The 57,671-nt window shown below is 47.9% G+C and carries 54 protein-coding genes (1 of these 54 running past the window's edge); 24 read left to right on the top strand and 30 right to left on the bottom strand.

Annotation, left to right across the window (positions count from 1 at the left end; all coding sequences use genetic code 11):
• On the bottom strand, positions 1-1,027 hold the 5' portion of the coding sequence (locus tag BGO59_RS19165) for an OmpA family protein (RefSeq protein WP_293685720.1). It extends 344 nt beyond the left edge of the window; only the first 1,027 of its 1,371 coding nucleotides appear in the window; its start codon is at positions 1,025-1,027; the stop codon falls past the left edge of the window.
• Positions 1,028-1,218: 191 nt separating this feature from the next.
• On the opposite strand from BGO59_RS19165, the gene BGO59_RS19160 reads away from it, so the two are divergent.
• The 8 genes from BGO59_RS19160 (at position 1,219) to BGO59_RS19125 (ending at position 11,843) form a co-directional block, all read left to right on the top strand.
• A complete protein-coding gene (locus tag BGO59_RS19160; protein ID WP_293685718.1) occupies positions 1,219-2,637 on the top strand; it encodes a Gfo/Idh/MocA family oxidoreductase in 1,419 nt (472 codons plus the stop codon).
• A 108-nt stretch (positions 2,638-2,745) separates the two neighbouring features.
• Positions 2,746-4,149 (top strand): putative oxidoreductase C-terminal domain-containing protein, encoded by a 1,404-nt coding sequence (locus BGO59_RS19155; protein WP_293685716.1) that lies wholly within the window; start codon positions 2,746-2,748, stop codon positions 4,147-4,149.
• A gap of 77 nt (positions 4,150-4,226) precedes the next feature.
• Positions 4,227-5,387, top strand: a complete 1,161-nt coding sequence (locus tag BGO59_RS19150) for a Gfo/Idh/MocA family oxidoreductase (protein ID WP_293685714.1) — start codon at positions 4,227-4,229, stop codon at positions 5,385-5,387.
• A 121-nt stretch (positions 5,388-5,508) separates the two neighbouring features.
• A complete protein-coding gene (locus tag BGO59_RS19145; RefSeq protein WP_293685712.1) occupies positions 5,509-6,870 on the top strand; it encodes a sigma-54 dependent transcriptional regulator in 1,362 nt (453 codons plus the stop codon).
• Between the two features lie 57 nt (positions 6,871-6,927).
• On the top strand, positions 6,928-8,877 hold the full coding sequence (locus BGO59_RS19140) for a KUP/HAK/KT family potassium transporter (protein WP_293685710.1): 1,950 nt from the start codon (positions 6,928-6,930) through the stop codon (positions 8,875-8,877).
• Positions 8,878-9,182: 305 nt separating this feature from the next.
• Complete coding sequence (locus BGO59_RS19135; RefSeq protein ID WP_293685708.1) at positions 9,183-10,034, top strand: AraC family transcriptional regulator; 852 nt, start codon at positions 9,183-9,185, stop codon at positions 10,032-10,034.
• A gap of 16 nt (positions 10,035-10,050) precedes the next feature.
• The gene (locus tag BGO59_RS19130) at positions 10,051-10,887 is read left to right on the top strand and encodes an SDR family oxidoreductase (protein ID WP_293685706.1); all 837 of its coding nucleotides are present in this window, start codon (positions 10,051-10,053) and stop codon (positions 10,885-10,887) included.
• A 350-nt stretch (positions 10,888-11,237) separates the two neighbouring features.
• A complete protein-coding gene (locus BGO59_RS19125; protein WP_293685704.1) occupies positions 11,238-11,843 on the top strand; it encodes a Crp/Fnr family transcriptional regulator in 606 nt (201 codons plus the stop codon).
• Positions 11,844-11,882: 39 nt separating this feature from the next.
• Here the strand turns inward: BGO59_RS19125 and BGO59_RS19120 are convergent, their stop codons facing one another.
• Positions 11,883-12,623: an SDR family oxidoreductase gene (locus BGO59_RS19120; protein WP_293685702.1), complete on the bottom strand. Its 741-nt coding sequence runs from the start codon at positions 12,621-12,623 to the stop codon at positions 11,883-11,885.
• A gap of 259 nt (positions 12,624-12,882) precedes the next feature.
• Here BGO59_RS19120 and BGO59_RS19115 point away from each other — a divergent pair, with 259 nt between their 5' ends.
• From BGO59_RS19115 to BGO59_RS19105, 3 genes are all read left to right on the top strand, one after another.
• Positions 12,883-13,707, top strand: a complete 825-nt coding sequence (locus BGO59_RS19115) for a ThuA domain-containing protein (protein WP_293685700.1) — start codon at positions 12,883-12,885, stop codon at positions 13,705-13,707.
• A gap of 76 nt (positions 13,708-13,783) precedes the next feature.
• Positions 13,784-14,707 carry an SMP-30/gluconolactonase/LRE family protein gene (locus tag BGO59_RS19110; protein ID WP_293685698.1) on the top strand — a complete coding sequence of 308 codons (924 nt, stop codon included), beginning with the start codon at positions 13,784-13,786 and terminating at the stop codon, positions 14,705-14,707.
• An 89-nt stretch (positions 14,708-14,796) separates the two neighbouring features.
• Positions 14,797-15,006, top strand: a complete 210-nt coding sequence (locus BGO59_RS19105; protein WP_293685696.1) for a hypothetical protein — start codon at positions 14,797-14,799, stop codon at positions 15,004-15,006.
• A gap of 28 nt (positions 15,007-15,034) precedes the next feature.
• Here the strand turns inward: BGO59_RS19105 and BGO59_RS19100 are convergent, their stop codons facing one another.
• From BGO59_RS19100 to BGO59_RS19090, 3 genes are all read right to left on the bottom strand, one after another.
• The gene (locus BGO59_RS19100) at positions 15,035-15,526 is read right to left on the bottom strand and encodes a hypothetical protein (RefSeq protein ID WP_293685694.1); all 492 of its coding nucleotides are present in this window, start codon (positions 15,524-15,526) and stop codon (positions 15,035-15,037) included.
• Between the two features lie 123 nt (positions 15,527-15,649).
• Positions 15,650-16,186, bottom strand: coding sequence for a hypothetical protein (locus BGO59_RS19095; RefSeq protein WP_293685692.1), 537 nt, complete (start codon positions 16,184-16,186; stop codon positions 15,650-15,652).
• Positions 16,187-16,312: 126 nt separating this feature from the next.
• On the bottom strand, positions 16,313-17,695 hold the full coding sequence (locus tag BGO59_RS19090; protein ID WP_293685690.1) for an alkaline phosphatase family protein: 1,383 nt from the start codon (positions 17,693-17,695) through the stop codon (positions 16,313-16,315).
• A gap of 260 nt (positions 17,696-17,955) precedes the next feature.
• Between BGO59_RS19090 and BGO59_RS19085 the strand changes: the two genes are divergently transcribed.
• The gene (locus tag BGO59_RS19085; protein WP_293685688.1) at positions 17,956-21,156 is read left to right on the top strand and encodes a TonB-dependent receptor; all 3,201 of its coding nucleotides are present in this window, start codon (positions 17,956-17,958) and stop codon (positions 21,154-21,156) included.
• Positions 21,157-21,415: 259 nt separating this feature from the next.
• Here the strand turns inward: BGO59_RS19085 and eboE are convergent, their stop codons facing one another.
• From eboE to BGO59_RS19070, 3 genes are all read right to left on the bottom strand, one after another.
• Positions 21,416-22,642 carry a metabolite traffic protein EboE gene (gene eboE / locus BGO59_RS19080; RefSeq protein WP_293685686.1) on the bottom strand — a complete coding sequence of 409 codons (1,227 nt, stop codon included), beginning with the start codon at positions 22,640-22,642 and terminating at the stop codon, positions 21,416-21,418.
• Between the two features lie 78 nt (positions 22,643-22,720).
• On the bottom strand, positions 22,721-23,884 hold the full coding sequence (locus BGO59_RS19075; protein WP_293685684.1) for a 3-dehydroquinate synthase: 1,164 nt from the start codon (positions 23,882-23,884) through the stop codon (positions 22,721-22,723).
• Positions 23,885-24,053: 169 nt separating this feature from the next.
• The gene (locus tag BGO59_RS19070; protein WP_293685682.1) at positions 24,054-25,043 is read right to left on the bottom strand and encodes a glycosyltransferase; all 990 of its coding nucleotides are present in this window, start codon (positions 25,041-25,043) and stop codon (positions 24,054-24,056) included.
• 299 nt (positions 25,044-25,342) lie between these two features.
• On the opposite strand from BGO59_RS19070, the gene BGO59_RS19065 reads away from it, so the two are divergent.
• Both BGO59_RS19065 and BGO59_RS19060 read left to right on the top strand, forming a co-directional pair.
• The gene (locus tag BGO59_RS19065; RefSeq protein WP_293685680.1) at positions 25,343-26,098 is read left to right on the top strand and encodes an SDR family NAD(P)-dependent oxidoreductase; all 756 of its coding nucleotides are present in this window, start codon (positions 25,343-25,345) and stop codon (positions 26,096-26,098) included.
• 114 nt (positions 26,099-26,212) lie between these two features.
• A complete protein-coding gene (locus BGO59_RS19060) occupies positions 26,213-26,962 on the top strand; it encodes a carboxypeptidase-like regulatory domain-containing protein (protein ID WP_293685678.1) in 750 nt (249 codons plus the stop codon).
• Here BGO59_RS19060 and BGO59_RS19055 read toward each other — a convergent pair.
• On the bottom strand, positions 26,933-27,622 hold the full coding sequence (locus tag BGO59_RS19055; RefSeq protein WP_293685676.1) for a phospholipase: 690 nt from the start codon (positions 27,620-27,622) through the stop codon (positions 26,933-26,935). The genes BGO59_RS19060 and BGO59_RS19055 overlap by 30 nt on opposite strands.
• A gap of 96 nt (positions 27,623-27,718) precedes the next feature.
• On the opposite strand from BGO59_RS19055, the gene BGO59_RS36450 reads away from it, so the two are divergent.
• A complete protein-coding gene (locus tag BGO59_RS36450) occupies positions 27,719-27,934 on the top strand; it encodes a hypothetical protein (RefSeq protein ID WP_365982193.1) in 216 nt (71 codons plus the stop codon).
• A 300-nt stretch (positions 27,935-28,234) separates the two neighbouring features.
• On the opposite strand, the gene BGO59_RS19045 is transcribed toward BGO59_RS36450, so the two are convergent.
• Both BGO59_RS19045 and BGO59_RS19040 read right to left on the bottom strand, forming a co-directional pair.
• Complete coding sequence (locus BGO59_RS19045; protein WP_293685674.1) at positions 28,235-28,696, bottom strand: DinB family protein; 462 nt, start codon at positions 28,694-28,696, stop codon at positions 28,235-28,237.
• Between the two features lie 14 nt (positions 28,697-28,710).
• Positions 28,711-29,106 carry a MarR family winged helix-turn-helix transcriptional regulator gene (locus tag BGO59_RS19040; RefSeq protein WP_293685672.1) on the bottom strand — a complete coding sequence of 132 codons (396 nt, stop codon included), beginning with the start codon at positions 29,104-29,106 and terminating at the stop codon, positions 28,711-28,713.
• A gap of 360 nt (positions 29,107-29,466) precedes the next feature.
• Between BGO59_RS19040 and BGO59_RS19035 the strand changes: the two genes are divergently transcribed.
• Positions 29,467-30,333 carry a hypothetical protein gene (locus tag BGO59_RS19035; protein ID WP_293685670.1) on the top strand — a complete coding sequence of 289 codons (867 nt, stop codon included), beginning with the start codon at positions 29,467-29,469 and terminating at the stop codon, positions 30,331-30,333.
• 10 nt (positions 30,334-30,343) lie between these two features.
• On the opposite strand, the gene BGO59_RS19030 is transcribed toward BGO59_RS19035, so the two are convergent.
• From BGO59_RS19030 to BGO59_RS19015, 4 genes are all read right to left on the bottom strand, one after another.
• Positions 30,344-31,480 carry a glycosyltransferase family 9 protein gene (locus BGO59_RS19030; RefSeq protein WP_293685668.1) on the bottom strand — a complete coding sequence of 379 codons (1,137 nt, stop codon included), beginning with the start codon at positions 31,478-31,480 and terminating at the stop codon, positions 30,344-30,346.
• A complete protein-coding gene (locus tag BGO59_RS19025) occupies positions 31,477-32,655 on the bottom strand; it encodes a polysaccharide pyruvyl transferase family protein (RefSeq protein ID WP_293685666.1) in 1,179 nt (392 codons plus the stop codon). Before BGO59_RS19025 ends, BGO59_RS19030 begins: the two co-directional genes overlap by 4 nt.
• A 58-nt stretch (positions 32,656-32,713) precedes the next feature.
• The gene (locus BGO59_RS19020) at positions 32,714-33,706 is read right to left on the bottom strand and encodes a bile acid:sodium symporter family protein (protein ID WP_293685664.1); all 993 of its coding nucleotides are present in this window, start codon (positions 33,704-33,706) and stop codon (positions 32,714-32,716) included.
• Positions 33,707-33,831: 125 nt separating this feature from the next.
• Positions 33,832-34,758 carry a phosphatase gene (locus BGO59_RS19015; RefSeq protein WP_293685645.1) on the bottom strand — a complete coding sequence of 309 codons (927 nt, stop codon included), beginning with the start codon at positions 34,756-34,758 and terminating at the stop codon, positions 33,832-33,834.
• A 56-nt stretch (positions 34,759-34,814) separates the two neighbouring features.
• On the opposite strand from BGO59_RS19015, the gene rpsU reads away from it, so the two are divergent.
• The 4 genes from rpsU to BGO59_RS18995 all read left to right on the top strand — a co-directional run bounded on the left by rpsU (position 34,815) and on the right by BGO59_RS18995 (position 39,965).
• Positions 34,815-35,012: a 30S ribosomal protein S21 gene (rpsU, locus tag BGO59_RS19010; protein ID WP_012924721.1), complete on the top strand. Its 198-nt coding sequence runs from the start codon at positions 34,815-34,817 to the stop codon at positions 35,010-35,012.
• 282 nt (positions 35,013-35,294) lie between these two features.
• Positions 35,295-36,191, top strand: coding sequence for a tyrosine-type recombinase/integrase (locus BGO59_RS19005; RefSeq protein WP_293685808.1), 897 nt, complete (start codon positions 35,295-35,297; stop codon positions 36,189-36,191).
• A 175-nt stretch (positions 36,192-36,366) separates the two neighbouring features.
• Positions 36,367-38,991, top strand: coding sequence for a GH116 family glycosyl-hydrolase (locus BGO59_RS19000; protein ID WP_293685635.1), 2,625 nt, complete (start codon positions 36,367-36,369; stop codon positions 38,989-38,991).
• A 26-nt stretch (positions 38,992-39,017) separates the two neighbouring features.
• Positions 39,018-39,965 (top strand): hypothetical protein, encoded by a 948-nt coding sequence (locus tag BGO59_RS18995; protein WP_293685633.1) that lies wholly within the window; start codon positions 39,018-39,020, stop codon positions 39,963-39,965.
• Between the two features lie 198 nt (positions 39,966-40,163).
• On the opposite strand, the gene BGO59_RS18990 is transcribed toward BGO59_RS18995, so the two are convergent.
• Positions 40,164-41,972 (bottom strand): SGNH/GDSL hydrolase family protein, encoded by a 1,809-nt coding sequence (locus BGO59_RS18990; RefSeq protein ID WP_293685631.1) that lies wholly within the window; start codon positions 41,970-41,972, stop codon positions 40,164-40,166.
• Positions 41,973-42,112: 140 nt separating this feature from the next.
• Here BGO59_RS18990 and BGO59_RS18985 point away from each other — a divergent pair, with 140 nt between their 5' ends.
• Complete coding sequence (locus tag BGO59_RS18985) at positions 42,113-42,790, top strand: EboA domain-containing protein (protein WP_293685630.1); 678 nt, start codon at positions 42,113-42,115, stop codon at positions 42,788-42,790.
• Position 42,791: 1 nt separating this feature from the next.
• On the opposite strand, the gene BGO59_RS18980 is transcribed toward BGO59_RS18985, so the two are convergent.
• Both BGO59_RS18980 and BGO59_RS18975 read right to left on the bottom strand, forming a co-directional pair.
• Positions 42,792-43,442, bottom strand: coding sequence for an OmpW family outer membrane protein (locus BGO59_RS18980; RefSeq protein WP_293685628.1), 651 nt, complete (start codon positions 43,440-43,442; stop codon positions 42,792-42,794).
• Positions 43,443-43,450: 8 nt separating this feature from the next.
• Positions 43,451-44,113: a DUF4136 domain-containing protein gene (locus BGO59_RS18975; protein WP_080058788.1), complete on the bottom strand. Its 663-nt coding sequence runs from the start codon at positions 44,111-44,113 to the stop codon at positions 43,451-43,453.
• 238 nt (positions 44,114-44,351) lie between these two features.
• Here BGO59_RS18975 and BGO59_RS18970 point away from each other — a divergent pair, with 238 nt between their 5' ends.
• Positions 44,352-45,284 carry a TatD family hydrolase gene (locus BGO59_RS18970; RefSeq protein ID WP_293685806.1) on the top strand — a complete coding sequence of 311 codons (933 nt, stop codon included), beginning with the start codon at positions 44,352-44,354 and terminating at the stop codon, positions 45,282-45,284.
• 72 nt (positions 45,285-45,356) lie between these two features.
• Positions 45,357-46,232: a UbiA-like protein EboC gene (gene eboC, locus BGO59_RS18965; protein WP_293685626.1), complete on the top strand. Its 876-nt coding sequence runs from the start codon at positions 45,357-45,359 to the stop codon at positions 46,230-46,232.
• A 73-nt stretch (positions 46,233-46,305) separates the two neighbouring features.
• Here eboC and BGO59_RS18960 read toward each other — a convergent pair whose 3' ends face one another.
• The 6 genes from BGO59_RS18960 to BGO59_RS18935 form a co-directional block, all read right to left on the bottom strand.
• A complete protein-coding gene (locus tag BGO59_RS18960; RefSeq protein WP_293685624.1) occupies positions 46,306-46,737 on the bottom strand; it encodes a BrxA/BrxB family bacilliredoxin in 432 nt (143 codons plus the stop codon).
• Between the two features lie 127 nt (positions 46,738-46,864).
• Positions 46,865-47,176, bottom strand: coding sequence for a DUF59 domain-containing protein (locus BGO59_RS18955; protein WP_293685622.1), 312 nt, complete (start codon positions 47,174-47,176; stop codon positions 46,865-46,867).
• A gap of 17 nt (positions 47,177-47,193) precedes the next feature.
• On the bottom strand, positions 47,194-47,622 hold the full coding sequence (locus BGO59_RS18950; protein WP_293685620.1) for a SufE family protein: 429 nt from the start codon (positions 47,620-47,622) through the stop codon (positions 47,194-47,196).
• 2 nt (positions 47,623-47,624) lie between these two features.
• Complete coding sequence (locus BGO59_RS18945; protein WP_080058783.1) at positions 47,625-47,909, bottom strand: type II toxin-antitoxin system RelE/ParE family toxin; 285 nt, start codon at positions 47,907-47,909, stop codon at positions 47,625-47,627.
• Positions 47,906-48,133, bottom strand: a complete 228-nt coding sequence (locus BGO59_RS18940) for a hypothetical protein (protein WP_080058782.1) — start codon at positions 48,131-48,133, stop codon at positions 47,906-47,908. The genes BGO59_RS18945 and BGO59_RS18940 overlap by 4 nt, the downstream gene beginning before the upstream one ends.
• A 21-nt stretch (positions 48,134-48,154) precedes the next feature.
• A complete protein-coding gene (locus BGO59_RS18935; protein WP_293685616.1) occupies positions 48,155-49,393 on the bottom strand; it encodes a cysteine desulfurase in 1,239 nt (412 codons plus the stop codon).
• A gap of 200 nt (positions 49,394-49,593) precedes the next feature.
• Between BGO59_RS18935 and BGO59_RS18930 the strand changes: the two genes are divergently transcribed.
• On the top strand, positions 49,594-51,027 hold the full coding sequence (locus tag BGO59_RS18930; RefSeq protein WP_293685615.1) for a hypothetical protein: 1,434 nt from the start codon (positions 49,594-49,596) through the stop codon (positions 51,025-51,027).
• Between the two features lie 110 nt (positions 51,028-51,137).
• On the opposite strand, the gene BGO59_RS18925 is transcribed toward BGO59_RS18930, so the two are convergent.
• From BGO59_RS18925 to BGO59_RS18900, 6 genes are all read right to left on the bottom strand, one after another.
• A complete protein-coding gene (locus BGO59_RS18925; protein ID WP_293685613.1) occupies positions 51,138-52,055 on the bottom strand; it encodes an esterase-like activity of phytase family protein in 918 nt (305 codons plus the stop codon).
• 10 nt (positions 52,056-52,065) lie between these two features.
• On the bottom strand, positions 52,066-53,373 hold the full coding sequence (locus BGO59_RS18920; protein WP_293685611.1) for a M20 family metallo-hydrolase: 1,308 nt from the start codon (positions 53,371-53,373) through the stop codon (positions 52,066-52,068).
• A 29-nt stretch (positions 53,374-53,402) separates the two neighbouring features.
• Positions 53,403-54,266, bottom strand: a complete 864-nt coding sequence (locus BGO59_RS18915; RefSeq protein ID WP_293685609.1) for an alpha/beta hydrolase — start codon at positions 54,264-54,266, stop codon at positions 53,403-53,405.
• A 343-nt stretch (positions 54,267-54,609) separates the two neighbouring features.
• Positions 54,610-55,935 (bottom strand): Fe-S cluster assembly protein SufD, encoded by a 1,326-nt coding sequence (gene sufD, locus BGO59_RS18910; protein ID WP_293685607.1) that lies wholly within the window; start codon positions 55,933-55,935, stop codon positions 54,610-54,612.
• A 102-nt stretch (positions 55,936-56,037) separates the two neighbouring features.
• Positions 56,038-56,787: a Fe-S cluster assembly ATPase SufC gene (gene sufC / locus BGO59_RS18905; protein ID WP_293685605.1), complete on the bottom strand. Its 750-nt coding sequence runs from the start codon at positions 56,785-56,787 to the stop codon at positions 56,038-56,040.
• A 218-nt stretch (positions 56,788-57,005) separates the two neighbouring features.
• The coding region (locus BGO59_RS18900) for a hypothetical protein (RefSeq protein WP_293685602.1) at positions 57,006-57,671 on the bottom strand (666 nt) is incomplete at its 5' end.

The following is a 57,671-nucleotide window of genomic DNA, read 5'->3' as shown; positions in this document are numbered from 1 at the left end:
CAACGGCCAGTGGTGTTAAGGTAATATCACGTGTGACACTTTTGCCGCCCGCCACTTTACTTAAATCCAGCACACCATTGGTCGATTGATACCCCCGTGCCGATACTATATACGTATACACCTGCCCTTTCTGTAACATCATTTTATACCCACCCGTCGAAGCAAAGCTCTGAACTGAGTCGATTGCCTGTTTGCTGGATGAAAGCTGATAATCGATTGTGGCCGTAACAGGTCGTTTGTTTTTCGCATCGCTGACCTTACCCGTAACCGTCACGGTGGTCACTTCGGGCGCAGGAGCAGGTATGGGAGCAGGTTTAGTCTTTGGAGTTTCCATCTCACCCCCTGAATTGCCGGTGGGGGCAGGAGGAACGTTTGTCGTCTTTTTAGGCAGGTTCGGTACGGGTTTGGGGGCTGGTGCCGTTGGTGGGTTGTACACGACCGGGTCGGCTGGGTTATTTACATGTAGGTTGTAGATGTTCCAGCATATGTATGCGTCGGAGTGGCATTCGAATAGGTCGAAGTTTTCCAGACCTTTATCCAATCGTTGGAAATAAATGGTAAAATTGACCTGCTCTCCGGGGTATGTATTTCGGCCTATCAGTTGTATTTTTCCAGTAGTAGGATTCCTCTCTTCCCGTTTCATAGGTATGCCCTCGACGCGAACAAAAGCAAATGTCCGGGCACCATTAGCTGCTACCAGGTAACTGTTAGGATCTAAGCCTATAGTGGTTCCTGATTGCAAAAGACGGCCATTTCGATCGTAATTCGGCCGGGCGTTATCTGTAAAGGTCAAATTCAGTATGGTGTAGTCGGGCGTCAGGCGGATGCTGTTTACGGTTACGCCGGGGTCGGCAGCGCGACCGCTGCCAGGCTGATTGCCAGCGTTCGGATAGGTATCATCAGGCGATTGCTGGCCACCGGAGGGATACTGGCCTCCACCTGAAGGATAGCCTGATGGATAGGAGCCGATCATGCAGGAAGATGTGAGTCCAGCCAGCAGGATAAAGAGGAGATAGCGTTGCCGCATACGTTCAGAGAGTATGTTTGGTTAATGACCAGAGTATATAGGTAATTACTGAATAAGACGGAAAGCGTAAACATTAGTTACAGCGCAGGGTCGATAATCTTTTAAAATGAAAGGCCTTATCGTACAATGGATAGTAAAAATTGTCTGATCATACCTTAGGTATACTACAAACTTACCTGAATCTTACGATCATGGCATCCGATAAACAAACGACTATTTCGCGGAGGGGCTTTCTGGATCTGGCGGCCAAAGGCACGCTGGCATCTTCGGCTCTGATTACAGGCTTTCCTACGATAGTACCTGCTTCGGTTTTTGGTAAAAATGCCCCCAGCAACCGAATCAATATAGGGGCTATCGGTACCGGGCGTATTTCGCGCGGGCACGACATGCCGGGTGTGTGGGAATACGATAATGCCCTGATTATGGCGGTTTGTGATCTGGATAGCAATCGGGCCGAGGATGCCAAAAAACTCGTTAACGGTGTATACGCGAAAAAAACGGGCAAGGATAATTACGATGGTGTTCGGGTATATACGGATTATCGCGAACTATTATTAAATAAGGATATTGATGCCGTTCTGGTCAGTACGCCCGACCACTGGCATGCACCGATTGTGGTCGATGCGGTACGGGCCAAAAAAGATGTATACATGCAGAAGCCAGCGTCACTCACCATTGCCGAAGGGCGCATGATGGCCGATGCTGTGAAGCAGTCGAAACAGATTGTGCAGGTTGGCAGTCAGCAGCGGTCGTCGGAACAGTTTCGGTATGCCGCCGAACTGGTGCGTAACGGTCGGATTGGTGAGCTGAAAACGGTATATGTCGGCCTTCCGGGCGATCCATCGGGCGATGAAGAACCACAAATGCCGATTCCTAAAAACCTGAATTACGACATGTGGCTCGGCACTACACCCGAAGTGTACTATACCGAAAAGCGGGTGCATCCGCAGGTTGGCTATGACCGGCCCGGCTGGTTACGTTGCGAACAGTTTGGGGCCGGTATGATTACGGGCTGGGGGGCACACCACATCGATTCAGCGCACTGGGCCATGAATACCGAGTATACGGGGCCCGTCGAAATCTGGGGGAAGGCCGATTTTCCAAAAAGCGGGTTGTGGGATGTACACGGTATTTTCCGTACCGAAGCTATGTACGAAAACGGTGTCCATATGATTGTGACGAACGAGATTGCCAACGGGATTCGGTTTGAAGGAACAAAAGGCTGGATTTTCGTGTCGCGGGGAGATGCCAACGTAACGGCCAGCGATCCGATTGCCAAGCAGAATGCTGCCAAAAAACTGGATGCCAGTGATCCTAAACTGCTGACATCTGTCATCGGGCCCAACGAAATCCATCTGCCGGTGAGTAAAGAGCACCATGGCAACTGGCTGGAAAGCATCGTAAGCCGGAAAGAACCCATTGCCCCCGTCGAAGTGGGGCATCGGTCCTGTACCGCCTGCCTGCTGCATCATGCGGCCATGAAATTGAATCGTAAACTCTATTGGGACCCTAAAAAAGAACAGTTCAAAAACGACCCCGAAGCCAACAAACTCCTGTCGCGCCCACAACGTGCGCCCTATGCGATCAAGGCGGTAGCTTCGGTAAAGTAACGTTTAATCAAAGCCTGTGTATTGAGGTGCGCCGACGTAACCATGACTATACGTTAGTTCATCCCAATACACAGGATCTAAGTAGTACTTATCAAATCAATTCGGAAAATGAAACTGTTGCCCACCGTTGGCATTATATGTATGGCTGCGATGATTACCGCCTGCCAGTCGTCAGAGAAAAGTGAAAAAGCCAATGGCCAAATCCAGTTAATCACGCTCGATCCTGGTCATTTTCATGCGGCCCTTGTACAGAAAAACAGGCTCGAAGGAGTCGACTCGGTTGTTCATGTGTATGCTCCCGATGGCCCGGACCTGCAACTGCATCTGGATAAAATCAATGGCTACAACACCCGACCCGAAAATCCGACGCACTGGAAAGAAGAAGTGTATAAAGGGGCCGATTTTCTGGACAAAATGATTGCCGAACGGGCCACGTCAGGCAAAAAGGGCAACGTAGTGGTTATGGCGGGTAACAACGGACTCAAAACCGATTATATCAAGAAGACCATCGAAGCCGGATTTAACGTGCTGGCCGACAAGCCGATGGTCATTGAGGCTTCGAAGTTTGAAGAATTGAAAAATGCGTTTGCGTCGGCCGAAAAAAATAAGGTCCTGCTGTACGACATCATGACCGAACGCTACGAAATCACGACCATGCTCCAGCGGGCTTTTTCGCAACAGGCTGAGGTATTCGGGACCCTGGAAAAAGGAACGCCTGAAAACCCAGCCGTAACGAAAGAAAGCGTACACCATTTCTATAAAAATGTATCGGGTAGTATTCTGACTCGACCAGCCTGGTTTATGGATGTAACACAACAGGGTGAAGGCATCGTAGACGTAACCACCCACCTGGTTGATCTCGTCCAATGGGAATGCTTCCCTGAGCAAACGATTGATTATCAGAAAGACATTAGCCTGACATCGGCCCGGCGCTGGACAACGGATATGCGTCTGAGCCAGTTCAAAGCCATTACTAAACAGGATGTTTTTCCGGATTACCTCAAAAAAGATGTGGTAAGCGATAGTATCCTGAAGGTATACAGCAACGGCGAAATCAACTACCAGTTGAAAGGTGTTCACGCCAAAGTATCGGTAACCTGGGCCTACAAAGCGCCCGAAGGAGCAGGCGACACGCACTACTCGATTATGCGCGGCACCAAAGCCAATCTGATTATCCGGCAGGGTGCCCCGCAGCAGTACAAACCGACGCTGTACATTGAAGCCGTTCCGGGCAGCAAAGATCTGGAAGCATCTATCAAAACGGTATTGCCGAAAATTCAGCAGGAGTTTCCGGGCGTTGAGGTAAAGAAAATCGGAACCGGCTGGGAGGTGGTCATTCCTGAAAAATACAAGGAAGGGCACGAAGCCCACTTTGGCCGGGTAGCGCAGAAATACCTCGATTACCTGAAAGCCGGTAGCCTGCCCGCGTGGGAAGTTCCTAACATGATTGCCAAATATTACACCACCACCCAGGCGTTGGAACTGGCGAAAAAACAAAGAGCGAAAGAGTGAATGAGTGAAAGAGCGAAATACTGACGCAAACTTTTTCGCTCTTTCGCTCATTCACTCTTTCGCTCATTATCAATCTTATGAACCCAAGAAGAAACTTCATTAAGGAGACCATCAGCACAGCGGCTGGATTGGTCCTGGCTCCTGCACTATCTAACGAATTAATTGGGGCTCCGGCCCTTGTTCGGTCAACATCGCTGGGGAGTGATTCGGTGCCGACAGGTGCCGCCCGGATTCGTTTCTCGGTGATCGGCATGAATCACGGGCATATTTATGGTCAGGTAGGTGCTGTACAGCGAGGGGGCGGTGAGCTTGTTTCGTTTTATGCCAAAGAACCTGACTTGGCCGCTGAATTTGCCAAGCGATTCCCACAGGCAAAACAGGCCAAGAGCGAAGCCGAAATTCTGGAAGATAAGTCGATCCAACTGGTTCTGAGTTCGGCTATTGCTAACGAACGAGCGCCATTAGGTATTCGGGTTATGAAGGCCGGTAAGGATTTTATGTCCGATAAACCCGGTATCACCACCCTTGAGCAACTGGCCGAAGTGCGTAAGGTTCAGAAAGAAACGAAGCGCATTTATTCAATCATGTACAGTGAACGGCTGGAGAATAAAGCCACGGTGAAAGCCGGCGAACTGGTCAAAGCAGGGGCCATTGGCAACGTGATCCAGACGGTTGGCCTAGGACCGCACCGCATGAATCCGGCAACGCGTCCTGCCTGGTTTTTCGAGAAAAAACAGTTTGGTGGTATTATCTGCGACATTGCTTCGCACCAGTTCGATCAGTACCTGTTCTTTACCGGATCGACCAAGGCCGATATTGTGGCGTCGCAGGTGGGGAATCTGCATTTTCCACAGTATCCGAATTTCGAGGATTTTGGCGATGTGATGCTGCGTGGTGATGGCGGTATGGGGTATATCCGGGTTGACTGGTTTACGCCCGACGGCCTGAAAAGCTGGGGTGATGGGCGCTTAACGATTTTAGGCACCGAAGGCTTTATCGAGATCCGTAAAAACATCGACCCCGGTGGGCGCGACGGTGGTAATCACCTGTTTATTACGGATAAGAAAGAAACCCGCTACATTGATTGCAGCAAAGAGAACCTGCCTTATGGTGAACAACTGGTCAACGATGTGTTGAATCGTACCGAAACGGCTATGTCGCAGGAGCATTGTTTCTTAGCTACTGAACTGGCTATTAAAGCGCAGAAGCAGGCACAGGTGATTCATTTGAAGAAATAAAAAGCTGAGGTTTTCGGCTAAGGTTTGCTTTTAGGCGAGCGGAAGAGGTTACTGATGTGGTAGCCACCTAAACTTTTATCGCTTCGTTTCTCATCTTTGCCGCAGAAACGAAGCGTTTTTTATGCCTGCTACTATTCTGCTGATCGACGATGAGCCGCGTCTCCGCCAGCTACTAGCGCGGATTCTGGAACTCGAAGGGTATACCGTGCTAGAGGCTGAAAATGCCCGTACGGGGTTGAAAATGCTGGAGCGGGAAGAGGTCCAGCTCGTAATCAGCGATGTGAAGCTGCCCGATAAGAACGGCATTGATCTGTCGGCGCAGATTAAGCAGCTCTATCCTGCCACCGAGATTATTGTGCTGACGGCTTATGGGACTATTTCGGATGGCGTAACGGCGATCAAAAATGGTGCATTCGACTACATTACCAAAGGCGACGATAACGATCGGATCATCCCACTCGTCAGCCGGGCTATTGAGAAAGCCACTCTTCAGCTTCGAATACAACAACTTGAAAAACAGGTTGGTCAACGATATGGATTCGACAGTATTATCGGCCATTCAAAACCTATTCAGCAAGCCATTGACCTGGCCCGCAAAGTAGCCGTTACCGATACAACGGTATTGCTGACGGGCGAAACAGGGACAGGTAAAGAAGTATTCGCTCAGGCGATTCACCAGGCAAGTCCACGCCGGACCGGGCCATTTGTAGCCATCAACTGTGGGGCGCTGGGTAAAGATATTCTGGAAAGTGAACTCTTCGGACATCGGGCTGGGGCCTTTACAGGGGCTAGCCGTGATCAGAAAGGATTATTTGCTGAAGCCATTAAAGGAACTATTTTCCTGGACGAGATTGGTGAAATGCCGCTTGATCTGCAGGCCAAGCTCCTGCGTGTACTCGAAACACACGAATTTCTGCGTGTGGGGGATACTAAACCAACCAAAACAGATGTTCGGATCATTGCCGCTACCAACCGAGGCCTTGAGCAGGAAGCGAACGCTGGACATTTCCGGCTCGATTTATATTATCGATTATCGGTTTTTCAAATCGAACTTCCCCCACTTCGTGATCGACGCGACGACATTCCCGGTCTGGCCCAACAGTTTGCCCGCCAATATGCCGCCAAGCTTGGTAAGCGCGACATCCGACTGAGTACAGAGTTTATTCAGAAGCTCCAGCAACACCCTTGGAAAGGCAATATCCGCGAATTGAAAAACGTCATCGAACGAGCTGTTATTCTGGCCGAGTCTCCTCAAAATACGCCGGTTGAACTCACGCCCGATCTGCTGCCCTACGAAATGCAAATGGCTGTTTCGGCAACGAACGTGGGCGATAGCTCCATACTGGATCTGGCAACGGTCGAACAACGGCACATCCGGCGGGTTCTAGAGCATACCAATGGCAACAAGACAGAAGCGGCCCGATTACTTGGTATCGGTCTGACCAGTCTTTATCGAAAATTGAGCGAAATGGATACTTTATGATCCGTATTCGGTCTAAGGGGGATTGAACCTTCAAAACAGTGTATTTCTTTATTTGACATGTCATCTACATCGCTTAACAAGGTTTCGGCGCAGGGGCTTCTGGTTGCTATCGGTATTGTTTTTGGGGATATTGGTACCTCTCCGCTTTATACATTGTCGGCCGTTATGCGAGGACGGGAGTTATCCGAAAACTTAGTGCTGGGTACATTCTCCTGCATTTTGTGGACGCTCACGTTACAAACCACCATTAAGTATGTGGTGATCACACTCCGGGCCGATAACAAGGGCGAAGGCGGCATCTTTTCGCTCTACACACTCGTTCGGCGATATACGGGCCAATGGCTAATGTACCCGGCCGTAATTGGCGGGGCATTTCTACTAGCCGATGGGTTGATTACACCTCCTATCTCAGTGTCGTCGGCAGTTGAAGGATTGCTGATTTTTTACCCTAAACTTGATACCGTTCCCATCGTTATCGCCATCCTGATCGCCTTGTTTGTCGGGCAACAGTTTGGCACACAGCAATTAGGAAAGTTATTTGGGCCGGTTATGCTGGTCTGGTTCAGTTTCATCGGGGTCATCGGCCTTTGGGCGTTGTGGAGCCAGCCGACGGTTCTTAAAGCGATCAATCCTTATTACGCCCTCCATTTCCTGATGACCTACCCCAGTGGTTTCTGGCTGTTGGGTGGTGTTTTCCTCTGCACGACTGGAGCCGAAGCGCTTTATTCCGATATGGGGCATTGCGGCCGGAGTAATATTCGGGTTAGCTGGGCCTATGTAAAAACAACGCTGTTGCTATCGTATGCGGGGCAATCGGCCTGGCTGATGCATCACCTTGGCCAACGACTGGGCGAAACAAGCCCGTTTTACAGCATTGTACCTCCATCCATTGTCGTCTTTAGCATTGGTCTGGCAACGTTGGCGACGATCATTGCTTCGCAGGCACTGATCAGTGGCTCGTTTACGCTGGTCAGTGAAGCCATGCGACTGACGCTCTGGCCACGGCAGCGCGTAGCCTACCCGTCCGATGAACGAGGGCAACTGTATGTGCCGTTTGTCAACTGGGCCTTAATGATTGGCTGTTGCCTGATTGTGCTTCACTTCCGGGAATCGAAAAACATGGAAGCTGCTTTTGGGCTGGCCGTCACGCTCACGATGCTCATGTCGACCGTACTGATGAGTATGTACATGCGTGTGAAGCGCTTCAATCCAATTCTTCAGGTTGTTCTGACTGCTATATTTCTCACCGTTGAGACGACGTTTCTGATCGCCAACCTAGTTAAGTTTGAAGAAGGTGGCTGGATTTCAGTCACGCTGGGGTTACTGATTATGGCCATGATGCTGTTCTGGCATGAGGGCGAGTCAATAAAACAGAGCCTGATCAAATACGAGTCGCTGACGAGTAATCTGCCCATTCTAAAATCGTTAAGTAATGATCTGACTATTCCGAAATTTGCTACCCATCTGGTTTACCTGACTACATCCGATTCCAGCAAGCGTATCGAGTCCGAAATCCTGTATTCGATTCTGAACCGGGCGCCCAAACGAGCGGACATTTACTGGTTTATTCACGTTTGTGTAGAAGATGAACCCTACGTGATGCGGTATTCGGTCGAAACCCTGGCAGCGGAGGATGTATATGTGGTTACGTTCTATCTGGGATTTCGTATCGATCCGCGTATCAATCTGCTTTTCAGAATGGTCGTCGAGGATATGGTGGAGAATAACGAAGTGACGATTGATAGCCGGTATAAATCGCTGAGTACACACCGGGTTCCCGGCGACTTTCGGTTTGTGCTTTTCCGACGATTTCTTTCCTACGAAAACGATCTGACCGTGCGCCAGCAAGTAATTATGTTCGGCTACATGCTGCTGAAAAATATTGCTTTATCGCCACAGGCGGCTTACGGGCTGGACACGAGCAACGTTACAATCGAGGCTGTTCCATTGGTTATCACCAGACCCAAATCGTTACCGCTTAAACGAATTGCTCCTAAAACGGATTAGACATTTTCAGGTGAGGCTGTTGAAAATACGTATGAGCTCTTTTAGCGTGCCCTAATGTGCAGATGCCATGTCTGTAGCGAGAGTCATCGCTGAAGCCATCATAAGCAGGATCTCCTGTCGCCTACTGACAGCCGAAAAAAATAATGGATACAAGAATCCTTGTTTTGGAAACAATCAGACTACCTGCTTAACCCCATCTTTGCAGCAGAAACTCATGCCAGAAGAAATGATAGGCCATGAATAGCAGCGAAAAGAAGGACATACGTGTTATAAACTCTATACCTCAACTCCATAAGGTTCTTGGCTTGCCTGAACCGGAGCATCCGCTTGTCAGCGTAAACGGCTTGATTACAGGAAGTTCGTTTCAAGAGCTGAACGCCAAACCCGTAGTGTATAATTTCTATTCAATCTGCATCAAGAAAAACTTTACGGGAAAAGTCCGGTATGGGCAGACAAATTATGACCATGATGCAGGTATGCTCAGTTTTTATGCCCCCGGTCAGGTGACCTCGACCGAGATTTCAGACGATGGCGATGCAACCGGGCACTGGCTTATTTTTCATCCCGACCTGGTACGAAATTACCCGCTCGCCAGCAAACTAAACGAGTACGGCTTCTTCGCCTACGCGACCCATGAGGCTTTACACCTCTCCGCTAAAGAGGAACAACAGATCGAAAAAATCTGGGACGACATCCGACGTGAATATCAGAGCAATATCGATTCGTTCAGTCAGGATGTTATCGTATCTCATATTGATCTGTTACTGACGTATTGTAATCGGTTTTATAATCGTCAGTTCATCACGCGCAAAAAAGTAAACCATGATATTCTGATCAAATTTGAAGCGTACCTGAACGACTATTTTGCGGGTGATGCCCATTTGCAGCAAGGACTCCCCGACGTCCATTATTTCGCCGGGAAGCTATTTATCTCCGCTCAATACCTGAGTGACCTGCTCAGAAACCTTACTGGCCTGACCACCCAGCAGCATATCCACAATCATATTATCGAAGTAGCTAAAAACAAGTTGATACAGACCAATTTGTCAGTGGGTGAAATTGCCTACTCGCTTGGATTCGACTACTCACAATCCTTCAATAAGCTCTTCAAAAATAAAACGGGCATGTCGCCCGGCGAATTTAGAAACCTGAATTAACCATCACATTACCAGAATGAAAAAGACAGTATTGATAACCGGAACATCGTCCGGTTTCGGGGCTGCTGTTGCCCATTTTTTTGCCGAAAAAGGCTGGAATGTTATTGCTACCATGCGGGATACCCATAAAGCGGGCGATCTTCGGAATAGCGATAATGTGCTGATTACCAAACTGGACGTGCAGGATGCCGTAACGATTGAATCGGCAATTGCGGCTGGTATTGAGCGTTTTGGTCGCATCGATGTCGTGGTCAATAATGCGGGGTATGGCCTGTTTGGCATTTTTGAGAGCGCATCGCGTGAGGCTATCCAAACGCAGTTCGATGTCAATGTGTTTGGGGCAATGGATGTCACGCGGGCTATTCTCCCGCATTTTCGCGCCAATCATGCAGGAACCATCATCAATATTAGTTCGGGGGCCGGGGCCATTGGCTTCCCAATGGCATCGATCTATAGCGCGTCGAAGTTTGCGCTGGAGGGTTTTTCCGAAGGTCTGCGCTACGAACTGGCATCGCTGGGCATACGGGTAAAAATCATCGAGCCGGGAGGAGCCATGCAAACCGGCTTCATGGCCCGTGTTGGAGGAGAAAGCACTGGACTTCAGCTAATCGAGGACTATCTGCCGTTTCTGGGGAAAATTGGCAAGGTCTATGGCGGTATGCAGGAAGCGGCTGATCCCGACGCCGTTGAAAAGGTCGTAGCAGCCATCTTCGAAGCCGCCACCGACGGCACAGACCGGCTCCGGTATACGCCAACGAACGATATTCTGCCCATTCTGAATGCCCGACGCAGTTCATCGGAAGAAGCCTATCAGTTGTTCACCAATAGTCTCTTCGTTTCACAAAACGAGTAAAACGGCGAGCCATTAATCCCTCATTTTTCGAGTCATCACGATGAAAACCATCTTAATTACCGGGGCATCATCCGGTCTTGGCAAAGCAACTGCCAAACTTTTTTGGCTAAAGCCCCTGATGTCATAGCCCCCTATAACTAACGGCTTAACGTTGTCGCAGAAGATTTTCGGAAGAGTGTAGCCGCTCAGTTTGCTATTTAGGGCTTGTGCTCGCGGAGGCAGTATAACGTAGACAAACACCCGTAAGGTAAATGAAGAAGCACGCTTCTTTGTTTACCTTACGGGTGTTTACTGGCAGTGAACTTACCTTTAAAGGGAAACTAACCGTTCGTTAAAGCAGAAAAGAATCTATGGAAACTGACCCCGCTTTATTTCATGCATTCCTGAATCGCTTCAGGGAAATCCCGGACACCGATTTTGACCTCATCGGTCAGTTTATGCAGTTCCGCAGTATTAAGGCTGGAGACACGTTACTGGAGCAGGGCCGAACGGCCAAAGAGCTCTTTTTTGTTGCCAGCGGTATACTCAAAATTGTTTCTATTTCGGAGAAAGGGAATGAGGTCATCCAGTTCTTCGTAAAGGATAATAAGTTCTGTACCATCCTGTACAGCTTTATGGGAGAGGTTGCTTCGCAGGAGGGTATTGTTGCCGCTACCGATGGAGTCGTGTTTGTCTTTTCAAAACAACGACTCAATAGCCTCTACCAACAGCTGCCTTATTTTAAAGACCTTGTAGAGACTATTACGCAACAGGCCCTGATGGACAAAATCAAGATCCGCAATAATTTAATGGGAGAAGAAGCGACCACCCGATACCTTAAATTCATTGCGCAGCAGCCCCATATTATTCAGCAGGTTCCGCTTAGTGATGTGGCTTCCTATCTGGGTATTACGCAACAGTCACTCAGTCGAATCCGAAGGAATATATCGCTCCTATCGACAAAGCAACGTCCTTAGTGCGCTGCATTCAATTACTGAGCAGCAGTAGTCAATCGGCTATACCAATACCGTTCCTCCATCGATGATGAAGGTTTGCCCGGTGGCAAACGATTGTTTCATCAGGAACAGATAGGTCTGGGCAATGTCGTCGGCATGACCTACGCGTTTGACGAGCAGCGAACTACCAACGGACTGATAAAAGTTCTCCCTTTCCTGCGGTTGCATACTATTCCAGAGATTGGTTTGAATAACGCCAGGTAAAACGACATTAACCCGAATGGGGGCCAGCTCAACGGCCATGGCACGGCAAAATCCTTCCATCGCCCCGCAAATGCTGGCAGCCAACGCCCAGCCAGCACCGGGGCGTTGGCTGGCAATGCCGCTGGTCAGACCAATTGAGCCGCCTTCGTTGATCAGGGGAGCGCCGTACTTAACGGCAGCCAGCGCACCCCAAAAGCGGAGGGTAAAGAAGTCTCTGGCTTTTGTCAGGTCGGTATTTTCGATTGTAGTCAGATTAAGGTTTTCGGCGGCTGTATATACCAGATGGTCAAAGCGACCAATACGCGCAAAGAAGTCTTTAGTATTTTCTTCGCGGCTCAAATCAACGGCGTATCCACTGCTTCCGGCCGGTAATTCCGTTAATGCTTCGTCAATACGGGCTTGATTACTTGACGCAATCACGATCTCAGCACCTTCTTCGGCGGCTGCTTTGGCGGTTGCCAGACCAAGCCCCGAACTTCCTCCCAAGATAATGACCCGTTTGCCCATCAAATTGCTTATGTGTTGTGCGGTTTCCATATACTAGCTGTTTTTGACGACAAAAATCCTGACTATGCTCGGCAAGCCATTTACCAAATGGTAAAAAGGGAATTCGTTATGCTGGAATAGTTGTATGCGCTCTGACCGATTTTGACCAGGTACAATTTCAGAGCTGGAAGCTGTTTCTAAAAGATGTCCAGACCGGCCAGGACGAATAATGAAAATCGCTTGTCCATTTCGGCTCGTACGCGTAGAACAATGGGCTTCGTTGCTTATAGAGGCATAACGAACCATTAAGATGACCCGATTTGCCGTTGTATTGTTGATCAGCCTGTTATCGGTTGCCGGGCTACAGGCGCAGGACGTTAGTTGGAAAAAAGTGAAGGTGCTAGTGTATACTAAAAATGGCAAAGGCTACGTACACGACAATATTCCGAATGCCATTCAGTGCGTCCAGAAGCTTGGCCAGCAGTACGGCTTCAACGTCGATTCCTCTGACCAGCCTTCCGTTTTTACCGAAGATAACCTGAAACAATACACGCTGCTGGTGTTTGCCAGCACCAATAACGATGTGTTCGATACTGATGCTCAGCGTCTTGCTTTTCGGCGGTATATTGAAGCGGGTGGTGGATTCGTGGGTATTCACTCCGTTATGGGCACCGAACGCAACTGGGCGTGGTTCAAACGGATGATTGGTGGCACCTTTGCCTGGCATCCGAAATTCCAGAAGTTCAAAATTGAGGTCATCGACACAAAACACCCTTCAATGAGCGGATTGCCGAAGATCTGGGAGAAAGAAGACGAATTTTATTTTACCAAAAATATGTCGCCTGGCCCTACCGTCATCATGGCGAATGATCTGACGTCACTCAATCAGGACGAGCCTGAGAAAGTCAAGATGTTTGGCGGTTCGTATACCGAGTTGTATCCTTCTGCCTGGTATTACAATTTCGATGGTGGGTACACCTGGTGTACAACGCTCGGCCATGCGAAAACCGATTATCTAGACGATCAAACGTTTATTAAGCACATCTTTCAGGGTATCCGGTACGTAGCCGGGCAAGTGAAGAAGATCGACTTCGGCAAAGCTTATGCCGACTCGCGCGACACGCCCATCCGGTAGAAAGTTGGTTCCGTAGCCGATTAGTTTTCCCGAAAAACGAACTTACTGATCTAGAAAAAGTTTTTCCCCATTTCCTATGATTTATTCGCTTAAAACAGGCTTTATACTGACAAGTCTTCTGGTTATATCGGGCCAGGTAATGGCCCAACAGACGAACACCGTTGGGCTGGATACGATAAAGGTAGTAGCCCCCGGTGCTACGCTTCAGAAGATATCGAGCCAGTTTACATTTACCGAAGGGCCAGCTGTCGACAGGAAGGGAAATATCTTCTTTACCGATCAGCCAAACGATAAAATCTGGAAATACGATACCGATGGAAACCTGTCGCTCTACATGGACAAAACCGGACGATCCAACGGGCTGTATTTCGATAAAAAAGGCAATATCATTTCCTGTGCTGATGAAAAAGACGAATTGTGGTCGATTAGCCCCGATAAGAAAGTGACGGTACTGATGACTAATTTTCAGGGGCAGCGCATGAACGGGCCAAACGATTTGTGGATTGACTCCAAGGGTGGGATTTACTTTACTGACCCCTATTACCAGCGTGACTACTGGGAGCGGAAGAAGCCGGATATCGACGGGCAGAAAGTATATTATCTACCCAAAGGTAAGTCGGAAGCGATCCTGGTCGATGGTGATTTAAAACAACCCAATGGTATTGTTGGTACGCCCGATGGGAAATACTTGTATGTAGCCGACATTCGGGACAGCAAAACCTATAAATACGAAATTGGCCCCGATGGAATGCTTCGCAATCGTCAGTTATTTATTTCGCAGGGTTCCGACGGCATGACGCTCGATAGCCAGGGGAATTTGTATATCTCAGGCCGTGGGGTAACCGTATACGATCCATCGGGAAAGAAACTGGGTAATATTCCTGTTCCTTCGCGTTGGGTGGGAAACATTTGCTTTGGTGGGAAAAAACGGGATATGCTGTTCATCACTGCTTCAGAGTCGATCTATACGTTACCCATGCGAGTAAAGGGCGTAGAATAAATGATCTGCAAGCGTTCGCTTTGAGGCTACCCTAAACAGAAATCGGGGAAGAGAGTTGGGTGTGTATTAACAAACCAAATCTGCTAAGCATGAATCCAGAACAAAAGCCCGTTCTTCACCAGACAGTAGCCCAATTGGAAGCCACACGGTCGATGATCAGCAGCCTACAGGGGCAGGTCGACGCCAATCATCCAGATGCAGACCGGGTGGGCGATGCGCTCCAGCACCTGTCAGCGGCAATCGCCAGTTTGCAGCGTATCCATTTCGGCCTGGAATCTGACTTTAGCTACGACGACTAATCAGTAGGTGAGTAAATAGACAGGAAAATTAGTCTTCCTCTGGTTTTTTGAGGATCTGTACGACTTTACCGTTTTCGACAAGCTTGGTCTTCAGGAAGTTGTGCTTTGGCACTGCTACCAATAATAAGGGCTGTGTAGCGATTAATTGTGGGTGCTGGGTCAGCGTTGTATCCGCTAGCCGTATATAACGTACTGTTAAAACTGAATCCTGAACAAAGACTTTGCTGATCGAAAGCTTAGGGGGCTTGGTTGTAGGAGGAAGAACAATACCAATTGCCGCTTCTTTCGTGAAATTTATAGCATCGGGCCGTTTAGTTGTAACGGCTGGATTAAAAACCTTTTCAAAAGCTTCGGTTTCGCTGAGCACAAATACGGTAGGCTTATTCTTATTGACCGATGCCTCACTGCTCAGCGTATATCCGTTAAGTAAGCGATAGGCTAAGTTGACCTGTGCAAAGGTAAGTACAGTGATAAACAGACTGATAGATAAAAAAAGAGGAGTGCGTAAGCGACGGCTCACGGAGGTAATCAACACCATAATCAAACAGTATAATCGACTGGAAATTATAAAATTAACGCCAGATTACCGGATTCGGTGTATATATGAACAGAAAAAGATAGATTATTTTGGCTGTTATGTTACTCAATCGATTGGATTACGTACAGTCATGCCAGCTACATTGAAACAGGAGTTTTGATTATCGCTTTTGCATTCAAACAGGTCGAACGATTCAACCCCCTTGTCCAGCCGTTCGAAATACAGAATAAAGGGTACTTTTTCATCATTCTTAATATCACGGGTTTCGGGCGATATAGGAATCCCTTCGGTCTTGACAAGGGCATAGGTTTTCTTGCCATCGGATGTTGCCAGCACGGCCTTCGGGTTGAAGGAAATACTACTGGTGCCGTAGTAATTATTGTCGTGGCCGTGAGGGTCTTTACCGAAGTTCATGTACAACACTGTATAGCTGGCCGTCAGGCGAATATCGGTGACTTTAATGTCCGGGTCCTGCGAATGCCCTAAGCCCCCCTGCGGATCTGGATACAGACGTTGTTGATAGCCCGCAATCGGCTGGTTGGCCTGATAATATTCGGCACCATCGGCAGGAGCATTCACGGCCGTCGGTCGATGAGTGGAGCAAGCCGAGAGCAACAGTAAAAGAGGGACGATCGCTTTCATAGGTTTAAATTAGATGCTTTCGCCCAAATAACCAATAAGTAATGAACAATGTATAATGCAAAATGTATAATGAATAAGGGCACTACGACAATTATTCATTGTACATTTTGCATTATACATTGTTCATTATTTGCTCACTAATACGTTGGCTGATAACGTTTCCCAGATCTGATCATAAACAGAAATAGCCGACAGTGATTTCCCAACGTTTCGACTACTGACAAAAACTGGGTGATGTTCGGGGGCCGTACCGACTCGTCCGTGAGAGCCCTTTACGAGGTTAGCATCCAGCGAGATAACGTCCATCAAGTACCGGAAGCCAAGTAGCTTGCGCCCCAATTTGTAGCCCGCTCTCAGTTTAATGAGCGGGTTCGTCTGGTCCATAAACATCTCTACAGGGTCGTAACCTGGCTTTTGGTGGATGGCTACCAGTCGGGCATAATCGGGAGCGCGTGCGTCGTCCAGCCAGTAGTAATACGTAAACCAGCTACGGGCATCGGCTACTACGACCAGATCTCCCGACCGCTCGTGATCGATATGGTACTGCTTCTGTTGCTCTTTGTCCAGTACCAACTCGATACCGGGCGTTTTTTCGAGTAATGAACGAACCTTATCAAATACCGACTGATCATTGATGTATACGTGGGCAATCTGATGATCGGGTGTAGCAAAGGCGGGGGAAGCACCCGCATCGAACACTTCCAGTCCTCGTTCTTCCCGGTAGCGGATCATACCCGCTTCGCGCAGGATGCGGTTAATATGAATCGGGTTATCGACGTTCGTGATGCCATACTCCGACAACACAATCACTTCGGCGCCTTCTTTCTCGTAATACTGAATCAGGTCGCGGCAAACGTCGTCGATCTCGCGCAGATCATTGGCAATTTTCGAAAAGTCCTGACCGAATTTCTGGAGGCAATAATCCAGATGCGGCAGGTAAATCAGGGTTAAAGTCGGGTGGTGCCACTTATCAACCAGCGTAGACGCATCGGCAATCCATCGGCTACTTTTTATGGTAGTGGCTGGGCCCCAGAACTGAAAAAGTGGAAACGTACCCAGCTCTTTCTGTAGTCTATCGCGAAGGTCGCCGGGGTGGGTGTAGCAGTCGGGGATTTTCAGGCCATCGGATGGGTACTGGGGGCGGGGCGTGGCCGAAAAATCAGCGGTTGAGTACATATTGTACCACCAGAACATCTTGGAAACTGTAAAATTGGAGTCAATCTTCTTCGCCCGTTCCCAGATTTTTTCACCTGCTACCAGCTTGTTCGACTGTTTCCAGAATTTCACTTCGGAGTCTGTTCGGTCGTACCAGCCATTGCCGACGATGCCCGTTTCGCTGGGCCATTTACCCGTTACATAGGTCGATTGAACAGAGGTCGTAACAGCCGGAAGCATCGGGTCGATGGTTGCCTGATGTTTGCTGGCAAACCATTGTTTCAAAAAAGGTGTGTGCTCGCCAATGAGCGAATACGACAGCCCTACAACGTCGAGTACTACGGTCTTTTGCATGGTTATCTGAACGAAGGAAAATCTGCTATAAAAGTATAGAATCTGCCAGTAGAACGGTTTTGAAGGCCGTTATGGTTCTCTGCAATAAAGCGCGAAAATGGTTATTCTACCATACTGATTACTAGGTTGGCCTGATAGTGTCTGATATAATTAAATCGTTAACTCCGGTTTGGATAATGGTAATGATAAGGTAAGAGTTGGTTAAAATTCAGTTAAAACGCGGGCACTCTCTTTGCAACTCATAACTACTCAGTTGTCAAATGAAAAAAGGCCTACTATTTAGTGCTATCCTTCTATTTTTAGTTAGTTTTTTCATCAATCGAACGAATGCTCAAACGACACAAGCTTCTATTTCGGGGGTGATCTCTGAAAAAGAGAAATCACCACTACCCGGCGCTACGGTTCAGGTGCGCAACGAATCGACCGGATTTACGACCGGAACGGTAACCAATGCCAAAGGGGAGTACGCATTTAAGGAAATTCCTTTAGGCGGTCCCTATACCATCCGGGTTACGTTTATTGGCTATGGTGAACAAAAACGGTCCGGCTACATGGTCAATCAGGGCGACGCCATCCGCATCAGCCTGACCATGCAGGAAGCCGATCAGTCGCTCGAAGTGGTGCAGGTAGTGGCGTCGGGGCTGAAAAACAAGACCGACAATCTGGGAGCGGCTACGGCTATTAACGCCAAAACACTGATTTCGATGCCCGTCAATGGTCGGAATTTTACGCAGCTCGTTAACCTGTCGCCCCTCACCAACAGTAGCGGTAGTCTGTCGGGGCAGCTTGGTTCATCCACCAACTACACCATTGATGGGATGACAGCCAAAAACCCAACGTCGGCCGGAGCAACAACCAGCCGTAGCGGTGCTCCGTACTCCATCTCGATTGAAGCCGTTCGGGAGTTCAAGGTCATCACCAACCAATATGATGTGGTTTACGGCCGGGCTGGGGGCGGTCTGGTGAGTGCCGTAACGAAGGCAGGAACGAACAGACTAACCGGGAGCGTATTCAACTACACCCGCGCCAACTGGCTGTCGAGCAAGTATGACATTCGCGGTAACGTACGCAACGTACCATTCTCGACCAATCAGTTTGGGTTTTCGTTAGGCGGCCCGATTATCAAGGACAAACTACACTACTTCGTTGTATGGGATCATCAGCAGGATTCGCGCCCGCTCATTATTGCCGACGTACAGACTCCGCTCGACGAAAGCCGCTTTAACGTGACCAATGCAACACTCAATCGCTATGTAGACATTGCCCGTAGCAAGTATGGGGTAGCTAACACACAGCAATTTGGTACGTTTCCCAAAAACCGGGGCACCGACGCAGCCTTCGCCCGCATCGACTGGCAGATCAACGCCAATAACCTGCTGACGATCCGCGACAACTATACCAACGATCGGAATAAATTAGGATTGGCCGACAATACAGCTATTAACATTTATGAGTCGTACGGGAACGATTACAACATTGACAATAGCTTGCTGGCTACGCTCCGCACGACGGTTTCGCCTAAGATTACCAACGAACTGAAACTTCAATACCTCTACACCTATCAGAAAAGTGCTCCGGGCGATCAGTTGCCAGCCGCCAATATCCCACGTAATATCGTAGAGAACGTCACATCGACGGTGGACGGAAAAACGTTGTCGACCAATATTCAGATGGGTGGTCATCGCTTTGCGCAGGAAGGGTTTACGAACAATGTGCTGCAACTGGTCGACAATTTTTACTACAATACCGACCGGGTACAGTACACGTTCGGCGCCGATCTGATGTACACACATGCTAAATCGCTGTATGGCAGTGAAGTAAATGGTCGGTTTCATTTCATCAACGACGCGTCCGGGTCGGCACTCGATAATTTTAATAACCTCAAGCCGTATCGGTTCTACCGCGAGGTGCCCCTCGTAGCCGATCCGACCGTTTACGGCAATATATATAACCTGGGCGCTTACGGACAACTCAGCACGCACTTGCGACCAGAACTGGAAATGACCGCTGGACTGCGTTTCGACTATTCGATTTACCCCAAAGCCCAGTTCAATCAGGTGGTATTCGATGATCTGAAACTCCGTACCGACAACCAGATCAAATCCTTTATTGCGCAACCGCGTATCCAATTTAACTGGGACGTTAATAACGAACACCGCACGTTTATCCGGATGGGAGCCGGGGTATTTGCGTCAGATATTAACAACTACATGCTGATCAACAACCTGACCTTCGATGGTAAGCACTTTGCTACGGTCGATGTGCGAGGAGCCAACGTACCGACGCCAGATTTTGCAGCCTACCGGCAAAATGCTTCCAGTATTCCGACACTGACCCAGTTTCAGGTGCCAACCATCAACATGACTGGCGCCGACGCTAAAATACCCGTGCTCTACAAGGCCAACGTTTCGTACTCGCGCTTCCTGACGGATCGGTTAAAAGTTGGTGTGTCGGGGTACATGTCGCTGGGACGTAATAACTATATGTACATCGACCGGAATATGGTGGCAGAACCATTCTTCCGGCTGGCCAACGAAGCGAATCGGGGTGTATATGTACCGCTGGCTTCTATGCCGACGACAGGGGTGGGCGACTGGCAGCAGGGGCGGATCAGCAATCGACTGGGGCGGGTGCTGGAACTGAACAGCGAAGGCCGGGTGAATCAGTTTGCGGCTGTAGTTGATGCTACGTGGCAATATTTCCGGGATGGCGAAATCACGGCGAGCTACACCTGGAATGATACCCGCGACAATGTTACTTACAATGGTAACGTGGCCAACACGGCTACGCTGGTGTTGCCTGTAAAAGATGATCCACGCAATCTCAGCAATATGACGTATTCCGATAACCATTTCCGTAACAAGGTTGTCGTATACGGTACGTTGCCGTCGTTCTTTGGCGTTACGCTAGGCTTCCGGTATACGGGTATTGGCGGTACACGCTACTCGCTGCTTTCTGGCGCTAATACCAACGGTGACTTTGTTGCGACTAACGATCTAGCTTTTGTATTTGATCGGAACAATCCCGAAGTAGCCGCCAACGTTCGGACGGGTCTGCAAGCGCTACTCGATAACCCTGCTGCCAGCCAGAGTCTGAAAAATTACATCGAAGCGTATTCTGGCCGGATTGCCGAGCGGAATGGTGGAATCAATGGTTTCTATGGTGTACTGGACATCCGGGCGCTGAAACGGTTCCGATTCGGTAAGAATTACGCCCTTGAACTATCGGCTGATGTGTTCAATTTTACGAATCTGCTGAAAAGAGATTGGGGGACAAACAAGTCACTGGGTACGCAGGCGCTGTATGCGTTGAGTGTTCCTGCAACGAGTACGACAGCTGCCTTACCGGGCTTCAACGCAGCAGTGCCGCAGTATAATTACCGGGTTAACAATACAGGAGCCGTTACACCTTCGGGCGATCCATTCCAGGTTCAGCTTGGCGCACGCTTCAGCTTCTTCTAAGCCAGAACGACAAAGCCCCTGGCAGGATACCCCGGTTCTAAGACTTTTCTCGAATGAAGAGAACGTTTCTTTAGACGTTGTCTGAGTTAGTCAGCTTACAGCATTTTCCCATGTAGGGTGAGGGCAGATTCTCAAATCTGCCCTTGTGCGGTTTCTCAAAACCGAACGGTTTGTCTGACTCGGTTTTGAGAAACCGTACAGGGCAGGTTGTAAGAACCTGCCACCACGAATACATGATTCGCGGCCCAGGTAGCAAAATCTACTCTAGTTGCTCAACGACCCATTTCATCTCGCGCTCGATGGAGTCGACCAGATCTTTCTTCAGATCATCAGGCAATACGCCCCAGGTGTAGGTTTCTACTTCGAGCTGATTAGTAAAGCGTCGTTCAGCCTGGAGCCGCAGCACCTCCACAATGTCGTCCTGAGTAGATTGCAGAACACCATAATCGGCCACAAACAGAGGGACGTGGAAATGGGATCGCCATTCGCTGTGCGATTCGTTCAAAGCGGCAAGGGCTTCTGGTAAATCCGGGAATCGGACCAGTGTATTGTCGGTTGAGCGGGCAACGACCTGATGCAGATAGGTCGGTTCGTTGAACTGCTCGAAAGCCTGTCGAACGGCGGTACGGCCAGCTGGATCATCCGGGTATTGCGCTTTTAGAGCTGCGCTAATCTGGATTTTACCGACCCGTAAACCATATTCTTTCAGCTTGTCAAGTACTTCGGCCGGGCGTTCGTAGCCCACCGCAAAATGACAGACATCGTAACACAACCGAACGTGTTCGCAGATAGTAGCCTCCGCTTCGGCATCAGTCATCCCAAATTCGTTGGTGAGTTGCTCGATGCCCATGGGCAACAGATACTCCGTAAACCAACTGATAAATTCATCCGCCGTCTCGATAACCCCATCGGGTTCAGGTTCCAGATCGAGGTGCATAAGCCGGTCGGTTTGCTTGTGAAGCCGGACCAATTCTGCTACCACTTCGAGGATATTCTGCGTAGTAAGCGAAAAGATATAATCGCGGGCGGCAGGCTGTTGCCACTCAAACCAGTACCGATAGGAGAGGGGCGATGTCGATACGCTACCCTGAATGGCATTGCCCAGCTCATCAACGGGTAACAGCACGGAGAGCAGACGGAATAACCGTTTGGTATACTCAACCCGCGCTTCGGTTGTCCAGTCGGGCGCATGCACCTGATCTTTCACGATTGTATCATGGAAACCACCAAACGGAAATCCGTTCATCGTGTACACATAGCAATCGTTTTGGGCGAGCCAGTGCTGAAAAGCAATCAGGTTTTCGGGAAGCTCAAGTTCTTCACTGGCCTGGTTCGACAGGCGGAGGCCAATACCAAATGGAGCATTGGGCGATAAGCGCTGCTTTAACTCGGGTATAGCCTGCTGGATGGCCGCAAAATGATCGGCCCAGCTTTCTCCCGCATGAATGTTGGTGCAATATCCGAGGTGGCCCAGCGATGTTTTCATAATAAGCGTTATCCACAGAACCTTAACGAAGACAGCATCCGAGTGCCGTCGTACCTGTTGTTAACGAAACTGGGTTGATTAAAGGATAGCTGACAATTCGTTTTCCCGTAGCGTTGCGATCGCCTGTCGAATGCGGGTTGTATCCATCTCGTGAACTTCTACCCCCTTACCGATAGCGCTTAACAACATGATGGTCAATTGACCACCCAAATGTTCGCGGAACTCCGAAAGACCTTTTAAAACCCCTTCGCTGTCGTTAAAGTCGAGCATGGGGTGGTAAAGTGAAAAGCCAAGCGTTCGCAGGGTACCAAGTATCCGGTTTACGTCGGTATCACTAATCCAGCCTAACCGATTTGAATATAAACTATCCATGGCGATACCAATCGCTACGGCTTCACCATGCCGGATTTCAAAATCGCTTAACTGTTCGAGTTTATGCGCGCTCCAGTGGCCAAAATCCAGTGGCCGTGATGAACCCATTTCGAACGGATCACCCCCGGCAATATGGTCGAGATGCATTTGGGCACACCGATGAATGAGATAATGCATCGCTGTCATGTCGCGGGCAGCCAGTTGTTCGGCATGTTGTTCGATCCACTCAAAAAACGAGGCATCTTTAATCAACGCTACCTTAATGGCCTCCGAAATACCTGCCCGCCAGTCGCGATCATCCAATGTGGTCAGAAACTGACTATCGTTGAATACGGCTACAGGCGGTACAAACGTGCCGAGAAAATTTTTCTTGCCCCGATAATTGACGCCATTCTTGACCCCGACGCCCGAATCGTTTTGCGATAGCACCGTAGTCGGAATCCGAATATGGCGAATACCCCGGTGTGAAATAGCAGCCGCATACCCAACCAGATCGAGCAACGACCCGCCACCCAGGGCAACCACATACGAATGGCGGTCAATACCGTACAGATCAACAGCATTGACAATTGTTTCGACAAAATCAGGGTCGTTTTTGGCTGTTTCACCACCTGGTATCACCAGTATGTCCTGGATAAGTTCCAGATTATCAGATTCCTGAGCGAAGTACTGGGCAATGTCTGTCTGTAAAGAGGGATGGGCCGCAATAACGCCCGAATCAATAACAAAAAGGAGCTTTTTACGAGAACCTCCGGCCAATTGTTGCTTAAAAAAGTCGGCAAAAATAGTATTGGTCGAATCGAAAAGTCGCTCGGTAAAAAAAACACTATACGAAAAGCGTACGCTAAAAGACTGGTGCAAATGATCCATGAACGGATAAAGCCAGTTGAGTAATACTGTCTTTACCTACCAAAAATACAATCCAATCCTTTATGGTTCATTAAATGGGGGAAAATTAGCAGGGAGAATGGGGCCAGGAGCAGGGTGCATGGAGCAAAATATTTATCTTGCTCCATGCACCCTGCTCCTGGCCCCACGCTTATAAATACAGCACTTTATATTTCACTGCGCCGTATAATCGCCAGTAAACGGATAGAAAAGGCGTGGCCAAAGCAGTAATGATAGCATGTTTGGCTGTTGTCCAGGTCAGTGTTTCCTGGGGTAAATGACGCATGATCAGATCTGTGGATAGAATAGCCCAGATACTTAACCCGATCAGGGCGAATCCCCATTCTCCGAGGAATACTCCTGCCAGGCTGGCGATTATGCTGATGACTGAAACATAATACTGAACGATCTGTCGCCGGTAGGAGGGGATTCGTTCCCGAAACAGGCTTGGATGTCGTTTGTACAGAAGCGCGTCGTAACAGTTATTGCGTTCGTCGCGAAGTAAGCCGTACCAGGGGCAGGGCCGGATATGGTAGATCACGATCGCTTCGGGGCATTTGCCAATGGGGATACCAGCCTGAATGAATTTAAACTGAAGATCACTGTCTTCTCGCCAGGCCGTGTCGAAGGCTTCTTCAAAACCATTCACCCGCTCCAGCGTTGATTTGCGGCAAAAACAGTTGGCCGACATAAATTCGGCTCGCTTCAGAATCGTGGCTGTCCGATCCAATGGGCTAGGGTGTTCGGGCAAATGGACGCGTAGCTGCCCACTCATGACCTGAGCACCACGCTGAAAACAGGTAAGGGCTGCGGATAACCAGTCGGGTTCGGGTAAACAATCGTCGTCAGTAAAGGCAATAATACGCCCTCGGGCCGCTCGCCAGCCCCGATTTCGGGCCGCTGCCGGGCCGCGCCGTTCGGGTTGAGCCAGGTAACGCACCTCAAGCGGGCCGCCATTACGGGCTACCTGTTTGGTAAAAAGTTGTACGGCCGTTTCGGTCTCGGGCGAATTGCCTTCATCCACGATAATGACCTCAAATTGATCGCGTGGGAGTCGTTGACGCCCCAACGCATCCAGACATTTAAGCAGTAAAGCCGGTTGCTGATACGTTGGGATCACAACCGAAAATTCAGGTAGCATATAAACAGGTAATAACGCAGGTACTTGATTAGGCAGCGCCGAAAAGGCTGGTCAAAACGGAACCAATGATCTCGTTTTCAATCAGTATCACGGCATAATCATAGCATTGCAAAAACCTAACCAATTCGCGAGGGCTGTTTTGATAAAAAATACTATTTTGTTTAATCGGTTGAAAAACAGGTAATTTATTGTTGATGATTTTGGGTATATTGAGGCCTATACCTCACAAAAAATTCATGCCAGACCGAAAAGGGTGTCGGTAGTTTATCTTTGCAAAATCATCTATTTCTTCATTCTTCATGTCTCGTATTGCACTGATCACCGGCGCTACCTCTGGCATTGGCCGCGCTACCGCCGAAGCTTTTGCTGATCTCGAATTTCGCTTGATTCTTTGCGGCCGTCGACAGGAACGGCTGGATGAATTGCAGGACCTATTGAGTAAAAAGACCGACGTAACCACCCTGAACTTCGATGTACGAAACTGGGTAGAGGTTTATGAATCGGTCAATACACTACCGGAAGAGTGGCAGGCCATTGATATTCTGGTAAATAGCGCCGGAAATGCCTATGGGATGTCAGCGATTCAGGATGGTGATCCGGCCGACTGGGATCTGATGATCGACGGGAATGTGCAGGGACTTCTGTATGTGTCGAAAGCCGTTATGCCTGGCATGGTGGAACGAAAACGGGGGCATATTGTAAACCTGAGTTCGGTAGCTGGCAAGGAAACGTATCCCAACGGAGCGGTATATTGCGCCAGTAAAGCAGCCGTAGAAGCCATCAGTTCAGGTATGCGACTGGATATGACCCAGCACGGTATCAAGGTAACGAATATTGCTCCGGGAGCGGTCGAAACCGAATTTTCGATGGTACGCTTCAAAGGCGATAAAGACCGGGCAGCTAAAATCTATCAGGGCTTTACCCCGCTTACTGCCGAGGATATAGCCGATTCCATTGTGTTTGCTGTTACAGCGCCCGCTCACGTGACCATTGCAGATATGACGATTCTGGCGGGGGCGCAGGCAGGCGCACAAACGATTCACCGGAAGCCATAATCGATGAACCGCAAAGACGCTATAGGGACAAGCTATTCAAAATTATTGGATAATTCCTTGCGCCTATAGCACCTTTGCGGTTAACTTTAATTATAGAAACTACTGACTGCCTCCATGACTGCTAAACGGATACAACTAACGATACCGTCGCCTTGCGAACAGTCCTGGCAGGATATGAAGCCCGATGAAGGTGGTCGTTTCTGTATGAACTGCCAGAAAACGGTAGTCGATTTTACGGCTATGACCGACCAGCAGATTGCTTCCATTATGGCTCAGACAGCGAATGAAGGCTGTGGACGCTTTCGGCAAAGTCAGCTTGAGCGATCGCTACAATTGTCGGTGACTACTCCTAATTCGCGAGGCCGTTTCTGGGGGCTATTGACAGCAGGCCTGTTGGGGTATCAGGCGGCTCAGTCGGAGTCTCTAGCGCCCTTGTCGCAGCAATCGACCTCAGTGCAGGCTGGCGGTGAGGAGCGTAAATCAGGGCAACTTGAACCCGAAAGCATAGTACCCACAGATTCGTCAAGGATCGTATCTGGGCGTGTAGTTGATGAGGCATCCAACACAGCCGCTTGTGGAGCAACTGTTCTTATCAAAGAATTAGGAAGGGGCGCCCAGGTTAATAAAGATGGCAACTTCCAGCTATTAATTCCTGCCGACCATAGTTTGGAGCAACTTACGCTTCAGGTGACGTTTATAGGGTACATTACGCAGGAAATTCGATTGACGCCCACCTCCCGAAACTCACTAGACATTCGATTGAATGAGGACACGACTGCACTTGGAGAAGTCGTCGTGGTTGGTGGTTATAAACGAGCAACGTTCTGGCAACGATTACGCAATCGGTTTAGGAGCCGTCACTAATGATTTCAGCACATCAGGCTCCACCCGGTGTGATCCCTCAAAGGCGGTTATCTGCAAATTAGGCACGTCGTCCTGTAGTCGATTCAGATAAGCGTCGAGGTCGGCTATGGCACTGATGTACTCGTCCTGCCTGCCGTACACATAATGCGTTTCGGTATCCGTAAGTACGTTGGCGCTGATCAGGTCAGAAAGACCTTTTGGAAAGTAACCGGCCCAGAGAACCAGCCTGTCGACATGAATGCGACTCGATGCATTTCCCCCATTATTCAGCCAGCGACAGGCGGTAGCGGCTCCCTGCGAGAACCCGAACACCGTGATGTGCCGCTTTTCATTCAGACTTGTACGCTCCTCAAGAATACGGCTGTACAGAGAATTCAGGTAGGCGACGTAATCATCGATTTCGTGTTGCGCATCTTCCCGGGTCATCCAGGAAGCGCCAACGCGCTGGTAGTTCATATCGAGGTACGATCGGGAGAGGCCTTCGGGGACCACGATCAACGTTTCGTCGCTGGCCAGGTCGGTGAATTTTCTGCCAAAATATTGAGCTAACTGCCCAAATCCGTGCAGACAGAACCAGATGTTTCGAGTCTTTTCGGTGAGTTGGCCAATGGTATAGAAACGGGCCGTTCGTTGAACCTTCAGATGATGTTCCTGAATCATAAGAGTCTACCGTTTAAACCGTGCCTGTTGCCGGTCGTTTTTGCGTTGCTCATAATGGGTTTTATCGGCGATATAGCACAGCCGTTCCAGTTCCGCATGGACGACTCCCTCTTTATCGAGCCATTGAACCGTAAATACATAATCGGTCTGGCCGTTGGCGGCTACCTCCTGCCGAATAATCGCAAGCTGATCATCGGTGATTTCAAAGCGGGCGTAGAGGGTCTGACGACCGGGCTTTCGAAATCGGATACTAGCCGATTTATCCCAAACGACGTATTGATTGCCAGAATTCGCAGGAGCATCACCATGTAAAAGGGATCGGTTGCCGAGAACATACTACCACCAAAAATGGTCCCTACGTAGTTGTACGTCCATATATTTCGTCGCAAACGAACATGCACTTCCCGCCAGTCGCTCGACCAGAAAAGAATTTTGCCTCCCGTACCGAAATACATCGGATACCAGTTCAAGCCTGACCGGAACAGCCATGATTTCGCTGATTCCTTACGAGTCGTTTGTAAAAAAGCGGGCTTCATAGTTACAGGATGACGTTCGTTGGTTTCCGTCTGACGTTAACTGATACTAAACGTCAGACGGAAACCAATGAACCTATTAAGCTATTACCGGAAATTCCTGACCTTTTTTGATGGCCTGAGCGATTTGTCCGGCATGATACGAATTGTGATGCATCAGAAATACGAGCACCTGCATTCGTGGTATATCACCAAAGGGCGAGGACACGATTTCGGCCCATTGTTCGTCGGGTGTCTGCCGGACGTGGTCGGCAATCAATGCAAAACTGTCGTCAAGCTTTTGTTGTATTTCGGCTAAGTCAAGTTCACGCCCATCGTCCGAAACGCCCCCTACCGCTTGCAAAGGGATGCTCACCTCGCGGCCAAACATGATCTTGGCAAAGCGGTGCATCACTTCGGCGGTGTGCAGGGCAATAAATCCGGCCGAAGCCGTTTCGGGCGTTAATCGATAACGGTAATTGTCAGGGGTAAGTTTGCGCATCGGTCCCTGCGCCGAAGCCTGCGCCATTTGCCAGGTTTGCGATAAAAATTCGGTAGTCATTGTAGTGGTTTGTATTAAGGAATTAGCTTTTGTGAAAGGCTTGTAAGTCCGTCGACGGCCTGGGGGCCAAGTTCGTCCCATACCTGCTGATTGAGGGCTTTCCAGATTTTATGGCATCGTTTAGCCAGCAATCGGCCCTCTTCGGTGAGGAACAAGCCCCCCCGAATGGTATCAGTTAGCCAGCCGTTTTTTTGCAACAACTGAACATCCCGGCTCATGGCTGACTTTTCAATCTGTAGTTTTCTGGACAATTGAGCCTGCTTTACACCTGGTTGGGCGAAAATGTGCATCAACAAGCCAGCCTGGGCAAACGTAACACCTTCCGATACGAATGCATCATTGTATCGACCTGTCACAATCCGCGCCAGCATCCGTAATCGACCCGCAATGCAGTAAGGTTCGGTAGTCATACTGTAAAAATGATGGTAAAAAGTTGTATATGCAACTTTCTTATTTGCATGCTGTAATACGACATACATATTTCCTATTGAGTTAGCTATTATATACTAAGTTCATGATTGAAAAAGCACCGCTAGAAGCGATCGAAGTAGGCACCTCTATGCCAATTCACACCAGTATTTATTTATGATAGTGAAAGAGGATTGTTGGTTTTTATTGATTTGATAATTTATTTGTATTATACTATTAGCTGAAGTAGTTAAAATGTCTTGTTTTTTATGCGCCATACTAATAAAATTCTGATTGTTACAGGGTGCAATAGTAGCTTTTTTTTTAACTTAAGGGTTTTGCTAGGGTCCTGGATGCTACACATGGCTGACTATGAATTAGCTGTATGTGATTTTGGTATGTCAGAGATGCAACTAACAGAGCTGGAAAAAGTACCGGGTTTAACTATTTTGCATATTGATGCCTTAATTAGTGAGCCTTGGCTAGGGAAAACATTACTAGATCAATTTATTAAACATAGGATAAATGAAATTGATATAATAATGTGGATAGATGCCGATGCATTTTTTAATTCCACAATCCCAAACGTATATCCAATACTTGAGGGATATGATTTATTAATAGATGCCCATGTTCAGTCTGTAAGCGAAATTACCGATGAGAAAACAATAGATGATTTAGGGCTCCGGGCAAGTGATTCATATTTTAGCTCAGGCTTTTGGATTATTCGCCCAAATGGATTTTTTAAAAAATACGAACAATTGGGCAGGCTCGTATATGGCCGTTCATTTTGGGAGCAAGATGCTTTCGTGGCTGCAATTTATATGGAACGATTAAAAATCAGGACGATTAATGGTTCTATTTGGCATTGTAGGGGTAAAACGTCTTTATCGACCTGTACGGTAGATGGTTTAACCGCTTTTTATAATCAGGAACCCATATACGTCATCCATGCAAACGACCATTATAGAATTCGTAAGGACGGAAGACGAGTTCTATATAGACCTGTATTAGCCAAGCTTCAGTTGTATTATGAGAATATATATAATGAACGTATGGGCTTTAAGAAAATAGTGGTTAATAAATTGTCTTATTATGCTTTTTATCTACTTTTTTTAATAAAAAATAGTACTATAGTCTTTAAGAGAGCTATAATAAAAATAACTAAAGCAATTGGCATATATGATACCATAGTGAAAATATATAAATCGGCAAAAAATAAAAAGTAAATCCTTTGAATTATTGTATGTTTATTGTATTTATCAATAGTAAATGTGAGATAGATTCGATTACCTGTTCAGGGGTAATGCTCGTTATACATCGAGCTGGCTTTAATCTAATATTACCATAGCCACATTTTTCCCAGTTGCAGCCGAAACACTCCATTCTATTTGAAATATATGCTGAATAATCATGCGGATGTATAAACCTTCCATAGTGTCCACCGCCATAAATGACAGCGAAAGGCACGTTTAAAACGTAGGCAGCATTAAATAAACCTGACTCGATACCAACAAATAGTTTAGATTGCTTCAGAATCATTAATGACTCTGAAAGAGAAAGCTTATCAATGTAGTTTGTTGAATGTTTTGCTATTAGTGGAGAATGTTTGATTAGTGTGTTGTAATACATACTATCGCTTTGCCCTTTTCCTAGAAAAACCAGATATTGACCGTTTATAGCTAACCACTCTAGTACAGTTAAAAAACTGCTAACTGGATAAGTACGGGCAATTGCACTTGAGCCTATGCCGATCGCGATAAATTCTTTAGGTAGTCTATACGTATTGCTTTCATTTTTTATTAAATAAGTTAAATCAGGTCTTATTTCATTGATAGTAAGCGTGATATTGGTTACTTTTTGGAATAACTCTATATCTTCTTTTAATGTGTAACTGCATGGATTTTCGCTGAAATGATAATATAGTTCTTTGGTGTGAATATATTTCTTGAATATGTTAGTGACACGCTCACTTTTTGTGTGTAGTAAAATAGTTTTATAGAATTTATATTGGTTAAGTTCGTTTATTTTTGACAATCGATACAAGGGATTACGCGCTATATTTTTTGAATAACAAGAGATTAGTTTTTCCTTTTCTGGGAAAACTAAGTAGAAAAAATCTCGTTGTCCTGAATCGTTGCTTACTAAGAAATAAATGTCTTCTGTTTTGAAAAATTCTATATATTTTCTTAGAATAGATATTCTGATTATGTTGTCGCCTATTCCATCATTAGCAATGAATAATATTTTATTACTATGATTTTTTGGTTTTTTTGAGTAAAATATAGTCAAAATGGTGAATATATACTCAATTGTATTTATGTATATGAATTTTATGATGTTATAAATAGTAGTTGATATGTTAATTTTATTCATTGCAAATATCGGTTGAATATGTCTCTGATACAGCTAAAGTGGGAGTTTCGCATCTCAATAACTTTTTTTAACATAATAGGCTTTAAACTTGAATAATTACTAATTAAATAATCCAGATAGTTTATGAAATCTTGACTATCTACTTCGTGGAAAGGAAATGAGCGTAAATTATGAAGGTTTGAGTAATCTTCTATTTTACTATTTCTGATTAGTCCAACAAAAGGAATCCCAGCAATAGAAGCTAATATATTCATGTGCAGCCTGCTAGAAAGTATCAATGTGAACTTCTGGCTGAAAGTAATTAAATCTTCTGGAATAAATCTTTCCTTTATTAAATAAACATTGGAGTTGACTAATAAAGGTCGCATGAAGTGCCAGTCTAAATTATTGTTACAATTAGTAGGTATTAAAAAAATAGTTGCATTGAATTTTTTTATCAAATGTCTGATTATTGTCTCGATAGCTTTGAAGTTGGTCCTTTCACGGACATCAGGCTCAGAAGATAATGTGATGCCTATATTTACTTGTGTATTTTTATAGCTATCTATAGCGGACTGAGAGAGATATCTGTGTAAATCTAAATTGTTACTTGGGGATAAGGTAATAGCAGGATCAAAAGATATTTTTACCTTCTCTTCTCTAATACCAATAGAAATTAATCTGTTTTTTACGAAGCTGTCTCTGACATAAATATCTTCAAGAAGATTTAGTGTTTTTGTTAGCTTGTGAAGTGTTGATTTATCTTTTATTTCCGCCATACCTACACCAAATAGTATTGCAGGCACATTCTGGCTTTGGGCGATATCTAATACTTTCACCATATGCCAGGGCATGTCTGTTACGAGTGTGCCTCCACCACAAATCAATAAGTCCTTATTACGGATCTTCTTTTTATTAAGGTAATGATTAACGATACCTTGTATAGGGTATCGATTTGAGTTTAGCGAAATTCCGAGGATCGGTTTTGAATATGACTTATTTTTATAGGCTATTATGTTTCTACTTTTCTTTGAGATGTATTCATTTATGTAATCACTATTATTACTATGCGCAGAAATGCAGATAGTTAATTCATTGTCATTGATTCCAAAGTTATTTACCAGAGAGCTCAAAATCGCATCGTCTCCAATATTACCCGCACCAAATGGACAACCACCCAAATAAAGCTTTTTCATTATTTCATTAATTGGGTAGCTGTCTTAATCTCTTAGAAGCTGAGTTATATAGTGTAAATCACGAAACTTGTCGGGCAGAAGCGGGTTCAGTGGTGGGCACGTCTTTGGGGGGGTGCTGACTCCAGTAGGTTGCCAGCAGTGAACCATTTGTGTTCATGATGGGGCCGAAGAGGGCAGGGGCCAGCCCAACTGTAGCTACTTTGCCCATTTGTACGGCAATACCCGATGCCAAACCACCGTTTTGCAGACCCACTTCAATGGCAACCGTCCGGCAGCTTTGTTCGTCCATGCCAAAAAGCCGGGCTGTTCCGTAGCCCAATATAAATCCACACAGATTGTGGATCAGCACACATAAGGCCAGTGTCCAGCCTACGGTCAGCAGACTGTCGCGCCCAGCGGCTGCGATGATCGCTACAATCAGAATAATACCCCCCATCGACAGCATTGGCATAACCCGGTTTAGCATCACCGACGATTTATGGAAAACCCGGTTCAGAATCAGACCAACCACGATAGGCAGGATGACGATCTGCATAATTTCGACCATCATTTTCAGGAATGAAATTTCAATAAACTGGCCCGCCAGAAATTTCATCAGCGCAGGCATCACAAACGGAGCCAGTAGGGTCGAAATCGTGGTAACCGTGATAGACAGGGGGACATTCGCTTTGGCAATAAAGCACATGACATTCGACGCTAAACCACTGGGCGAACAGCCGATCAGTACAACACCGGCCGCAATTTCGGGAGGAAAGCTAAAGGTATTGGCTAGTGTGTAGCCCAGCAGGGGCATGATAATAAAGTGGCAAACAACCCCGATGAAAACGGCTTTGGGTTGCTGAATAACCCCCTCAAAATCTTTAATCGACATGGTGGTGCCCATGCCCAGCATGATGATTTGCAGGAGAGGAACAATCAGTTTCTTGAGCGGGAACCCGCCGATGCTCACAAACGGCGCCGGAAAAGCAAACGCCAGGCCGACAAATAAAATAAGGAGCGCAGTAAAGATCAGGTTCCGGTACGACGATCGGTCGTTTGTTTCAGCTTTCATTATCTATAATGAATAATGTATAAGGCAAAATGGATAATGTGTTACAAAGCGTAATTGCCTGAAAACTTACCTGCTATTCGTCATCATCCATTTTGCATTGTGCATTTTACATTATGCATTCTACATTACTCGTTAAGCGAAGCCAACACGCCTTCTTTCAGCGAGTAGGTTGAGGTTTTGATCTGAGTAATACCGTAGGTTTTCAGGACATAGTCGATCAGGCAAACGGCGACGACAATCATATCGACCCGGAGCTCGATCATACCCTGTAGCTGCATGCGCTCTGCATTATTTTTCGTAATGAGTAATTCGTAGGACCGATAAAATTCCTGTATGGGTAAATCGAAGGTGGCCTGATCGGGGTTGGGCAGATGGCCCTGTTCGTGCATGAACCACATATCGACCAGCGTATCGAACGAACCCGACGAGCCAATCATTACACTGGGCTGGTATTGATGAATGGCGTTGGCCAGTGGCAGGAGCTGATCCTGGAAGTAATCGTTCAGCCGACGAATACTGGTAAGGCTGATTGGGTCAGAGGTCATGAACCGTTCGCGCAGTCGCTGACCACCTATCTCGAAGCTTTGTTTCCAGAAAATCCTTGACTGATTGCCCAGAATGAATTCGACGCTGCCCCCGCCGATATCAATAACCAGTCCGGTCGACTCGCTCAACGCACCAGCCGACCGTATGCCCTGATAGATATAAGCGGCTTCCTGATCGCCCGAAATCACCCGAATAGAGATCCCCGTTTCCTGCCGAACCCGGTCTATAAATTCCTGCTGATTGCGCGCTACCCGTATGGCACTGGTGCCAATCGCAACAACCTGGTCAGGAGTTATACTGAATCGATTGAGGACCTGCCGGAAATAAGTCAGAACACCCAGCGCTCGTCCAATAGCTTCTTCAGTAATAATGCCCTGATTGATTCCTGCCTGACCAATTTTGGCTGGCAAACTTTCCCGAAACAGGATTTGTTGAGTAGAGCCGACCGTTTCAGCAATCAATAGATGGAAAGTATTGGTTCCTAAGTCAATAATGGCTTGTTTCATGTCCGCAAATCTATTATCTTTGCCGTCCGGTTTTAGCTAAAACACAATATTTAACAATGCTTATCATTAACGTAAAAGACAACGAGTCGATCGACAAGGCCCTGAAACGCTTCAAAAAGAAGTTTGAGAAGACGGGCGTGTTGCGGCAGTTGCGGTCGCGGACGGCTTTCCAAAAACCGTCGGTAAAGCGTCGCACCGAAATCATTAAGGCAGCCTACAAAGAGAGAATGTACGGCAACCATACCGAGCAATAGGACATTTTGTTCCGAAACATCGGTCATGTTGGGGTTAAATCGCTGAATGCGCAGTCAGCCGTTTCAAACCGCCAGCCAGAGCACAGAAGGAGCAGCAAGCAGAGATGTTTGCTGCTTTTTGTTTGACCGGGATTTAGCGGATTGATGGATTTTCAGGATTTTGTTTATGATTTGTGATAGGTGTAGTCAATTCCTCAATTAACTAAAGAGGACGTTAAAAATCCTCTAAATAGTAATGTTGGTATGTTTGTGTAAGCAAAATCAGATTAATCCATGAATCACATGAATCCCGGTTCGGACTTCCTCACGCATATTCGGTACGAAAAACGGCTGAGCCATCATACGCTGACGGCGTATGCAAAAGATCTGGAGCAGTTTACGGAATTTCTGCATACTGAGTGTAATGTCGATCAGCCGGAACGCGCCGATTTTCGGCACATACGGTCATGGATTGTAAGTCTGGTGGAGGCCGACTTAGATAAATCGTCGGTGAACCGGAAGATTGCTACCCTTCGGAGTTTTTATGGCTTCCTGCTTCGTCGGAAAGTGATTGACCAGGACCCGATGGCTAAAATTCAGGCGCTGAAAGCCAGTAAAAAACTGCCTCAGTACATCGAAGAAAAACCGATGGAAACGCTGCTCAGCGAGGTCGAGTTTCCTGATACGTTTGAGGGCATCCGCGACAAACTCGTGCTTGAGCTTCTGTACGGCACCGGAATCCGGCTGAGTGAATTGATTGGACTCAAAACAGTCGATGTCAACTTGTACGAAAAAACGATTCTGGTTTTGGGGAAGCGCAACAAGCACCGGATTGTACCCCTTACGCAACCTCTTTTTGAGCTGATTCAGGCCTATAATCAGGTAAAAGAAACGGAGTTCTCAGGCCAGGCCGATAATACAGTTTTGATCGTGAGTGATAAAGGTGTGGCGGCTTATCCGGTGCTGATTCAGCGTATTGTGAAGCGACATCTGGAGTTGGTAACGACGCTCGAAAAGAAAAGTCCGCACGTATTGCGCCATTCCTTTGCTACCCACCTCCTCAATCGGGGTGCCGATCTCAACGCCATCAAAGACTTGCTAGGTCACAGTAGTCTGGCAGCTACTCAGATTTATACGCATACGAGCCTGGAGCAACTCAAGAAAACCTACGATCAGGCTCATCCAAAAGCCAAAAAATAACCCCAGATCGTCGCAGATAGCACTATTCGGTGTTGGTTCCCGCATCTGTTCAGCATCGGAACGAGTATAGTTGTGATTCGATTGGTTTTTAGTGCGGAACCTATTGAAGGGCTCCTGATGTGTCATGGCAGACAATACAACTACTCGTCGCAATTTCATACAATCCACTAGCCTGATGGCTGCCGGATTTTTAACCGATTTTTCCTCGCTTCATCAGCCCATTTGGCTGGCCGACGATAAACCGGGGATTACAAAACCTGCTCCTGAATGGATCAAAGCCTTATATGAGCGGGGAGTGCCAACGACGTATCGGAAAACGAAAGCTGAACTTCAATACATAGGCATGCCGGTGGGCGGTATTGGCTGTGGTTGCGTGTACCTGGGGGGCGATGGCCGACTTTGGCTATGGGATATTTTCAATAAGAACCAGACCGGCGTTATTTACAAAGACATTCCCTGGCACGAAAAAATCCAGAACAACAAGGCTATTCTGCGTCCGTTCGATGGCTCCAATTATGTAGAACCTGTTAAGGATGTTCGTCCGGTAGAGCAGGGGTTTGCGTTTAAGATCGACTACAACGGCAGGAGCGTTACGAAACGACTACTGGCCGACGATTGGGACGAGATCGAATTTGAAGCAACCTACCCGATGGCAACCATTCGGTATCTGGATGCGACGTTGCCGGTTCAGGTTTCAGCGCAGGTATACTCGCCATTTATTCCACTGGATGCCGATAATTCGGGTCTGCCCGCTACTATTTATTCGTTTACCATCATCAATAAAAGCCAGGCCGATGTAACGGTGTCGGTAGTGGGGTGGCTGGAAAACAAAGCCGCCATCTACACCGCCAGCGACGATCAGTATACCAAGTCGAATAAGGCTGTTCCGAACGGTGTTTTCAGTACAGTTCTTAATAAAAACTGGGCCGACGATGCCTATTATTTCAAGCCCGATTATGGCAACTTCTGCCTGCTTTCGCTCAATCCGGCTACGGTGGTCAATACATCGGCGACTCTGGCGAATGATGCGTTGTTCAACAGCGAAAACAGTCAGCCTGCTAGCAAACGGTTTGATGAACTATTGCTGGGGTCCGTGCGCAATACAACTCAAATTCCAGCTGGTAAAACGACGGAGCTGCATTATGTGCTGAGCTGGTATTTCCCTAATCTGTCGTTTCATTCAATTAAGAATGAGACGAAGCGGTATTACGCCAACCAGTTCAAATCGGCGGCCGAAGTGGCTACCTATATTCAGCAACAGTTTGCCAAACTATCGGGTGAGACCAAAACCTGGTGCCAGACCTGGTATACGAAAAGCACATTGCCCCATTGGTTTTTAGAACGCACGTTGCTGAATGTATCGACGCTGGCAACCACTACCAGTCATCGGTTTTCGTCGGGGCGGTTTTATGCGTGGGAGGGCGTAGGCTCCTGCGCGGGTACTTGCACGCACGTTTGGCAATATGCCCAGGCGATGGGGCGACTGTTTCCGGCTCTGGAACGGGATACACGCGAGCGCGTCGATCTGGGAGTTGGCTTTCACGACGATGGGCATATCGGTTTTCGGGCAGAATACGACCAGCAACCCGCTATTGATGGGCAGGCCGGGCGAGTTCTGGGAATGTACCGGGAGCATCAAATGAGTGCCGACAATGGATTCCTGCGTCGGAACTGGCCGAAAACCAAGTTGGCTATTGAATACATCCTGAAACAAGACCGGACTGGGAACGGTATGGTTGATTCGCAGCTCGAAAATACGCTGGATGCCAAGTGGCCGGGCGAAATCGCCTGGCTGGTTGGGCTTTGTCTGGCAGCCGTAAAAGCAGGCGAGCACATGGCCGAAGAGATGAACGACCGCGATTTTGCGGCTGTCTGCAAAGCCTTTTTCGAGAAGGGGAAGGCCAATATGGAATCGCAACTATTTAATGGTGAGTACTTCATCCATAAACCTGACCCGAAGTTGGGTAAAACCGTTCTGGGTTCATACGACACTTGCCATATCGATCAGGTGTACGGTCAGTCGTGGGCGTTTCAGGTTGGGTTGGGGCGCATCATTGATCAGCAGAAAACCCTGTCGGCGTTGCGGGCACTCTGGAAATACAACTTCACAACCGATGTAGGCCCTTACCTGAAAGACCATCACGGTGGGCGGCCTTATGCCTTGCCGGGCGAAGGCGGTATGCTCATGAATACCAACCCGGCTCAGGTGCCCTTACCCTACGGAGTGGAAGATGCGTGGCAGGTAACCTATTTCCATGAGTGCATGAGCGGTTTTGAGCATCAGGTGGCCGGGCATATGTTAGCCGAAGGCATGACCGATGAAGGGCTAGCCCTCATCCGCACTATTCATGACCGTTACCATGCTGCCAAACGGAACCCGTTCAACGAAGTGGAGTGCAGCGATCATTACGCACGGGCGATGGCGAGTTATGGAGCATTTATTACAGCCTGCGGCTATACGTATCACGGTCCTAAAGGCGAACTGGCTTTTGCACCGAAATGGGGTGCCGACATGTTTATGGCTCCGTTTACGGCTGCCGAAGGATGGGGGACATATACTCAGCAAAAGCAGGGTAAACGTTATGAATATCGTCTTGAGGTAGCGTACGGCTCGTTGGCATTGGAGCAGTTAACCGTCGAAAAAAGCGATGCGAAACCCGTTAAAAAAGTAACGGTAACACTGGGCGGACAGACGATTGCAGTGCAGTTAAGCCAAACGGGTAAAACGCTTGCTCTACGTTTTTCAGCCCGACATAAGATTCAGACCAACCAGCCGCTGATTGTATTGGTACTAATATAAAGGGTATGAATTAGGAATTAAACCTCATGATGATTGTAAATAAATATATAAATAGTGGAAAAATATATAATATTAAGTTTTTAGGAAGAACAATTTTCTATACATATAAATTACTAATTCCTATGTTTACCAAATTTTCTATTCTATTTCTATCACTAATAAGTTTCTCTCTCCTTGCTCAGGATGAAGAGAAAAAATATGAATTAGAACGGCTTACGCGCCAAAAGAACCATATCAGGCAGATATTAACCTACGAGTTTGGCCGCTCTGAGAGGGATAGTAGCTTGGTTGAGCATAACTTTTATGATAGTACAGGTAATTTGATCCGAAGACAATCATATGACGCTGGCAGACTTCAGTACAAGGGTATGATTGCTTATGATGAGAGAGGGTTAATGACTAAAGAAGCTGGTTACGATGGTGCTGGTAATTTGATGCAGATATTTGTTTATGATCATGATAAGGATGGGCATCGAACAGAATATAAACAATTAGATCCAACTGGAAAAGTACTAAACCATCAAAAGTCCGTTTATAACTCGAAAGGGCAACGAATAAAAGTATTTACCCAGATAATGAGTATGAACGATAAGCCTTATATGAGTGCTGCCTTTTCTTACAATAAAACTGGGCTTCCTGTTAGATTTGAAATGTATTCACCATATGGAGATCTGGGTAGTGTTTATCAGTATGAGTATGATGCCAACGGAAATTTAATAGCTACATATAATCTGGTTAATAACGAGAAGAAACTCTATTATACCCAGCAATACAATGCTAAACAGCAACTAGTCGAGACTGCCTTTTACCAAGAAAATCAATCATTTTCTGGTGGGAAATTTGACGCAACGGCTTCTAATAGAAGAGAAAGGTTGACTTACGATTCTGATGGTAACCTTATTGAGGAGACGACTTGGAACGGGACGGCCTTAATCAAACGAGTCCGGTACTATTTTAAAAAGACGGATTCATGACCATTAACTACACTGCTTATCCAAGATTGTTTGTGAACGAGTGACAAAGTTGTGTTGTTGCACTGGTGTCGGTTACTAATAACCGACACCGTGAGCATGGTTTGCCGTTACGTCTCTTAAAATTGAGTGCGATCATTGACTCGGTTTGAGAAATCTCGCTTTTCAAGTGGAAGTATCTGATATCAAAAAATCTATTAGTTACTTCTTCACCTTAGTAGTTTCTGTCTTTTTCAGATACGGTTGGAGTTTGGCCACAAACTGCCGATAACCTTCGGCGTTGGGGTGTAAGCCGTCGCCGAACAAGGTCTCGTCGATGGTGCCGTCGGGTTTTAGAAAGACGGTGCCCGGCTGGATAAACCGAACATTTAGTTTATTGGCAACCTGATTCAGTTGCTGATTGAGCGTGGCAATGCGCGATTCCAGTTGCCGACGGGGTAAAATGCCAACCAGTAAAATCTCCGCTTTAGGCTGTCGGGTCTGCATGGCGCGGATTAGGAAGCTCAGCCCCTCACTAATCTCAGTATCGGAGTTGAGTTGCAGGTTGTTGGTGCCAATCATGACGACGATCTGATTCGGGCTATATCCGTCGAGTTCACCGTGATAAACCCGCCATAATACATTTTCGATACGGTCCCAGCCATACCCCAGGTTCTGAACCCCTAACGGAACCATGACGTTGTTCCAGCTATCCGCACCAGCCGACGCCACATCAGCGGGTTCGCCACCCCAGAAATGAGTGATTGAGTTACCGAAGTAAACGATGCGGGGCGGATTACTTTGCAGACGGTTCATAATGGCCCGGTGGCGGGTTTCCCAATCGTATTTATTCGCGTCACGGTATTGTATGCGTGGCTTCGTCGTTGACGATTGACCAATTGGCTCATTCAAAATCGGTCGGATAATCCGTTCGTAGGCATCAGCGTATTGCTGCATACCCAGATCGGTCGGATGCGTACCGTCCACCATCGCGTCGATGTCCAGATTAATGGCTGATTTCGAAAGCAGATAAAGCTGTTCGGTGCCTTCGTTCGTGAGTTGGGTATAGGCTTGCTGCATCAATTCATTGACTTCGGTGTAGAGTTGCTTTCGGGTTGGATTGATGCCTCCTTCCGTATAACCCGCGTGTTCGACCAGCAAAATAGGCGTTGAAGGGCGTCGCTGCCGTAGCGTTTTTACCGATTGAATAATTCGGGCTTTGATGGTATCTGGTTTGATACCGACTGTAGCAATGAGGTTAGGCAGACAGTCCAGCGCATATAGTTTCGCGTCGATCTCCGGTAGAAAATCAACCACTTCTTTTTCCAGCCGACCATTGCCCGAAAACCCTAGATTAATAACAGGACGGTCCAGCTTTCGACCCAAAATCGACGTCCACGCCATACCGGGCCGGGAAGCACAGGCCCCCTGAGCAATGGACGTTCCGTAGATGACAATCGGTTTATCAGGCCGAACTGCCAGTGGCGTAAGCGTAACGCCTTTAGGTACGCCCACCTCTAACCATTTGACGGAGTTGTAAAGCGGCAAGTACAGCCGATATTCCCGGCCTTTCTTATGATATGGGTCGTTGGGTTCAAGATTGGTAAATCGGTACTGGATGGTATCGCCAAAGGTATATTTTCCGGCACACCACAGATAATCGCCATCACTATTTACGGCATATAGATCGACCCCACTGACCCCGGTAGCTGGCATATGGGGCAGTGCCGTTTGCTTACGTCCGACGGTGTAGCGAATCACAACCTGATCGGTACTGGCCCGAAACCGAATCATCAAACCGGCGCCATCGTGCGAGAGACTCCAGACTTCCTTACGCACGCGTTGTTCGGCCAGAGCAGGTAGTCGGTCATACGCATTTTGCAAGGTCGTACCCGACCAACCCTGGCCTTCTATCACGGGTAGATCGCTCTGCGTCGGATTCCACCAGGTGTATTCTGTTGGTGTCTGGGCCAAGGTCGCAAGCTTGTTAAAACTGAAAATAATCAGGTAAACCAGGAGCGTTTTTTTCATGATCGAAAGCGAATGATCGGCATTCAGGGAAACAAAAGAGCAGAATAAACTTTATTCTAGAATCCTAAAGGTGATTATAGTCATGTACTAATGTGCCTTTACGACTATAAGCGTACGAATTACACGAGTATTTTTGCAATATGAATAGTCTCCAGATGAGCCAGACGCTGTTTTATCTGATCGAACAGCAGCCAAATTCCGAAAAAGCCGTTACGTATTTGCGGCAGCAGGTCGATGCCTTCCATGCCAATCCGCAGGTTGCCACGTTTTACCGCGTCTTTACGGCCATGCCACGCTTTGTTGGTAAGCAACCCATTGAGGTGCCTGACGACATCGCGTTTTCGCTGGAACGAATTCGGCCGGGGTTTACCGTAGCTGGCTGGACACTTGATCGACTGGCGCGGGTATGGTGGCTGCTTCAGCTACCCGCCGACGACCAGACCACCTATATGAAGACGATCACTGAACTTTTCAAAGCGGGCGAACTCAATGAATTAGTGGCCCTTTATTCGGCATTGCCTGTGCTGGCCTACCCCGAAGACTGGCAGTTCCAGGCTACGGAAGGTGTTCGGAATAACATTGGCGATGTGCAGTCGGCGATTATGCTGAACAATCCATATCCTGCCGATTATCTGGATGAGCTGGCCTGGAATCAGTTAGTAATGAAGGCGTTCTTTACGGGTAAAGATATTACTCAGATTACTGGTTTACAGGAACGTAAAAACGCCCGGCTAACCCATATTCTGACGGATTATGCCGCCGAACGTCGGGCTGCCGGGCGTAGTTTGCCAGCCAGTATTGAGTTGTTGTTAGACTAGTTTAGTACCACCGATAAATGATTCCTGCCGAAAGCATTAGCGAGGGGGCGGAGTTTTTCAGCAGATCGTAGTTGAAAAATACGTTCTGGTATTGGGCCTGAATTTCGGCACCCAGCCCCTGCTCGCGTTTGCCATAAAATTTAAGGCCAATCGCTGGTGCAATAGCCCCTTTAAACCCGCTTTTCTGGTCGGCCAGCGGCCCGAAATAGTTGGTGTAATCGACAAATGCACCACCCCCTGCCATCTGAATATACGGGCGAATGGCCGCTGCGTTATCGGCAAAATAATACGACAGCGAAACCATGGCCGGAATCATCGATAAGGTTCGGGTCTGAACGGCTGAGATCGACTGCGAGTCGTATTCATACATTTGCCGGGGCATCCGCTGGTGCGTGTACTGATAGCCCGTTTTCAAGCCAATCGAAAACCGCTTCGGAAAGAGCCATTCACCATCCAGTGCGAGGTTGGTTGGTGAAATTCGGTCGATATAGCCCTGCTGACCACCCATCGGGAAAGCCACTCCATAGCGGGCCGAAATATTGAAGGTTACATACCGATCGTAGATCGATGAACCCATGTACTCATTTTGGTACTGTGCCCAGGCCGCCGTACTGAGGCCAAGCAGGGCAATTACTGCGAGGATACGTTTCATGACGTTGGTTAGCGACTAGCCTGTAAATACGTGGATTGATTGAAAATAGCTGTGGTGGCGGCATCGACGGACTGCGTATCTGTGACGTCGGTGCCCCGGATGGTAGCGTCGTAAATGACATTCACCTGCTTTTGACCACTGGCGTTAGTCGTGCTGTTTTTCAGATCGACAATCTGAATTTCCCAGTATTGGTCAGAAACCTGATAGGTGTAATAGGTCGGATAGTAAGGATAATACCCGCCCAAGCCTCCGTAGCCATAACCCCAGTAACTCGAATAATAGCCGTATGGATCGACTCCAACACCCGTATACTGCTTGTTGACCCGGATAATGGCAACTCCCAGATCGGCACTGTCCCCTTTACTTACTCGCTGAAAACCCCGCGCTGTGAGCGTGTTGGCGATATTGTTTACAAACTGGGTAGAAACGCTGTTCTGAGCTGGTTGGTAGCCGTTGTTGGTTTCGACAAGTACCGAATCGGGCAGGCTAAACGTTTTGTATTGGCCGAAGTTGACCGACTTATCGTAATTGGTAATGTAAACCGGGCTATCGGCTGCGCTTAGGTCATCGATGGCCTTATCGCGGCAGGCACTCAGACTTCCGCCTACGGCTAGCAGTAGGAGCGCCCAAAGGCCTCCTTTCCTTAGTTGACGTTGATGGTACTTCTTCATAACTGCATTTGTTGTATACCTATAAAACGCGCAGTGAAAGCGGAAGTTTGTAAAACGTGAATTAAAATATGGGTAAAAATCATGTAGAAAGGCCCCTCTTTTTTTGAGAACTTTGCGTGAGGTAAAATGAATAATGGACAATGAATAATGTATAATAGCTGATGGATACCTGTCGATCATACGGATTCGTCATGATTCATTGGTCATTATGCATCATTCGTTTTTAATTAATATGAATATGGATTTTATGGATTCCATTAAGGGCATGTCGTTTTTTGATATGCATGTCCACATGACTTCCCGAACAACGGACGATTATCAGGCTATGGCCGATGCGGGTGTGGTAGCCGTCATTGAGCCTGCCTTCTGGCTGGGTCAGCCGCGTACCGGCGTCGACTCGTTTCGGGATTATTTTGCCAGTCTGGTTGGTTGGGAGCGGTTCCGGGCTTCGCAGTTTGGTATTCGCCACTACTGTACCATTGGCCTGAACTCCAAAGAAGCTAATCAGGAAGCCCTGGCCGAACAGGTTATGGAAATTCTGCCACTTTTCATCTATAAGGAGGGCGTCGTGGGCGTTGGCGAAATTGGCTTTGATGACCAGACGGCTGCTGAGGAGAAATACTACCGGGCACAACTCGAACTGGCCAGAGAAGCGAATCTACCTGTCCAGATTCACACCCCGCACCGCGATAAAAAACAGGGCACCAGCCGCAGTATGGACATTGCCATCGAGCACGGTATCGACCCCGGCATGGTGATCGTCGATCACAATAATGAGGAAACGGTGCGTGAGGTACTGGATCGTGGGTTCTGGGCTGGCTTTACCATTTATCCATTTACCAAAATGGGGAACGAACGGATGGTAGAAGTTGTAAAACAGTACGGGCCGGAGCGTATCATGATCAACTCGGCTGCCGACTGGGGTATCAGCGATCCGCTGGCGGTCCCTAAAACGGCGGCTTTGATGAAACAGCGGGGCATCTCGGACGAAGCAATCCGGCTCGTAACCTTTGCGAATGCGGTAACGGCTTTTGCGCAAAGTGGTCAACTGAGTCTGGAAGAGCTTTCGCAGCCGCTGGGTATTGATCAGAGCCAACGTTACAACGGCAGTTCCGTGTTGCGCGGTGGGCAAGCCCCAAAAGTCGATAAAGAATCAACGATAATTAGTTAAAATGTATAATGAAAAATGGATAATGAATAATTAATAGCCCCATTTTCCATCGTACATTATCCATTTTTCATTATGATCAAGGCGCTTCTTTCGCTTACTCGCCCGGCTAATCTGGTAACGTCGGTGGCCGATGTGCTGGCGGGTATGTCTATTGCAGGGTATTTCCTGATCCCGAACTTCGACCTGGCCGCGATAGCTTGGCTTTGTCTGGCTACTGTCGGATTATATGGTGGAGGGGTAGTGTTCAACGATGTATTCGATGCTGAACTGGACGCCATCGAACGACCCGAACGCCCTATTCCGAGCGGTGTTGTCAGCAAACAGGCGGCTAGTATACTGGGAACTAGTTTATTGGCGGTTGGTATTCTGGCATCGTTCTGGGTCAACCAGACGGCTGGCATTCTGGCTATTGCCATTTCGGCGGCTGCCCTCATCTACGACCGCTTTGGTAAGCATCATAACTGGCTGGGCCCCGTCAATATGGGCTTGTGTCGTGGACTTAATTTACTGTTGGGAGTAAGTATTCTGCCCGATCAGGTGATGCCCTGGGTATGGGTAGGACTGGTGCCGATTGTGTACATAGCCGCCATCACAATGATCAGCCGGGGCGAAGTTCATGGCGGTAGCCCGATTACGCTACGCGTGGCGGGTTTGCTATATGCACTGGTGATTGGCTGTGTAGCGGCACTGGCGCAATGGCGACAGCAGCTGGGAACCGCTTTCCCATTTCTGATACTGTTCGGCTATTCTATTTTCCCTCCACTCTGGCGTGCCGTAAAAGAGCCGATTGGCCGCAATATTGGCCTGGCTGTAAAGGCAGGCGTGTTGTCGCTGATTATTATGAATGCGGCCTGGGTAGCCGCCTTTGCCTCGTTTCCGCTAGCATTAATTGTATTCTTACTACTACCTCTTTCCCGGTTTTTAGCGAAAGCATTTGCCGTAACGTAGCGTGGGTGGCAACCCGCGATTGATAAGATTTGAATTCTATCAATCGTGGGTTGCCACCCACGTTACAGATTACTTATGCGTTGGCAGGGGAGCAGAACTCTTCAAGGGCCATTTCGAGGTGTTGGGCAATCATTTGTGCCGAACGTCCTTCAATGTGGTGCCGCTCAATGAAGTGTACTAATTCGCCGTCTTTAAAAATAGCAATCGCAGGGGACGATGGCGGATAAGGCAGCAAATACTCACGCATCCGGGCTGTGGCATCGACGTCGCCACCGGCAAAAACCGTATACAGGTGTTCTGGCTTAACCGCGCTGACGGCTAAGGCGGCTTTTACACCCGGACGAGCAGCACCAGCTGCACAGCCACATACCGAGTTTACCATCACTAAAGCCGTACCTTGCTGATCGGTCATAGCGGCATCAACTTCGGCTGGAGTGGTCAATTCTTCAAACCCAACGCTGGTCAGGTCTTCCCGCATCGGGACAAGCAAATGAGGAGGATACATATTTTTAGTAGTTAATCATTAATGGATGGTCATTGAGTAGGCATTCGTTTCACGTCATTTGATAGTCATCAGTAATAACAAAAATTAACGACTATGGGTGACACCAAATGCCCAATGACTTAATTTTTTACATAAAGCCAAGTTCTAATTTCGCTACTTCCGACATCAGTTCGGTCGAGTAGGGAGGGTCGAACGTAAGTTCAACACTTACATCGTTAACGCCTTCGATAGCTCGTACTTTCTCTTCTATTTCGGCCGGGATCGAGCCCGCCGATGGGCAGGAGGGTGACGTTAACGTCATCAGGATATACACGTTGTTGACCGGAAATATCTTGATTTCGTAAATGAGCCCCAGTTCGTACACATCGACCGGAATTTCGGGGTCATAAACGCCTTTCAGGGCCAGAATAACTTGTTCTTTTAATGCTTCGTCTGTCATTGCTTTAATCTGAAAAATTAAGCGGTTTGCCCTGAATATGCTCGACCATACGCTTTCATTCGTTCAATCATCGAGGCCAGCCCGCCAGCCCGTAACGAGGTAATCAGGTTACCCATGCCCACCCGTGGAATAAAGTACAGGTCGGCATTGGCAATGTCGTCCGGTTTTTCGCCCGACAATACCCGAATCAGCAACCCGACTAACCCTTTCGAAATCTGGGCGGTAGGCTCACTGTCCCCATAAAAATAAAGCCGGTCGTCTTTTAGTTCGGCATCTACCCATACTTTCGACTGACAACCCATAATTCGGTTCTCGTCGGTTTTTTTCGATTCGGGCATGGGTGGCAATTTTTTGCCTAAATCGATGATGTATTGTGTCTTGTCGAGTTGATCTTCGAACAACTCGAACTCGTCAATGATTTCGTCCTGTTTTTCGTTAATGGTCATAATTAGAATCTGCCAAGTGGTTGCCCCATAGGGCGAACCCCTAAAATGCGGAGTATATCATCCTGATATTGATAGACAAGCCGATATTTTCTAACAAATACCTCTCGAATAAAACTAATATTAAAATCAGGTACTCGGCGCCCCATTTCTGGAAATTGCAATAATAATCCTAGTTTTTTATCTAACTCGTCCGACCAATCGTCAGCCAGGGAAGGGGAGATCTCAAAGTAATCACTATAGGCTTTTCGAACATCCTCTTTAGCCTCGTCATTCCAAATCAATGTCATGGCCTGTTTTGTCGTTCAGCCTTTTTTTCAGCCTTAAACGCCTTAAATTCCTCCATGAATTGTTCATGGGAGGTACCCGGGGTGGTTTTAGCTTCTAAAAGTCGCTCATTAATCAAACGGATAAATAAAATACGTTCAATTAACTCATCAGCCGATACTTTATCAGGCAAGTTTCCAAAACTTTCGATTACCTGGTTCTTATCAAGCAAAAGCTCTTCTTCCATATTTTTGGCGATTTTAGGTAATCACAACATCATTTTCTGCACTCGGCGTAGGCCTTGTATGAGCCGGTCTACTTCGTCTCTGGTGTTATAAACCGCAAACGAGGCCCGCGTAGTTCCGGCAATGCCGAAGCGTTGCATCAGGGGCATTGTGCAGTGGTGACCCGTTCGGACGGCAATACCCTGTTGATCCAGAATTACACCAATATCCTGATGGTGAATACCTTCCATAACAAACGAAATTACCCCGATTTTTTGCTTCGCCTGACCAATAATGCGCAAGCCGTCCAGCTCTACTAACTGTTCGGTGGCATAGTGAAGAAGGTCGGTTTCGTGGGCGGCAATGGCTTCCTTGCCTAAACCTGCCATATACTCAAGCGCGGTTTTTACCGCAACTACATCGGCAATATTGGGTGTGCCTGCTTCGAACTTATACGGCAGATCAGCATAGGTTGTTTTGGCGAACGTTACCTCCTTTATCATCTCACCGCCCCCCCGATACGGTGGCATGGCGTCCAGAATGGCTTTTTTACCATATAGAACGCCCATACCCGTTGGGCCGTAGAGTTTATGCGCCGACAGAACATAAAAATCTGCATCAAGCGCCTGTACATCAAGCTCAAGGTGTGAACTGGCCTGCGCTCCATCGATTAGTACCACGGCTCCGACGGCATGGGCTTTGTCAATGATGGTTTTGACAGGGTTGATCGTACCGAGTGCGTTGGATACGTGTACGCAGGATACGAACTTCGTTTTGTCTGACAGCAGCTTTTCGTATTCATCCAGCAACAGTTCGCCGTTATCGTCGACCGGAATCACCTTCAGGATGCAACCCTTTTCTTCACAAAGCATTTGCCAGGGAACAATGTTGGAGTGGTGTTCCATGGTTGAAATGATGATCTCATCACCTTCCTTGAGAAAATGACGTCCGTAACTCTGGGCAACCAGGTTGATGCCGTCGGTAGTACCGTAGGTAAAGATGATCTCCTGCCAGTGTTTGGCATTCAGAAATGCCTGAATGGCCCGGCGCGACGCTTCAAAAGCAGCCGTAGCCTGTTCGGCCAGGTGGTGAATGCCCCGGTGAATGTTCGCATTATACCCTTCATAATACTGTGTCAAGGCATGAATGACGGGTAACGGCTTCTGGTTCGTAGCGGCATTGTCGAAATAAACCAGTGGCCGACCGTTGACCTGTTGATCCAGTATCGGAAAGTCCTGACGAATTTTCTGAATGTCGAGTGGGGTATCTAGGGCTGATTGCATGGGCACGCAAAAGAATGTCTATTGAAAAGGAAACGTAAAACGGCTCGGATTAGGTTCGGAGCGTCGCAGAAAGAACCTTCGTTTACACAGACATCAGGGCAATGGATCTGGGCATGTGTAAATTAGAATACATCATCTATTTTTATCGGTAAACGAAATGATATAGATTGATACCCTTTGTGCTCAATTGCTTCCATTCTATGCCATCTGTACTATTTCCGATACGTACCTATCTGATTTTATTACTAGTACTGCTTGCCGGGCTGGTGATAACGTTTATTCACCGCGCCGAATATTACGATGAAGCCTGGTTTGCCGAGCAGTCGTATTGGCTTATCCATTCGGGGCAAGTGAAATCGACAATGTTTCGTAACTACAATGGCTGGAATCAAGGGATCTTCGTTTTTCATAAACTGTTCATCTATGCCGGGGCGCTGATTATGTCGGCAACGGGCGTTTCCGTCGCGACGAATAAATTGGTTAGTATTCTCTTTGGTCTGCTTGGTGGGTATCTGGTCTGGCTGTCTGGCCGTTCGGCGTCGCGGGAGCAGCAATGGCTTTCGGTACTACTCTATTTTGGCTGCGGTACATTGATTCGGTTTATATCGGTCAACCGGCCAGAAACCATGTGTATGGCCATCGGGTTTGCTTCGTATCTGGCCATTGATCCGCCGAAGAGATGGCGTTCGAAACCGATTTGGGCGGGACTATTTGCCGGACTGTCGGCACTGACCCATCTGAACGGAATCATATACCTGATAGCGGGAGCCGTATGGCTTTGGCTAAAAGTAGGCTGGCGGGCTATGTTGGTATTCAGTGTAGCGGGGGCACTAACCCTTAGTTTGTATGGGTTCGATGCGCTGTTGGCCGGACAGATTGGAACCTTGATCGACCAATTCCGGAACGATCCGGCAACGCAGGAAAATTTTGGCCTGATGGCAAAGCTGACGGTGATGGCCGATTTCCACCAGATTTTTTTTCATAGTCAGAACGAGGCAGCCCTCAGTGTACTTGTTTTGCTCTGCGCCATTTTGTTTCGAAAGCAGATTGCCCGAACAGACCCTCTGTTGCTTTACACATGGCTGCTGATCGGCTCGTTCTGGTTACTGACTAAAAGTAGTACGGACATTTACTTTCTGTTGTTTCTGCCTTGGCTATCGATTCTGGCGGCAAACTGGTTGATCACCTATCTGCCTTATCAACCTGTCTGGCAACGCCGACTGATGCAGGTTTTGGTGATCGGGTATCTGCTTGTAAGCGCTATTCAATTTCGGGAGGTTATCGTCGAGAATAGAACCGTGCCTGATACTGAACAGCATAACGCCCTGCTGGCAAGCCATATGCCTCACAAGCATACGCGGGTGATTGCCCCACTCGAGTTTTTCTTTGGGCAGATGGAGACCTACCAAATCTGGGGGTTGACCTATTACCTCTTTCTGGCAAAAAAGCGAAAGGACTTACCCCTAAACGATTTTTTTCGACTGGCTGAACAGGAGCAGGTCGAGTACATTATCAGCGATCACCGCCTGAATGCGAGTTATGATATTCCAATAAGTGCTCCAATAACTATTGGGTCATACCGCCGTATCTTTCAGGACGAGTGGAATACAATTTATGCTCGTCAAGAGAAATAGAACCGCACGTTCGGCCCCGGCAGATTTTTATGATAATTATGATCCATTAAGATCTGTGTACATCATAACGATCATAAAAATCTGCCGGGGCCGCCCGTGCGGTTCTATTTCTATCGTCGTTTCAGCATAATCACTTGGTTACGTAGCGTTTGGTTTCGTCGGAAATTATCGTCGGCGATTACGACAAGAGTTTGGTGCTGCACATCGGCCCAGGCCATCGCTTCAAGGTTGCAGACATTGCCCGGAAACTGACGGTTGAAATCGAAAGCAAGTTCTTTGGTAAGGGTATGCGTTTGCTCATCAATGGTAGCCACATACAGATTGGCCGTTACACGTTTTTCCGCACTATCGTAACAGCGCTCCAGCACCAGCAGATGCTGATCGTCAACAGCTACAATTTCGGAAATGCCGCCCACGCGCTCGTCGCCCTGAGCAAAGGAGCACCGGTTAATTGGGTACGAAAAGCGTTCGACGGATGGGTCTGGAGCTGTAGGAGTAGCGTATCGGAAAAATGTGATTGTGTCCTCATTCATGCGGGTTTGACCTTCCCAACCCGCTTCGGGGGCAACCCACAGTGCGCCCGAAGCGGTCAGCGCAAGACCTTCCAATCCCTTGTTCGAACTGGGGAGCGGTATTTTCAGCAGAATCTGACGCGTACTGTCCCGGATCGATTTTCCGTAAAGCAGTGAGGTAACGAACTCATGCTCATCCGTCCAGAAATAGGTGTTACTGCGACTATCGTAGCGGATACTTTCGAACCAGTAGGGAGTAGGCTCAGAAACGGTTAATCGGGATGGAACGCCCAAGTCGCGGATGCTGCGGATATTGGTAAACACAAAATGGCGGCCTCGGTCACTAACCAAATGCCACTCGCCCGTTGCCGGATTAATGTCCAGCCCCGAAATACCTCGAAGGCTATCGATGGTATGCGGAATGGTTGTCGAATCGCCATCGAAGGTGAACTGTACGCTTTGTGCTGAAGCCGATACAATTGTTAAGCAGCACATAAGTACAAGAAGAGGTCTCATTCGGTCGGGGTTATTTGGCTTTATCGATGGCCAATATCGTTTGAAGCAATACATTGACTCCGTTGGTCATATCGACCGCTTTGGTAAATTCTTTGGGCGAGTGGCTGATGCCATTCACACTAGGCACGAAGATCATTCCGACGGGTGCAATCAAAGCGATTTCCTGCGAATCATGCCCGGCACCGCTGGGTAAATATTGGTAAGTGAGGCCCAGCGATTTGGCAGAGGCTACAATCTTATCCTGAATAGTCTTTTCGGTCAACGCCGGTTTGGCCGGGTTAGGCTGATGCGTAAATGAAATTTTGGTGCCCGTTGCTGTAGCAATGTCTGATGCTTTTTTTTCGATATCCCTGAACAGCTTCCAGATTTTATCGTAGTCCAGATCGCGTAGTTCCAGCCCCAGGATCACCTTGCCCGGAATCACGTTGTAGGCGCCGGGCTGGGCCGCAATTTTTCCGACCGTTCCGACCTGCCGACCTTCGTAGCTGGTCACTACCTCGTTGACAGCTACAATGAATCGGGAAGCCGCCAGCAGCGCATCTTTCCGCATGTTCATGGGTGTAGTACCTGCGTGATTGGCAAACCCCTCTACCGTAACTTCCCAGTGCTCGATGCCCACAATTCCTTCCACTACACCGATCTGGAGGTTTTCTTTTTCTAAAATGCCACCCTGCTCAATGTGTAATTCAAGGAAGGCGCTCAGATCCCCCTTTTTTCGAGCTACTTCCTGAATATGGTCGGGGTTGCCACCAATGGCTTTAATACCGTTCGCTACGGTAAGGCCGCTCTGCGTAACAGCCTGTAAACCTTTAGCGGTTAAATGGCCCGCCATAGCCATACTGCCAATAGTACCGCCTTCTTCATTGGCAAAAATGATCACTTCCAGCGGATGCTCCGTTACTAGCTTATGTTCGTTCAGAACGTCAATGACTTCTAGGGCGCCAATAGAACCCAGGCAGCCATCATAATTACCGCCATCAGGCACCATGTCGATGTGTGAGCCGAAGGCCAGGGGCTTCAAGGTGGCATTTTTTCCTGCCCGTTTGCCAATGATATTCCCGGCCGCATCGATGGTTGGGTTAAGACCTGCCTGTTTCATCAACCCGATGAACCAGTTTCGCCCTTCCACATCCCCTTTGGTATACGCAACCCGATACCCTCGACCAAGTGAGTCCCGCCCAAATTTGGCAAGTTCGGTAATTCGGCTTTCAATGCGTTGGGGATTTATTTTCAAGGTTGATGGGTTGGTTTGGCCTAATACAGCCGATGAGCTGAGGAAAGGCAGACTGATTAGTGACAGTAGGTAGATTCGTTTCATGGTTGTATAGTTTGGTTGATGTATGGGAATCAGTCAAGCTTGGCCATACCCTTTATGGGACGATAAGGCGTATTGAAAAAGTCTCCCACCGTCCGATTGAACGTATCCTTATAACGAATAAGCGTCGAATGGCCTGAGTTGGGCAAAATCCATAGATTTGCCTTTGGAATAGCCTGAGCAATGGCAAGCGTATGGGTGGGCAGGATCACATCATTATCGCCACCAATGACCAGGGTAGGGCATTTTACCTGCTTCAGATCGGTAGTTGACATGTGCGGGTGAAGGACCATCAGGTTGAGCAACTTCTTCTGAGCTTTGACAGTAGGCGTCTGCGCTACCCTGGCCAGACTGTCGCTGGAAGAGACAATCCATTGAAAAAGGCTGGGTTCGATCGCTGTGGTGTCGGGCCAAAGGTTAGCGCCCGTAATCGCTAGTTTCTTTACTTTCTCTGGATGCCGCATAGCCAGTAAAAGCCCGTCGATTCCTCCGTCGCTCCAGCCAATTACATAGCACGAATCCAAACGAAGTACATTCAGCAACGCATTAAAGTCGTCGGCCATCATTTCGTAGGTGAGGGAGTCGCTGGGGTCAACGGATTTGCCCTGCGCCCGGCTATCGACCGCGATTACTTTATAATTTTTGGCGAAGTAGGGGATCTGATTCGTAAAGTTATTGATCGACCCTCCGTTACCGTGGATGAGAAGCAGCGGCTTACCCGAACCATAAACTTCGTAATACATCTTAAAACCCCGGATGCTGGCGTAGTGGCCCACGTTGGGGTTGTTGCCATAGACCGTTTTGCCAGACGGAGCCAACGGTATGGTCGATTGAGCCAGCAAAGATGCCATCGGCAACAGTGCGGTCAGGGTACAGAGTGTTTTCAGGAAGTTCATGCGTGAGAGGAGGGAAATACACTCTTGCAAGTTAAGATTTCCTGTCAGACATGCGCTATACCTATAAAGGCTTATCGCGAAAAGAATAAGTACACTACTATGAAGGTGGGCAAAATGGCCCGTGTCTACGGGAGGCTGATGCCGTACAACCGAATCCGCTATCTGCAATTACTAGGTAAGCAGGGTTTGGTAATCCACCGACCAATGGGCATAGATATATGCTATAGATATATGCTTCAGTCTGGTCAGATCGCTAAAATGATACGGGGTAGATGGCTCCCTGGAAGTAGGGGGGGAAGTAGCAGCAGGTAATGAGCCATGAGGTCAACCTGCTGCTACTGAATTATTTTGTCAGTTTCTGCGTCACTACCTTTTCCAGGTATTCCCGGATCGGCTGAATCTTGATCTGGCTCAGCACATCCTGCGAGAAAGCGTACAGTAATAGCGTTCGGGCTTCATCTTTCGGAATGCCTCGTGAACGCATGTAGAATAAGGCTTCGTCGTTAAGCTGGCCTGTCGTGGTTCCGTGAGAGCACTTTACATCGTCCGCAAAAATTTCTAACTGCGGCTTGGTATTCATTGTGGCACCAGACGAAAGAACAACGTTCTTACACGACTGATACGCGTTCGTTTTCTGTGCATCAGGCCGAACGAAAATCTTACCATTGAAAACCCCCGTACTATTATCGTCCAGAATACCCTTATACAGTTCATTGCTGTACGAATTAGGCATGGCATGATCGACCAATGTGTGGTTATCGACATGCTGACGACCGTTCGGCATATAAAGGCCATACATGAACGCTTCAGCCTGCTGGCCATTCAGAACAATATTCAGGTTGTTGCGTACAAAGTTGCCGTTGAGTGTAACGGTTGCCGAGTAAAAATGACTGTTATCGGCCTGGTGTACCTGGGTGGTTCCGATGTGGTATGCCTTTTCGGTTTCGTTCTGCACTTTGTAATACTGCATCCGGGCATCCCGTTCGAGGATAATCTCGGTAACAACGTTCACAAAGCTGGTTCCTTCGCCCAGGGTTCGGTACGACTCGGCCATCATGACCTCTGCATTTTTGCCTACCACAACCAGGTTGCGAGGCTGCGAGGTAATGTTTTTGGCACGGGTGTCGGTAATAAACCGGAGTATAATTGGCTGCTCTACCGTTGTATTGGCAGGGACCCGAATCACAATACCATCGTTGGCCAGGGCGGTGTTGAGGGCCGTAAAGGCATTGTCCTGGTAGTCGGCATACCGGGCGAAATGTGTATCGATTAGGTCAGGGTCTGCTTTTACAGCGTCTGCAAAACTCATGATCTGAACCTGATCGACCGGGCTGACAAGCCTGGACAATTCAGCATGGTAGCGTCCATTGACGAAATAAATGATGTTGCCATCAAGGTTTGGAATTTCCAGCGGAGCCAAATCGTCTATCGTCAGCGTGGTTGTCTCGTCCAGCTCGAATGACTGCTTCAGCAGGCCGTTTACATTGGAATATTTCCATTCTTCGTGCCGGATGGTTGGAAACCCAAGTTGGTCGAATTGTTTCAGAGCGGCCCGCCGGGTCTGATGCAGCGGGCTTTTGCGCTCGCCGTTCATTCGCTCTTCGTTGTCCCGAAAAGCCGCCAGCAGTTGCTCTTTAAATTCGTTATAAGATGCGTAAGAAGGAGTCATTTCTTTGATGTATGATGTATGATGTAAGGTGTAGGATCCAGGATGGATGATGAATTAATTGCCAGTAGGCCACATCATACAGTCTATATCCTATATCATATATCAGATTGCTTCGGCTTTAATCCAGTCGTAGCCTTTTTCTTCCAGTTCGAGAGCCAGCTCTTTCGGGCCTGATTTTACGATACGTCCTTTGTACAGAACGTGTACAAAATCAGGTACAATGTAGTCGAGTAAGCGCTGGTAGTGCGTAACGACAATTGTGGCCCGTTCCGGCGACCGAAGTTTATTGACGCCATCGGCCACAATCCGCAGGGCATCGATATCCAGACCCGAGTCGGTTTCGTCCAGAATGGCTAGTTTGGGTTCCAGCATGGCCATCTGGAAAATTTCATTTCGTTTCTTCTCCCCCCCCGAGAATCCTTCGTTCAATGATCGACTCAGCAGCGATTGATCAATGTTGACGAGTTTCATCTTTTCTTTCATCAGCTTCAGAAACTGTACCGCATCGAGCGTATCCTGACCCCGATACTTCCGGATTTCGTTCATCGCCGTCTTGAGAAAGTTGGTCGTGCTGACACCCGGTATTTCAACTGGGTATTGAAAGGCCAGAAAAATACCTTCGGCTGCCCGCTCTTCAGGAGCCATCTCCAATAAGTCTTTCCCGTCGAAGGTAACGCTGCCGCCCGTCACCTCATAATCTTCCCGGCCTGCCAGAACGGATGCCAGGGTGCTTTTTCCTGCACCGTTAGGACCCATAATCGCGTGAACCTCACCGGGGTTGACTTCCAGATTGAGACCTCGTAATATTTCTTTGTCGCCGATAGAGGCTTGTAAATTACTGATGGATAACATAATAGGTTGTAATGCCCTCGTTGGCAAATGAGCCGCAAAGATAACAGATGAATCAGTATCTCTCTGTTTGGCTAACAAAATCAGCTACTTAAAAGTTGGCGTACCGGCTGCTAATCCTAAATTCCCCGTCCTCTAAGCACACAAACGAACAGAAAGCCCTCTAACCAGACGGTCGGAGGGCTTTCTGAATTGTAATCAGTTGGGGTAAGCAGTTTCTTTTACCGTACCCGTTTGATTCGTATAGGAACGCAGACGGGTGATACGCAGCATGGAAGGGGAGCCGTGTAGGTTGTCTGAGCCGTTTGCCCGGCGAAGCTTACCGTCACCGTATGCAATCCTGATCCACTCAACAGACCTATCATGGAATACGGTACTGATGTGGTTCCGGCCGAAACCGCTACGGTCAGGCTGAGAATGCCGTCGGAAATCGTCATGATTCCTGCGGGAGCATTGGTCAGGGTAATGACGCCCGTTGTGTTATAGGTGTTCGTATTGGGTTGACATACACCCGGATCTGTTACAGATATAGCCATGCCAACGCTACAGCTAGCCGGAGCCGTATAAGTACTTATGGTAGTTGAGCATCCCGGTAACGAAGCCACAACCGTATGGCTGGAGCCATCTGAAACCAGATTGGCAAATGTAGCCGTAAAGGATGCACTAGCGCCCGTCACAGTAGCAAAGGTCATGCTGTTAGGGCCATCGGTCACGGTGAGTATGCCTGCAACTGGGTTAGCCAGCGTGATAACCGCTTTCGTCGTAAAGGTGTTGGTTGCCGATTGACATGCTCCTGCCGTAACGATAGCACTGATGGAGCAGGTCGATGCTACAGAGCAGGAAGCCGGAGCGGAGTAAACCGCCGTGGTGGTCGAGCATCCGGGTAG

The sequence above is a fragment of the Spirosoma sp. 48-14 genome (assembly GCF_001898575.1).
Taxonomy (GTDB): domain Bacteria; phylum Bacteroidota; class Bacteroidia; order Cytophagales; family Spirosomataceae; genus Spirosoma.
This window is presented reverse-complemented; position numbering and strand designations above follow the sequence as displayed.

Coding starts and splice junctions, on each gene's coding strand:
- BGO59_RS18945 (WP_080058783.1), bottom strand. CDS start 47,909: ATGACATTGATTTGGAATGACGAGGCTAAAGAGGATGTTCGAAAAGCC.
- BGO59_RS19130 (WP_293685706.1), top strand. CDS start 10,051: ATGAAAAAGACAGTATTGATAACCGGAACATCGTCCGGTTTCGGGGCT.
- eboE (WP_293685686.1), bottom strand. CDS start 22,642: ATGAAAACATCGCTGGGCCACCTCGGATATTGCACCAACATTCATGCG.
- BGO59_RS19060 (WP_293685678.1), top strand. CDS start 26,213: ATGACTGCTAAACGGATACAACTAACGATACCGTCGCCTTGCGAACAG.
- BGO59_RS18950 (WP_293685620.1), bottom strand. CDS start 47,622: ATGACCATTAACGAAAAACAGGACGAAATCATTGACGAGTTCGAGTTG.
- BGO59_RS18935 (WP_293685616.1), bottom strand. CDS start 49,393: ATGCAATCAGCCCTAGATACCCCACTCGACATTCAGAAAATTCGTCAG.
- BGO59_RS19095 (WP_293685692.1), bottom strand. CDS start 16,186: ATGAAAGCGATCGTCCCTCTTTTACTGTTGCTCTCGGCTTGCTCCACT.
- BGO59_RS19025 (WP_293685666.1), bottom strand. CDS start 32,655: ATGAAAAAGCTTTATTTGGGTGGTTGTCCATTTGGTGCGGGTAATATT.
- BGO59_RS19055 (WP_293685676.1), bottom strand. CDS start 27,622: ATGATTCAGGAACATCATCTGAAGGTTCAACGAACGGCCCGTTTCTAT.
- BGO59_RS18985 (WP_293685630.1), top strand. CDS start 42,113: ATGAATAGTCTCCAGATGAGCCAGACGCTGTTTTATCTGATCGAACAG.
- BGO59_RS19065 (WP_293685680.1), top strand. CDS start 25,343: ATGTCTCGTATTGCACTGATCACCGGCGCTACCTCTGGCATTGGCCGC.
- BGO59_RS19110 (WP_293685698.1), top strand. CDS start 13,784: ATGATTTATTCGCTTAAAACAGGCTTTATACTGACAAGTCTTCTGGTT.
- BGO59_RS18940 (WP_080058782.1), bottom strand. CDS start 48,133: ATGGAAGAAGAGCTTTTGCTTGATAAGAACCAGGTAATCGAAAGTTTT.
- BGO59_RS19005 (WP_293685808.1), top strand. CDS start 35,295: ATGAATCCCGGTTCGGACTTCCTCACGCATATTCGGTACGAAAAACGG.
- BGO59_RS19000 (WP_293685635.1), top strand. CDS start 36,367: ATGGCTGCCGGATTTTTAACCGATTTTTCCTCGCTTCATCAGCCCATT.
- BGO59_RS19045 (WP_293685674.1), bottom strand. CDS start 28,696: ATGACTACCGAATTTTTATCGCAAACCTGGCAAATGGCGCAGGCTTCG.
- BGO59_RS18990 (WP_293685631.1), bottom strand. CDS start 41,972: ATGAAAAAAACGCTCCTGGTTTACCTGATTATTTTCAGTTTTAACAAG.
- BGO59_RS19040 (WP_293685672.1), bottom strand. CDS start 29,106: ATGACTACCGAACCTTACTGCATTGCGGGTCGATTACGGATGCTGGCG.
- BGO59_RS19145 (WP_293685712.1), top strand. CDS start 5,509: ATGCCTGCTACTATTCTGCTGATCGACGATGAGCCGCGTCTCCGCCAG.
- BGO59_RS19075 (WP_293685684.1), bottom strand. CDS start 23,884: ATGGATCATTTGCACCAGTCTTTTAGCGTACGCTTTTCGTATAGTGTT.
- BGO59_RS19115 (WP_293685700.1), top strand. CDS start 12,883: ATGACCCGATTTGCCGTTGTATTGTTGATCAGCCTGTTATCGGTTGCC.
- BGO59_RS18920 (WP_293685611.1), bottom strand. CDS start 53,373: ATGAAACGAATCTACCTACTGTCACTAATCAGTCTGCCTTTCCTCAGC.
- BGO59_RS19140 (WP_293685710.1), top strand. CDS start 6,928: ATGTCATCTACATCGCTTAACAAGGTTTCGGCGCAGGGGCTTCTGGTT.
- BGO59_RS18915 (WP_293685609.1), bottom strand. CDS start 54,266: ATGAACTTCCTGAAAACACTCTGTACCCTGACCGCACTGTTGCCGATG.
- BGO59_RS18960 (WP_293685624.1), bottom strand. CDS start 46,737: ATGTATCCTCCTCATTTGCTTGTCCCGATGCGGGAAGACCTGACCAGC.
- BGO59_RS18970 (WP_293685806.1), top strand. CDS start 44,352: ATGGATTTTATGGATTCCATTAAGGGCATGTCGTTTTTTGATATGCAT.
- BGO59_RS36450 (WP_365982193.1), top strand. CDS start 27,719: ATGGACGACTCCCTCTTTATCGAGCCATTGAACCGTAAATACATAATC.
- BGO59_RS19160 (WP_293685718.1), top strand. CDS start 1,219: ATGGCATCCGATAAACAAACGACTATTTCGCGGAGGGGCTTTCTGGAT.
- BGO59_RS19085 (WP_293685688.1), top strand. CDS start 17,956: ATGAAAAAAGGCCTACTATTTAGTGCTATCCTTCTATTTTTAGTTAGT.
- BGO59_RS19070 (WP_293685682.1), bottom strand. CDS start 25,043: ATGCTACCTGAATTTTCGGTTGTGATCCCAACGTATCAGCAACCGGCT.
- BGO59_RS19125 (WP_293685704.1), top strand. CDS start 11,238: ATGGAAACTGACCCCGCTTTATTTCATGCATTCCTGAATCGCTTCAGG.
- BGO59_RS19155 (WP_293685716.1), top strand. CDS start 2,746: ATGAAACTGTTGCCCACCGTTGGCATTATATGTATGGCTGCGATGATT.
- BGO59_RS18925 (WP_293685613.1), bottom strand. CDS start 52,055: ATGAGACCTCTTCTTGTACTTATGTGCTGCTTAACAATTGTATCGGCT.
- BGO59_RS19150 (WP_293685714.1), top strand. CDS start 4,227: ATGAACCCAAGAAGAAACTTCATTAAGGAGACCATCAGCACAGCGGCT.
- BGO59_RS18955 (WP_293685622.1), bottom strand. CDS start 47,176: ATGACAGACGAAGCATTAAAAGAACAAGTTATTCTGGCCCTGAAAGGC.
- BGO59_RS19035 (WP_293685670.1), top strand. CDS start 29,467: ATGGCTGACTATGAATTAGCTGTATGTGATTTTGGTATGTCAGAGATG.
- BGO59_RS19020 (WP_293685664.1), bottom strand. CDS start 33,706: ATGAAAGCTGAAACAAACGACCGATCGTCGTACCGGAACCTGATCTTT.
- sufD (WP_293685607.1), bottom strand. CDS start 55,935: ATGACTCCTTCTTACGCATCTTATAACGAATTTAAAGAGCAACTGCTG.
- BGO59_RS19105 (WP_293685696.1), top strand. CDS start 14,797: ATGAATCCAGAACAAAAGCCCGTTCTTCACCAGACAGTAGCCCAATTG.
- eboC (WP_293685626.1), top strand. CDS start 45,357: ATGATCAAGGCGCTTCTTTCGCTTACTCGCCCGGCTAATCTGGTAACG.
- BGO59_RS19120 (WP_293685702.1), bottom strand. CDS start 12,623: ATGGAAACCGCACAACACATAAGCAATTTGATGGGCAAACGGGTCATT.
- BGO59_RS18980 (WP_293685628.1), bottom strand. CDS start 43,442: ATGAAACGTATCCTCGCAGTAATTGCCCTGCTTGGCCTCAGTACGGCG.
- BGO59_RS19015 (WP_293685645.1), bottom strand. CDS start 34,758: ATGAAACAAGCCATTATTGACTTAGGAACCAATACTTTCCATCTATTG.
- BGO59_RS18995 (WP_293685633.1), top strand. CDS start 39,018: ATGATGATTGTAAATAAATATATAAATAGTGGAAAAATATATAATATT.
- BGO59_RS19030 (WP_293685668.1), bottom strand. CDS start 31,480: ATGAATAAAATTAACATATCAACTACTATTTATAACATCATAAAATTC.
- BGO59_RS18975 (WP_080058788.1), bottom strand. CDS start 44,113: ATGAAGAAGTACCATCAACGTCAACTAAGGAAAGGAGGCCTTTGGGCG.
- BGO59_RS18930 (WP_293685615.1), top strand. CDS start 49,594: ATGCCATCTGTACTATTTCCGATACGTACCTATCTGATTTTATTACTA.
- rpsU (WP_012924721.1), top strand. CDS start 34,815: ATGCTTATCATTAACGTAAAAGACAACGAGTCGATCGACAAGGCCCTG.
- BGO59_RS19090 (WP_293685690.1), bottom strand. CDS start 17,695: ATGCAAAAGACCGTAGTACTCGACGTTGTAGGGCTGTCGTATTCGCTC.
- sufC (WP_293685605.1), bottom strand. CDS start 56,787: ATGTTATCCATCAGTAATTTACAAGCCTCTATCGGCGACAAAGAAATA.